43 protein-coding genes (1 of these 43 only partly in view) are annotated in these 56,339 nt (G+C 68.0%); 18 read left to right on the forward strand and 25 right to left on the reverse strand.

What is annotated here, in order from left to right:
• Positions 1 to 331, reverse strand: the 5' portion of a protein-coding gene (locus ABE422_RS09845; RefSeq protein ID WP_346482887.1) for a DJ-1/PfpI family protein. It extends 797 nt beyond the left edge of the window; only the first 331 of its 1,128 coding nucleotides appear in the window; it begins with the start codon at positions 329 to 331; its stop codon lies beyond the left edge, outside the window.
• 190 nt (positions 332 to 521) lie between these two features.
• Here ABE422_RS09845 and ABE422_RS09850 point away from each other — a divergent pair, with 190 nt between their 5' ends.
• Complete coding sequence (locus tag ABE422_RS09850) at positions 522 to 1,382, forward strand: PA4780 family RIO1-like protein kinase (protein ID WP_313210901.1); 861 nt, start codon at positions 522 to 524, stop codon at positions 1,380 to 1,382.
• A 93-nt stretch (positions 1,383 to 1,475) separates the two neighbouring features.
• On the opposite strand, the gene ABE422_RS09855 is transcribed toward ABE422_RS09850, so the two are convergent.
• A complete protein-coding gene (locus ABE422_RS09855) occupies positions 1,476 to 3,608 on the reverse strand; it encodes a methyl-accepting chemotaxis protein (protein ID WP_346482888.1) in 2,133 nt (710 codons plus the stop codon).
• A 203-nt stretch (positions 3,609 to 3,811) separates the two neighbouring features.
• On the opposite strand from ABE422_RS09855, the gene ABE422_RS09860 reads away from it, so the two are divergent.
• Both ABE422_RS09860 and ABE422_RS09865 read left to right on the forward strand, forming a co-directional pair.
• Positions 3,812 to 4,789 carry a L,D-transpeptidase gene (locus ABE422_RS09860; RefSeq protein WP_346481442.1) on the forward strand — a complete coding sequence of 326 codons (978 nt, stop codon included), beginning with the start codon at positions 3,812 to 3,814 and terminating at the stop codon, positions 4,787 to 4,789.
• 3 nt (positions 4,790 to 4,792) lie between these two features.
• Positions 4,793 to 5,482: a M23 family metallopeptidase gene (locus tag ABE422_RS09865; protein ID WP_346482889.1), complete on the forward strand. Its 690-nt coding sequence runs from the start codon at positions 4,793 to 4,795 to the stop codon at positions 5,480 to 5,482.
• Here the strand turns inward: ABE422_RS09865 and ABE422_RS09870 are convergent, their stop codons facing one another.
• Positions 5,483 to 5,836: a hypothetical protein gene (locus ABE422_RS09870; RefSeq protein WP_346482890.1), complete on the reverse strand. Its 354-nt coding sequence runs from the start codon at positions 5,834 to 5,836 to the stop codon at positions 5,483 to 5,485.
• A gap of 206 nt (positions 5,837 to 6,042) precedes the next feature.
• Between ABE422_RS09870 and ABE422_RS09875 the strand changes: the two genes are divergently transcribed.
• Complete coding sequence (locus ABE422_RS09875) at positions 6,043 to 6,456, forward strand: hypothetical protein (protein ID WP_346482891.1); 414 nt, start codon at positions 6,043 to 6,045, stop codon at positions 6,454 to 6,456.
• A 99-nt stretch (positions 6,457 to 6,555) separates the two neighbouring features.
• Here the strand turns inward: ABE422_RS09875 and ABE422_RS09880 are convergent, their stop codons facing one another.
• The 4 genes from ABE422_RS09880 to hflK form a co-directional block, all read right to left on the reverse strand.
• Positions 6,556 to 7,848 (reverse strand): adenylosuccinate synthase, encoded by a 1,293-nt coding sequence (locus ABE422_RS09880; protein WP_088432983.1) that lies wholly within the window; start codon positions 7,846 to 7,848, stop codon positions 6,556 to 6,558.
• 406 nt (positions 7,849 to 8,254) lie between these two features.
• Complete coding sequence (locus ABE422_RS09885; RefSeq protein ID WP_121038863.1) at positions 8,255 to 8,440, reverse strand: DUF2065 family protein; 186 nt, start codon at positions 8,438 to 8,440, stop codon at positions 8,255 to 8,257.
• Positions 8,441 to 8,509: 69 nt separating this feature from the next.
• A complete protein-coding gene (locus ABE422_RS09890) occupies positions 8,510 to 9,373 on the reverse strand; it encodes a protease modulator HflC (protein WP_019186091.1) in 864 nt (287 codons plus the stop codon).
• On the reverse strand, positions 9,370 to 10,491 hold the full coding sequence (hflK, locus tag ABE422_RS09895) for an FtsH protease activity modulator HflK (RefSeq protein ID WP_259259501.1): 1,122 nt from the start codon (positions 10,489 to 10,491) through the stop codon (positions 9,370 to 9,372). Before hflK ends, ABE422_RS09890 begins: the two co-directional genes overlap by 4 nt.
• Before the next feature lie 221 nt (positions 10,492 to 10,712).
• Between hflK and ABE422_RS09900 the strand changes: the two genes are divergently transcribed.
• Positions 10,713 to 11,708 (forward strand): YhdH/YhfP family quinone oxidoreductase, encoded by a 996-nt coding sequence (locus tag ABE422_RS09900; RefSeq protein ID WP_346463059.1) that lies wholly within the window; start codon positions 10,713 to 10,715, stop codon positions 11,706 to 11,708.
• 89 nt (positions 11,709 to 11,797) lie between these two features.
• Positions 11,798 to 12,181 (forward strand): twitching motility response regulator PilH, encoded by a 384-nt coding sequence (pilH, locus tag ABE422_RS09905; protein WP_313210920.1) that lies wholly within the window; start codon positions 11,798 to 11,800, stop codon positions 12,179 to 12,181.
• 82 nt (positions 12,182 to 12,263) lie between these two features.
• Here pilH and ABE422_RS09910 read toward each other — a convergent pair whose 3' ends face one another.
• The gene (locus ABE422_RS09910; RefSeq protein WP_121038875.1) at positions 12,264 to 13,160 is read right to left on the reverse strand and encodes a DnaJ C-terminal domain-containing protein; all 897 of its coding nucleotides are present in this window, start codon (positions 13,158 to 13,160) and stop codon (positions 12,264 to 12,266) included.
• Between the two features lie 250 nt (positions 13,161 to 13,410).
• Between ABE422_RS09910 and ABE422_RS09915 the strand changes: the two genes are divergently transcribed.
• Complete coding sequence (locus tag ABE422_RS09915) at positions 13,411 to 13,893, forward strand: peroxiredoxin (protein WP_102788119.1); 483 nt, start codon at positions 13,411 to 13,413, stop codon at positions 13,891 to 13,893.
• A gap of 29 nt (positions 13,894 to 13,922) precedes the next feature.
• Positions 13,923 to 14,495 carry a ferritin-like domain-containing protein gene (locus ABE422_RS09920; protein ID WP_102788120.1) on the forward strand — a complete coding sequence of 191 codons (573 nt, stop codon included), beginning with the start codon at positions 13,923 to 13,925 and terminating at the stop codon, positions 14,493 to 14,495.
• Between the two features lie 189 nt (positions 14,496 to 14,684).
• Here ABE422_RS09920 and pbpC read toward each other — a convergent pair whose 3' ends face one another.
• The 10 genes from pbpC to prpB form a co-directional block, all read right to left on the reverse strand.
• Positions 14,685 to 17,060, reverse strand: coding sequence for a penicillin-binding protein 1C (gene pbpC, locus ABE422_RS09925; RefSeq protein WP_313210926.1), 2,376 nt, complete (start codon positions 17,058 to 17,060; stop codon positions 14,685 to 14,687).
• Between the two features lie 45 nt (positions 17,061 to 17,105).
• Positions 17,106 to 22,025, reverse strand: a complete 4,920-nt coding sequence (locus ABE422_RS09930; RefSeq protein WP_346482892.1) for an alpha-2-macroglobulin — start codon at positions 22,023 to 22,025, stop codon at positions 17,106 to 17,108.
• Between the two features lie 156 nt (positions 22,026 to 22,181).
• Positions 22,182 to 23,639, reverse strand: coding sequence for a bifunctional 2-methylcitrate dehydratase/aconitate hydratase (locus ABE422_RS09935; RefSeq protein ID WP_070471381.1), 1,458 nt, complete (start codon positions 23,637 to 23,639; stop codon positions 22,182 to 22,184).
• A 20-nt stretch (positions 23,640 to 23,659) separates the two neighbouring features.
• A complete protein-coding gene (gene prpF / locus ABE422_RS09940; protein WP_313210931.1) occupies positions 23,660 to 24,844 on the reverse strand; it encodes a 2-methylaconitate cis-trans isomerase PrpF in 1,185 nt (394 codons plus the stop codon).
• 80 nt (positions 24,845 to 24,924) lie between these two features.
• Positions 24,925 to 25,212 carry a type II toxin-antitoxin system RelE/ParE family toxin gene (locus ABE422_RS09945; protein ID WP_346482893.1) on the reverse strand — a complete coding sequence of 96 codons (288 nt, stop codon included), beginning with the start codon at positions 25,210 to 25,212 and terminating at the stop codon, positions 24,925 to 24,927.
• 25 nt (positions 25,213 to 25,237) lie between these two features.
• Positions 25,238 to 25,495 (reverse strand): type II toxin-antitoxin system ParD family antitoxin, encoded by a 258-nt coding sequence (locus ABE422_RS09950; RefSeq protein WP_346482894.1) that lies wholly within the window; start codon positions 25,493 to 25,495, stop codon positions 25,238 to 25,240.
• An 88-nt stretch (positions 25,496 to 25,583) separates the two neighbouring features.
• Positions 25,584 to 25,757, reverse strand: coding sequence for a hypothetical protein (locus ABE422_RS09955; RefSeq protein ID WP_346482895.1), 174 nt, complete (start codon positions 25,755 to 25,757; stop codon positions 25,584 to 25,586).
• Positions 25,758 to 25,875: 118 nt separating this feature from the next.
• The gene (gene acnD, locus ABE422_RS09960) at positions 25,876 to 28,491 is read right to left on the reverse strand and encodes a Fe/S-dependent 2-methylisocitrate dehydratase AcnD (RefSeq protein WP_346481434.1); all 2,616 of its coding nucleotides are present in this window, start codon (positions 28,489 to 28,491) and stop codon (positions 25,876 to 25,878) included.
• 139 nt (positions 28,492 to 28,630) lie between these two features.
• Positions 28,631 to 29,788 (reverse strand): 2-methylcitrate synthase, encoded by a 1,158-nt coding sequence (gene prpC / locus ABE422_RS09965; RefSeq protein WP_088432970.1) that lies wholly within the window; start codon positions 29,786 to 29,788, stop codon positions 28,631 to 28,633.
• Between the two features lie 27 nt (positions 29,789 to 29,815).
• Complete coding sequence (gene prpB, locus ABE422_RS09970) at positions 29,816 to 30,706, reverse strand: methylisocitrate lyase (RefSeq protein WP_070425708.1); 891 nt, start codon at positions 30,704 to 30,706, stop codon at positions 29,816 to 29,818.
• A 157-nt stretch (positions 30,707 to 30,863) separates the two neighbouring features.
• Here prpB and prpR point away from each other — a divergent pair, with 157 nt between their 5' ends.
• Positions 30,864 to 32,486, forward strand: a complete 1,623-nt coding sequence (gene prpR / locus ABE422_RS09975) for a propionate catabolism operon regulatory protein PrpR (protein ID WP_346482896.1) — start codon at positions 30,864 to 30,866, stop codon at positions 32,484 to 32,486.
• Between the two features lie 12 nt (positions 32,487 to 32,498).
• On the opposite strand, the gene aac(6') is transcribed toward prpR, so the two are convergent.
• Complete coding sequence (gene aac(6'), locus ABE422_RS09980) at positions 32,499 to 32,954, reverse strand: aminoglycoside 6'-N-acetyltransferase (protein ID WP_313210945.1); 456 nt, start codon at positions 32,952 to 32,954, stop codon at positions 32,499 to 32,501.
• Entirely contained in the window at positions 32,951 to 33,550 is a 600-nt protein-coding gene (gene pdxH / locus ABE422_RS09985) for a pyridoxamine 5'-phosphate oxidase (protein WP_346482897.1), read from the reverse strand. Before pdxH ends, aac(6') begins: the two co-directional genes overlap by 4 nt.
• Before the next feature lie 41 nt (positions 33,551 to 33,591).
• On the opposite strand from pdxH, the gene ABE422_RS09990 reads away from it, so the two are divergent.
• Complete coding sequence (locus ABE422_RS09990; protein WP_313210949.1) at positions 33,592 to 34,419, forward strand: kinase; 828 nt, start codon at positions 33,592 to 33,594, stop codon at positions 34,417 to 34,419.
• 26 nt (positions 34,420 to 34,445) lie between these two features.
• On the opposite strand, the gene ABE422_RS09995 is transcribed toward ABE422_RS09990, so the two are convergent.
• Entirely contained in the window at positions 34,446 to 34,649 is a 204-nt protein-coding gene (locus ABE422_RS09995) for a dodecin family protein (RefSeq protein WP_123730473.1), read from the reverse strand.
• 95 nt (positions 34,650 to 34,744) lie between these two features.
• Between ABE422_RS09995 and ABE422_RS10000 the strand changes: the two genes are divergently transcribed.
• The 5 genes from ABE422_RS10000 to mdtD all read left to right on the forward strand — a co-directional run bounded on the left by ABE422_RS10000 (position 34,745) and on the right by mdtD (position 39,770).
• A complete protein-coding gene (locus tag ABE422_RS10000) occupies positions 34,745 to 35,287 on the forward strand; it encodes a shikimate kinase (RefSeq protein WP_313210952.1) in 543 nt (180 codons plus the stop codon).
• Complete coding sequence (gene aroB, locus ABE422_RS10005) at positions 35,284 to 36,393, forward strand: 3-dehydroquinate synthase (protein ID WP_313219137.1); 1,110 nt, start codon at positions 35,284 to 35,286, stop codon at positions 36,391 to 36,393. The genes ABE422_RS10000 and aroB overlap by 4 nt, the downstream gene beginning before the upstream one ends.
• A 71-nt stretch (positions 36,394 to 36,464) precedes the next feature.
• Positions 36,465 to 36,716, forward strand: a complete 252-nt coding sequence (locus ABE422_RS10010) for a WGR domain-containing protein (RefSeq protein ID WP_313210956.1) — start codon at positions 36,465 to 36,467, stop codon at positions 36,714 to 36,716.
• Between the two features lie 77 nt (positions 36,717 to 36,793).
• Entirely contained in the window at positions 36,794 to 37,867 is a 1,074-nt protein-coding gene (hemE, locus tag ABE422_RS10015; RefSeq protein ID WP_313210958.1) for a uroporphyrinogen decarboxylase, read from the forward strand.
• Between the two features lie 499 nt (positions 37,868 to 38,366).
• Positions 38,367 to 39,770, forward strand: coding sequence for a multidrug transporter subunit MdtD (gene mdtD, locus ABE422_RS10020; protein WP_346482898.1), 1,404 nt, complete (start codon positions 38,367 to 38,369; stop codon positions 39,768 to 39,770).
• 38 nt (positions 39,771 to 39,808) lie between these two features.
• Here mdtD and ABE422_RS10025 read toward each other — a convergent pair whose 3' ends face one another.
• The 4 genes from ABE422_RS10025 to ABE422_RS10040 all read right to left on the reverse strand — a co-directional run bounded on the left by ABE422_RS10025 (position 39,809) and on the right by ABE422_RS10040 (position 54,148).
• A complete protein-coding gene (locus ABE422_RS10025; RefSeq protein WP_346482899.1) occupies positions 39,809 to 43,339 on the reverse strand; it encodes an ATP-binding protein in 3,531 nt (1,176 codons plus the stop codon).
• A gap of 53 nt (positions 43,340 to 43,392) precedes the next feature.
• On the reverse strand, positions 43,393 to 46,902 hold the full coding sequence (locus ABE422_RS10030) for a response regulator (protein ID WP_346482900.1): 3,510 nt from the start codon (positions 46,900 to 46,902) through the stop codon (positions 43,393 to 43,395).
• Positions 46,899 to 50,405, reverse strand: coding sequence for an ATP-binding protein (locus ABE422_RS10035; protein WP_346482901.1), 3,507 nt, complete (start codon positions 50,403 to 50,405; stop codon positions 46,899 to 46,901). The genes ABE422_RS10030 and ABE422_RS10035 overlap by 4 nt, the downstream gene beginning before the upstream one ends.
• Before the next feature lie 194 nt (positions 50,406 to 50,599).
• Positions 50,600 to 54,148, reverse strand: coding sequence for an ATP-binding protein (locus tag ABE422_RS10040; RefSeq protein ID WP_346482902.1), 3,549 nt, complete (start codon positions 54,146 to 54,148; stop codon positions 50,600 to 50,602).
• A gap of 195 nt (positions 54,149 to 54,343) precedes the next feature.
• On the opposite strand from ABE422_RS10040, the gene ABE422_RS10045 reads away from it, so the two are divergent.
• The 3 genes from ABE422_RS10045 to ABE422_RS10055 are packed head-to-tail and all read left to right on the forward strand — an operon-like array spanning position 54,344 to position 56,195.
• Positions 54,344 to 55,057, forward strand: a complete 714-nt coding sequence (locus ABE422_RS10045) for a YceI family protein (RefSeq protein WP_313210970.1) — start codon at positions 54,344 to 54,346, stop codon at positions 55,055 to 55,057.
• Entirely contained in the window at positions 55,054 to 55,626 is a 573-nt protein-coding gene (locus ABE422_RS10050) for a cytochrome b (protein WP_313219756.1), read from the forward strand. Before ABE422_RS10045 ends, ABE422_RS10050 begins: the two co-directional genes overlap by 4 nt.
• A 2-nt stretch (positions 55,627 to 55,628) precedes the next feature.
• Positions 55,629 to 56,195, forward strand: a complete 567-nt coding sequence (locus ABE422_RS10055; RefSeq protein ID WP_019186059.1) for a YceI family protein — start codon at positions 55,629 to 55,631, stop codon at positions 56,193 to 56,195.
• Positions 56,196 to 56,339: the final 144 nt, after the last annotated feature.

The raw sequence follows: 56,339 nt of genomic DNA on the forward strand, positions 1-56,339 counted from the left end.
CGGTGGCGCGGGTGTCGGCCAGCAACGCGGCCGCAGCCGGATCAGCAAGGACCCGTGCATTGAAGGGCTCCTTGGCATCGAACTTGTCGGCCTCCACCGGCCCGCCGCGTGGGCTGGCCACCTGCACGGCCAGGCCGTTGTCGCGGAAGATCAGGTAGGCCTGGGCGAATTCGTCCATCTCGAACCCGGGGCGGGTCTTGCCCTGGTCGCGGCCCTCGCCGCTGACCACGATGAGCACCGTCTCGGCCGCTGCCGGGCCGGCGTGGAGCGAGGGAACGGCCAGCAACAAGGCCAGCACAGCACCGGTACGGCGCAACAGGGACAGCATCATGGGCGGCACTCCTTGGGAAAGTGATCCCAGCCTGCGCGCCGGATGTGAATCAGATTTCAAGCCGCCTGGGCGTGCACACAGCTGAACAACCCGGCGGCCGAGTGCCGTGTCGATGGCTCCATCGGCCCGAAGATGCGAAAATCCCTCCCCCTCCAGGGCAGGCCCCGCGCCAGCCGATTCCCGAGATACCGTGAAGACCCCCCAAGGCTTGCAGGCGCTGATCGACGACGGCGTGATCGATGAAGTGCTCCGCCCGCTCAAAAGCGGCAAGGAAGCAGCGGTATACGTGGTCCGCAGCGGCGACGATGTGCGCTGCGCGAAGGTCTACAAAGACATGGCGCAGCGCAGCTTCCAGCAGCGCGTGCAGTACCAGGAAGGCCGCAAGGTCCGTGGCAGCCGCGAAGCGCGCGCCGTGGGCAAGGCCAGCAACTACGGCCGCAAGCAGCAGGAAGCGGCCTGGAAGAACACCGAAGTCGATGCGCTGTACCAGCTGCGCGATGCCGGCGTGCGCGTACCCGAGCCGTATGGCTACTTCCACGGCGTGCTGGTGATGGAGCTGGTCACCGACGCCGAGGGTTATTCCGCCGCGCGCCTGGGTGAGGTTGAACTGAGCCCGGAGCAGGCACGCCAGTTCCACCAGATCCTGGTCCGCCAGGTGGTGCGCATGCTGTGCTGCGGCCTGATCCACGGCGATCTGTCGCCGTACAACGTGCTGGTTGGCCCGGAAGGCCCGGTGGTGATCGATTTCCCGCAGGTGGTCAGTGCGGCGGGCAACAATGCCGCACGCACGATGCTGCTGCGCGACGTCAACAACCTCACCGCGTACCTGGGCCGCTGGGCGCCGGAGCTGCTGGAGACCTGGTACGGCGAGGAGATGTGGGCGCTGTTCGAGGCTGGCGATCTGCTACCGGACAGCGTGCTGACCGGTGAATTCGAGCAGGATGAAAGCAGCATCGATCTGGATGGCGTACGCCATGCCATCAACGATGCGCGCGAAGAAGCGCTGATCCGCCAGCAGGGTCGCGAAGCCGCCGAAGAAAACGACGACTGAGCGGGGCGCGCCGCTGCGTCGGGCGGCCGGATCGGCATGAGAAAAGCCCCGCCGATGCGGGGCTTTTCTGTATTACTCAGCGCGCAGGGGCCGTCATGCTGCCTGCAGTGTCGCCGGGCGACGCAGGCTTGCCGCGCTGTTGTCCAGCTTGAACACCGCCACCGATTCGGTCAGTGCATACGCCTGTTCTTCCAGCGCGCGGCTGGCGGCGGTGGCTTCTTCCACCAGCGCAGCGTTCTGCTGGGTCACCTGGTCCATCTGCACGACCACCTGGTTGACCTGCTCGATGCCGGCGGCCTGTTCCTTGGTCGCGGCGGCAATGTCGCTCATCAGCTGATTGGTGCGCGAGCTGGCCTGGGTCAGGCGGGCGATCGCCGCTTCGGACTGCACGGTGACGCTCAGCCCGGTCTTGACCTTGCTGCTGGACTCATCGATCAGGTCTTTGATCTCCTTGGCCGCCGTGCCGGCGCGCTGCGCCAGCGTGCGTACCTCGGTCGCCACGACCGCGAAGCCGCGTCCGTTCTCACCGGCACGGGCCGCTTCAACGGCCGCGTTCAGGGCAAGGATGTTGGTCTGGAAGGCGATGCCGTCGATCACCGAGGAAATCTCGGCGATACGCGCCGAGGACTGGTCGATCTCGCTCATCACCGCGGCCATCTGCGCGATCGCCTGCTCGGTCGCCTTGACCGCCGCACCCGCCGCATGGGCTTCATGGTCGGCCTGGTTGGCCAGCTCGGCGTTCTGCCGGACCGTGGAGGTCAGCTCCTCCATCGAGGCCGCCGCTTCTTCCAGGTTGGCTGCCTGCTGCTCGGTCCGGCGCGACAGGTCATGGTGGCCGGCCGCCAGTTCCTGCGCGGCATCGTTGATGCTGCCGGCCGCGCCCTGGATCTGCTGCACGATACCGGTCAGCTGCACCGCGGTGACATTGGCATCGTCGCGCATCTGCGCGAACACACCTTCGTAGTGGCCATCCATCCGCGAGGTCAGATCGCCGGTGGAGATCGCGCGCAGCACCTGCGACAGGTCGGCGATGCTGGCCTGCGAGCTGGCCATCATCCCGTTGAGCTGGGCGACCATCGCGCGGAACTGGAACTGGAACGCCGGCGCATCGCCGCGCACGGAGAAGTCGCCGGCACGGGCAGCCGAGGCCAGTGTCTCGATCTGCTGGTTGATCGCCATCAGGCTGGCCTTGACGGTGGCCATGGTGGTGGTCAGCACGGCCTTCTCGCCCGGGTAGCTGTCCAGATCACGGCTCAGGTCGCCGATGGCGTAGCGCTGCATCACCTCGACCATGTGGAACTCGACGGCCACGTGCGAACCGACCAGCTCGTTGGTGGCGCGGATCATCCGACCGAAGTCGCCCGGGAAGGCCGTTTCGTCCATGCGATGGCTGATGGCACCGGCCTCATGCTGGCGGGCCATGTCCAGCTGCGCGGTGATCGCGCCCTGGACGCTCTGGCGAACGGTGGCCATTGCGTTGCCGAGCTGGGTGAGCTCATCGCGGCCGCCCAGATGGACGTCATGGGCCAGATCACCCTTGGCCATCCGGGTGGCCAGGCCGACGGCGCGCGCCAGCGGACCGGTCAGGCTGCGCCCGATCAGCACGGAGGCGGCGATGCCGACCACCAGCGCGATCGCGCCCAGCACCAGCAGCTGCAGCAGGGTCCGCTCGCCCAACCGGATCGCTTCGGCAGCGGCCTGGCGGCTTTCCTTTTCCTCATAGACCACGCCATCGCTGAGCGACTGGTTCCAGCCATTGGCAGCGGCCTGCACGGCGCCCAGGGTGAGGGCCGTGGCAGCGGCAACATCGCCCTGCTGCAGCTGTTCGCTCATCTGCTTGTTGAGCGGACGCGCCACCGCGCGGGCGGCCGCGATGGCGTCACCGACGGCCTTGTCTTCCGGCTGCGCGGGCAAGGCCTGGTAGGCGGCCCAGCTGGCTTCATAGCGCGCGACCAGCGCGGCGATGCGCGCCTCATCCTCGGCCAGACCGTCGCCCTGGCGGAGCAGCATCTCCCGGCGCACGACCATCATCTGGTTGTTGGCATCGAGCATGTCCGAGAGCAGCCGCACCTTGGCCACGTTGACTTCGACCACCTCCTGCATCGCGCGCTTCTGTACCGCGCTACCGGTGGCGCCGGTGGCGACGACGGCCGCGACCAGCAGCAACAACAGGCCAAAGCCCATACCTAGACGCCAGACAACGCTGACCTTCCGCAAAAATTCCATGAGACATCCGAAAAACGTGGGGGGGTGGGCTGGTATCGGCGTCAGACCCAGCGCCTTGACCGACGGCCGTGAGCCCGCTGTGAATGGATTCACATAACCTCGGCGTTGCTCCCGCGTCGCCGCTCAGCCCCCCGTCAGGGTTTTCACGGCAAGTGCGCACGCCCGGCAGGCATGGTGGAAACACGTTCCCGCTGGAGTTGCCGATGTCCCTTCGCCTGCACCGTATCGCCCGCCTCACCGCGCTCGCCCTCGCCCTGGGGGTCTGCTCCGGTTGGGCGGTCGCACAGACGGCACCCGCGCCCGCCGCGATCCCGGACGCCGACGCGACGCCGCTGGCGACCGGGCCACGCTCGGATCTGCATGCGCAGGTGCTGCTGGACCGCGCGCACTTCTCCCCCGGCCAGATCGATGGCGAGCGCGGCTCCAACCAGAAGCGCGCCGTGTCCGGCTTCCAGGCCGCCCGCGGGCTGAAGGTCAGTGGGGAGCTGGACGATGCCACCTGGCAGGCGCTGCAGCCCGATGCCGCCCCGCCGCTGGTGCGCTACACGCTCACCGCGGAAGACGTGGCCGGTCCGTTCCAGCCGGTGCCCAAGGGTCCGGCCGCGCAGGCCAAGCTGAAAACCCTGGGCTTCGGTTCGATCGAAGAAGCGCTGGGCGAACGCTTCCACGCCTCCCCCGAGCTGTTGAAGACGCTCAATCCCGGCGTCGACCTGGGCAAGGCCGGCAGCGTGATCCAGGTGCCCAACATCGCGGCCGCCCCGCTGCCGAAGGCCAGCAAGCTGGTGATCGACAAATCCGACTCCACGCTGCGGCTGTTCGATACGGACGGCAAGGTCTACGCGCAGTTCCCGGTGTCCTCGGGCAGCAAGCATGACCCGCTGCCGATCGGGAAATGGAAGATCCTCGGCATCTCCCGCGATCCCACCTTCCACTACAACCCCAAACTGTTCTGGGATGCCAAGGCGGGCGACAGCAAGGCGGTCCTGCCGCCGGGCCCGAACAATCCGGTCGGCGTGGTGTGGATCGACATCTCCAAGCCCCACTACGGCCTGCACGGCACGCCCGAACCCGGCCATGTCGGCAAGACCGAATCGCACGGCTGTGTGCGCATGACCAACTGGGATGCGCTGCAGGTCGCCGCCGCGGTCGATGCCTCGGTACCGGTCGTGATGCAGGAGTAAGCCATGAAGACCTTTCGACTGCTGGCCGTGGGACTGGTGATCGGCGTGGTCGGTTACTGGCTGCTGGGGCCGGGCCCCTCATCCCGGCTCGGCGCCGCCGAACCGGCCAAGGTGGGCTCGGCCACGAGTTCGGCCCGTGCTGCGCTTGATACCCCGCCGCCTACGCCGGCCACGACGCCGGTGCCCACCGGCACCTCAGCCACACCGCCCGCGCCGGACGCGGGAAGTGCCGCACCCGCACCGGCGAGCGCGGCCGGAGCGCTGCTGCTGCCCGTGGAGGGCATCGGTGCGGATCAGCTGCAGGACACCTTCACCGATGCGCGCAGCGAAGGCCGCGTGCATGATGCGATCGACATCCTGGCGCCAAACGGGACGCCGGTGCTCGCCGTCGCAGACGGGACGGTGGAGAAACTGTTCGACAGCGTGCGGGGCGGACTGACGGTGTACCAGTTCGAACCAAGCGGCCGTTACTGTTACTACTACGCGCATCTGGACCGCTATGCCGATGGGCTGGCCGAGAAGAAGACGATCAAGCGCGGTGAGGTGATCGGCTATGTCGGCAGCACCGGCAATGCGAGTCCCGAGGCGCCCCACCTGCATTTCGAAATCCATGTACTGGGTCCGGAAAAGCAGTGGTGGAAAGGTGAATCAATCAATCCGTATCCCGTGTTGAAGGGGCAGCAGGCCCTTTGATCAACGCGCACCGGGGGGAGCGTCCCGGATCGCCCGCGCCAGTTGCCAGGCGCGCCCGCGCAGTGCATCCAGGCGCTCATTGAGGTCCCCCGCGTCTGCGCGCCACTGGAAGTGGCCGTTGCTGTAATCCATGCCCAACGCAACATCATTGAACGACCCCATGCCGCCATAGGCGCGCAGCACGCTCTCCGGCGCGCCTGGATCGCCCTGCTCAAGCTGGGTGATGACCCGCTGCATCCAGTCGGCCCAGTGGGTTTCCCCGTCGCCGCGCAACAGCGCTTCAAGCTCGGACACCACCGCATGCAACGCGCGGTCCGCGCTGCTCATGCCGGTGGCCACGTGATCTTCAGACACCCTGTCGCCCCTGCTGATTGGTGAGGCTGCACAGCATGCCATGGCCCCGCGCTGGCGGACGTGGTCACGCCGGTCCGATGGGCGCGGGCAACCAGTAAAACTACTGGCGCGAATGCGGGAAATTGCCGTTGCCCCGGGCATCGACGCGGCGGACACTGCGTGCTGAAGGCATGCCCCCCTCCCCCTGCGGTCTGGAGACACCTGTGATGATGCTCGCGCACCGCGTTGCCCTGCTCCTTCTATGCGGCGCTGTCGCCGCAAGTGTTGCCGCGGCGCAGGATCTGCCCGCCACCGCGCCGGATCGTTTCGCGATGCTGGACCGCAATGGCGACGGCAAGGTCAGTCGCGATGAGTACGACGGAGATGCCTTCTTCCGCCTGGTCGATGCGGATCACAATTACCGGGTGAGCGTGGAGGAAGTGCAGGCGGTGCTCGGCCCGCAACGTGATGGCGAGTTCTCGGCCGCCGAATGGGTCCGCATCGCCGACCTCAACGGCGACGGCGAATTGAGTGCCGAAGAGATGCGTCGCTCATCGGAGATGCGCTTCCAGAACCTGGATGCCAACCACGATGAGAATCTGGAACTTTCGGAACTGCAGATGGGCATCGGCCGGCGCTGACCCGGGCTTGGCAACGAAAAAGCCCCGCTTGCGCGGGGCTTTTCTTTACGCCTTACACCGTTACGCCATACCGGGCATGGCCCGGCACTACGCGCCTGATCAGGCGAACGGATCCTGCAGGACCATGGTGTGGTCGCGGTCCGGGCCGGTGGAGACGATGCTGACCGGGCAACCGGCCAGCTCTTCCAGCGCGCGCAGGTAAGCGCGGGCGGCCGGCGGCAGGTCGTCCCAGTTGGTGATGCCGTGGGTGTTCTCGGTCCAGCCCGGGAACTCCAGGTACACCGGCGTGCATTCTTCCCAGCCCTGCGCGTCCAGCGGGGCGTATTCGGTACGCTTGCCGCGGTATTCGTAGGCGATGCAGACCTTCAGCTTTTCCATGCCGTCGAGCACGTCGAGCTTGGTGATGCACAGGCCGCTGATGCCGTTGATGGCGACGGCGCGCTTGAGCGCGACGATGTCCATCCAGCCGCAACGACGCGGGCGGCCGGTCGAGGCGCCGTACTCGGCACCGCGGTCGCGGATGCCCTGGCCGACTTCATCGTCCAGCTCGGTCGGGAACGGGCCACCGCCGACGCGGGTGGCGTAAGCCTTGGCGATACCCAGCACGTAGTCGATCGCGTCCGCACCCACGCCGGCACCGGCCAGCGCGCCGCCCACGGTGGTGTTGGAGCTGGTGACGTACGGGTAGGTGCCGTGGTCGATGTCCAGCAGTGCGCCCTGGGCGCCTTCGAACAGCACGCGCTTACCCTGCTTGCGCAGGTCGTGCAGGATGCCGGCGACGTCGGACTTCATCGGCTCGACGTATTCGCCGAAGGCCAGTGCTTCGTCGTAGGTCTTCTGGAAGTCGACCGCGTCGGTCTTGAGGTAATTGGTCAGCACGAAGTTGTGGTAATCCAGCGCGGTACGCAGGAGTTCTTCCAGCTGGGCCGGGTAATGCAGGTCGGCGATGCGGATGCCGCGACGCGCCACCTTGTCTTCATACGCCGGGCCGATGCCACGGCCGGTGGTGCCGATCGCCTTGCCGCCGGCAGCGCGTTCGCGCGCCTGGTCCAGGGCGATGTGGTACGGCATGATCAGCGGCGCGGCCGGAGAGATCTTCAGGCGCGAACGCACTTCCACGCCGGAGGTTTCCAGCTCGGCGATTTCCTTCTGCAGCGCAGCCGGGGAGATCACCACGCCGTTGCCGATCAGGCACAGCGCGTCTTCACGCAGGATGCCCGACGGAATCAGGTGCAGGACGGTCTTCTTGCCATTGATGACCAGCGTGTGGCCGGCATTGTGGCCGCCCTGGAAGCGCACGACAGCGCCGATTTCCTCGGTGAGCAGATCGACGATCTTGCCCTTGCCTTCATCGCCCCACTGGGCACCCAACACGACAACTGACTGACCCATGACGGGTAACTCCTGGTTTTTGTGCGGCCATCGGGGCCGCGGGTTTGGGACCATGCCGGGGTGGCCGATCAGCGCGGGGTGGCGGACTCCAGCGGGGAGCGCGCCGACGCTGGGGTACCCAGACACGGAAAAAGCCGGACGAGTGACTCTGAAACAGAGTGCCCGTCCGGCTTTTGTGCATTATCCGGGTTTCCGGTGGCTGCTGCCACCCCGGCGGCCGGTGGACTTCACCGGCCGGTCAGGACCGCCGCGGGATGGGGCCGGCCAACGGCCGGTTCCAAGGCGGTAGTGCCGGCCGCTGGCCGGCTCCAAGCCGTTCGGTAGTGCCGGCCGCTGGCCGGCTCGCGGGATGGCCTGGAGCCGGCCAGCGGCCGGCACTACCAACGAGCGCATGGCGGGAACCCGCTCAGTGCTTCAACCACCACAGGGTGGTCAGCCCGGCCAGCAGGATCACCCCGCCCCAGGTGCGCAGGGCACTGCTGCGCAGCATCAGCAGCTGCTCGGCCATGCGCTTCCAGGCCAACGGGGCGGCGAACAGGAACAGGCCTTCGAGCACGGCGACCAGGCACAGGGCCGAGAACAGATCTTTCATGACATCTCCACAAACAAAACGGGGACCCGGTCTGCACCGGGTCCCCGTGGATGACTACCGCCTGCGGCCTCAGCGATCGCTCTTGAGGTACTGCAGGAACGGGTCGTTCTTGTCGAGCACGATCACGCCGTTGCCGTCGGTCATGGAGCCACGGTAGGCCTCCAGGCTGCGGTAGAAGGCGTAGAACGACGGGTCGGCCGAGCCGGCCTTGCCGTAGATGCGGGCGGCATCGGCATCGCCGGCACCGCGCAGCTGCTGGGCGTCGCGCTCGGCTTCGGCCACGATCACGGTGCTCTCGCGGTCGGCCTGGGCACGGATGGTCAGCGACTGCTCTTCACCCTCGGCGCGCAGCTTGGCCGCTTCCTGCTTACGCTGGGCGCGCATGCGCTCGTACACATCGTTGATCACCTGGCTGTCGGTCGGCAAGTCGATCTGCTTGATGCGCAGGTCGATGATCTGCATGCCCAGCGCCTTGACCGACTCGTTGATGCCGGTCAGCTGGTTGGCGATCAGTTCGCTGCGATCCCCGGACACCAGCTGCTGCAACGAACGCGAGTTGATCTGGTTGCGCAGGGAGTCGGTGATGATCGGGGCCAGGCGGGCATTGGCCACGCGGGCATCGCCGCCGGTCGCACGGAAGTACGCGCGCACATCGGAGATGTAACCGATGGCGAAGAAGTCGACGCTGACGTCCTTCTGCTCGGCGGTGAAGTAACGGGCCGGGGCGGTGTCGAGCACCTGGAAACGGCGATCGAACACGCGCACCGTTTCCACCAGCGGCACCTTGAAGTGCAGGCCCGGCTTGATGTCCGCACGGACCACCTTGCCCAGGTTCAGCACCATCGCGGTCTGGTCCTCACGGACCACGTAGACCGAACCCAGCAGGCCGAGCAGGACCGCTACGGCCAGACCAATCCACAGTGAACTTCTCATCGGCTGCCCTCCTCACGACCGGTCGGGCGCGTCGTCGGACGCTCCGCATTGCGAACGCCATCCACGGCCGTGCTGGCAGGCAGCGACGGCAACATGACTTCCGGGGTCACCGCCGGAGCGGCATTGGTGCTGGTGCGGTTGTCGCCCGGCATCGGCACGTAGATCAGCTGGCGGCCATCGCCACCGATGATCTTGCGGTTCTCCGAGAGCACCTTCTGCACCGTTTCCAGCCACAGGCGCTTGCGCGTGACCTCCGGGGCGTCCTTGTACTGGACCTGCAGCAGGCTGAAGCGCTCGGCATCACCCTCCGCCTTGGCGACCACGGCCTGCTTGTAGCCTTCAGCGGTGGTCCGGGCCCGTGAGGCCTGGCCGCGCGCTTCCGGAACCACCTTGGCCGCGTAGGCCTGGGCTTCGTTGATCAGACGCTCCTTGACCTGCTGGGCACCGTTGACCTCATCGAAGGCCGGCTTGACCTCCTCGGGCGGGCGGGCATCGGGCAGGGTCAGGCCGGTCACGGACAGACCGGTGCGGTAGCTGCCGAGCGAGGCCTGCAGGCGCTCTTCGGCGGCCACGGCCAGCGGGCCACGGTTGTTGAGCACGTTGTTGAGGTCGGCACGACCGACCTGCTCACGCACCGCGCTCTGCGCGGTCTGTTCCAGCACCTGGTCGGCATCGACCGAGCCGAACAGGTACAGGCGCGGATCGTCGATGCGGTACTGGACGTTGAGCGAGACGTTGACGATGTTCTCGTCGCGGGTCAGGACCGGCACCTGGCTGCTGAACGTCTTGATCTCGGTGGCATTGACCTTGGTCACCGATTCCAGCGGCCACGGCAGCTTGAAGTTCGGGCCAGGCTGCAGGATGCGATGGAACTGACCGAAGCGCAGCACGACGCCGCGTTGCTGTTCGCCGATCAGCTGGAAGCTGGAGAACAGCAGCAGCAACACCGCAGCCACTGCGACCCACCGCAGGATGCCGCCATCGAACAGGTCTTTCAGCGGACCGGGCAAACCGCCCCAACCGCCGCCATTGCCGCCACCGCGAGGACCGAACGGCCCACGTCGATTCTCGTCGGGGCCTTGTCCGCCCTTGTTGCCGCCGGGTGTATTCCAGGCCATGCACGCTCCATCAAGGTAAGGTTGCCTGCGGGCCACTCCCGCACCGTCAACCGTTAAAACGTTAAATCGCTGTCGATTCTACTAGATGGGGCAGATCGACAGGATTGGAAGGGGGCACGCATCTCGGGGAACGATTCATAACCGCCTCCGCGACCGTCCGTGAGGGTCCCCGCGCGCCGGAGCAGCGGGTAAGGTGGTGTTTTCCCCCGTCAGGCATCTTCATGGCAATTCCCGACCGGTTCAACGCTTTCCGCATCCACCAGGACGATACCGGCTACCACGCCGGGCTGGAACCGATCGGCCTGGACCAGCTCAACCCCGGCGAGGTGGTCCTCCGCGCGCACTGGTCCTCGGTCAACTATAAAGATGCGTTGGCCGGCACCGGCAAGGGCAAGATCCTGCGACGCTTCCCGCTGGTCGGTGGTATCGACGTGGCCGGCACGGTGGTCGCTTCGACCGACCCGGCCTACCGCGAAGGCGATGCGGTACTGGCCACCGGCTGCGGGCTGAGCGAGACCCGCGATGGCGGCTACAGCCCGTATGTGCGCCTGGCCGCCAGTGCGGTGATCCCGCAGCCGACGGGACTCACCCCGCGTGAGGCGATGATTTTGGGCACGGCCGGCTTCACCGCTGCGCTGGCCCTGGTGCGGATGCTGGACAACCGGCAGACCCCCGCCCACGGACCGCTGGCCGTGACCGGGGCGACCGGCGGGGTCGGCTCGCTGGCGGTGGACATCTTCACCCGGGCGGGTTTCGAGGTGCACGCGATCAGCGGCAAGGCCGACCAGGCCGACTACCTGCGTGGACTGGGTGCCCGCGAGGTCCTGCCGCGGGATGTGCTGGCGACCGCCCGGCCGATGGAATCGGCGCGCTTCGGCGGCGGCCTGGACAACGCCGGCGGCGCGATGCTGACCAGCCTGCTGGCCCAGACCGTGCCCTACGGCTCGGTTGTCAGTGCCGGCCTGGCCGCGAGCCCGGCGCTGGACATGACGGTCATGCCCTTCATCATCCGCGGCGTGTCGCTGATCGGTGTGTCGTCCTCCAGCGCACCGCGTGATCTGCGCGAAGCGGTCTGGGCGAAGCTTGGCGGCGCCTGGAAACCGGCGCATCTGGAGACGATCTGCACGGGCGAAGTCGGGCTGGATGGCCTGCCGGCGGCGTTCGATACCCTGCTCGCGGGCGACCACCACGGCCGCACGGTGGTACGAATCGACTGAGCGTGGCAGCCGGGCGACGGACGGCACGTCCGGCGCTTCACGACGGTGCGAGGCCCGCACTACACTGCGGGCATCACACGGGGAACACCATGGCACGCATTCTGATCGTCGACGATTCACCGTCGCAGCTGTTGGGGATACAGCGGATCGTCGAAAAACTCGGTCACCAGATCCTGACCGCCACCGATGGCGCCGCCGGGGTCGAAACGGCCAAGGCCGAACTGCCCGATCTGGTGCTGATGGACGTGGTGATGCCCAACCTCAATGGTTTCCAGGCGACCCGCACGCTGGCGCGCGACGCCTCGACCAAGCACATTCCGGTGATCCTGGTGACCACCAAGGACCAGGACACCGATCGCATGTGGGGCATGCGTCAGGGCGCCAAGGCCTATATCACCAAGCCGTTTTCGGAAGACGAACTATCCGAGGTGCTGGAGCGCGTTTTCAGCCACCAGGAACCGCCGACGGCGTGATGCCGATGGCGGCGGTTGGTACCGACTGTTGGTCGGTACGCACCAACGGTCGGTACGCCGCTGCATCGGCGCACCGCCTGCCTCACACCTTCTCGCCGAACGCCTTGGCCAGCGCCTTGTAGGCCTTCTTCTGCGCTTCGTCGGTCGGCGCCGGCGCAATGATCTCCAGCTCCACGATCTGATCGCCATCCGGGTTGCCCGGCAGGCCGCGGCCACGCAGGCGCAGCTTGCGGCCGGCATCGGACTCGGCCGGCACCTTCAGCTCCACCGCACCGCCCAGGGTCGGCACGCTGATGCTGGTCCCCAGCGCAGCCTGCCACGGGGTTACCTGCAGGGTGTACAGAATGTTGCGGCCATCCACCTCGAACTGCGGGTGCTCGGCGTATTCCACTTCCAGCAGCAAGTTGCCGCCACCGGTGCCCTGCCCGGTCAGGCGGATCACCTGGCCCGGGCGGATGCCCTTGGGCACGCGCACATCCAGCTGCTTGCCGCCCACGTTGATGCGCAGGCTGTCGCCCTGATAGGCCGCTTCCAACGGCACCGACAGCTTGGCGCGGGTATCGCGGGTCGGCTGCGGCCCCTGGCTGGCGCCGCCGAAGCCACTGGCGCGACCACCGCCACCGCCGCGCTGGCGCGCGAACAGGCTCTCGAAGAAATCGCTGAAGCCGCCGCCACCGGCGCCGCCCCCGAACACCTCTTCGAAGTCATAGCCCTGGCCACCGCCATAGTTCGGCGGGGTATGGAACTCCTCGCCGGGCCGGTAGCCCTGCGCCTTGAGCTGGTCATAGGCCGCGCGCTTCTGCGGATCGCGCAGCGCCTCGTAAGCCTCGTTGACTGCCTTGAATTTGTCCTCGGCCCCGGCTTCCTTGCTCACATCCGGGTGGTACTTGCGCGCCAGCCGGCGGTAAGCGGTCTTGATCTCAGCATCGCCCGCGGTGGGTTCCACCCCGAGCGTGGCGTAGTAATCCTTGAATTCCATCCAAACACCTCGACTAAGTTCGGCCACCCGCGTGGGCGGGCGCCGTCCGCGCAATTCTAGCCGCTGCGGACCGGCCCACCGTGACGCCGGGCGCGAATGATCCTGCGCAATGCGGCGGACATCCCAGCCGGCTACGCTGCCCCGGTAGCCCGCCTCTCCCGCTCCAGATGGGTCTGCACGTCCGGTTTTCAACGTGTTGACATGGCCATCCCATGCCCCTCACTACCCTGCCTGTGTCCAAGGAGTCCGTATGACCATCCACGTTGGCGACCGCATTCCCGAAGTCACCCTCAAGCGCATCCGCGAGGGCATGGAGACCATCGACACCCATGCCCTGTTCGATTCGCGCAAGGCGGTGCTGTTCGGCGTGCCCGGCGCATTCACCCCGACCTGTTCGGCCCGGCACCTGCCCGGCTTCATCGAGCAGTTCCCCGAGTTCCGCCACCGCGGGATCGAAGTGTTCTGCATGGCGGTCAACGATCCGTTCGTGATGAAGGCCTGGGGCGAGAGCCAGCAGGTGCCCGACGGCCTGCAGCTGTTGTCCGACGGCAATGGCGAGTTCACCCGGGCCCTCGGCCTCGAGATGGATGCCAGCAGCTCCGGGATGGGCATCCGCTCGCGCCGCTTCGCGCTGTACGTCGAAGACGGTGTCGTGCGCGAAACCTTCATCGAGGAACCCGGAAAATTCGAGGTGTCTTCGGCCCAGTACGTGCTGGAGCATCTCCCCCGCTAGACCCACGCAACAGAGGAACCCGGCCAGCCATGTCAACGCCAGCCAAGAACACCCCCAACAACGCCCGCCCGCCGGGCATCAGCGACACCGCCACCCTGCGTGCCAAGGCCCGCAAGGACATCGAGGATGGCGCGATCACCGACAGCTACAGCGCCGACCGCAAGGCGGTGATCAAGCTGCTCAACGATGCGCTCGCCACCGAGTACGTCTGCGTGCTGCGCTACTACCGCCATTACTTCATGGCCAAGGGCATGCTCGCCGATTCGATCAAGGCCGAGTTCCTGGAGCACGCACAGCAGGAACAGGCGCACGCCGGCAAGCTGGCCGAACGCATCGTGCAGCTGGGCGGCGAGCCGGATCTGAACCCGGATACGCTCACCGCGCGCTCGCATGCCGAGTACAAGGAAGGCAGCGACCTGCGCGACATGGTCCGCGAGAACCTGATTGCCGAGCGCATCGCGATCGACAGCTACCGCGAGATGATCAACTTCGTCGGCGACAAGGACACCACGACCAAGCGCATCCTCGAAGAGATCCTCGCGCAGGAAGAAGAGCACGCCGACGAATTCGCCGATCTGCTGGACGGCTGGATCGGCGAGTAACGCCAGCCGCATGCCGACTCTTGGCCCTGTAGTGTCGGCCGCTGGCCGGCTCCTGACGCTGTAGTGCCGGCCGCTGGCCGGCTCCTGCAGCATCCGAACGGCGTGCAGTGCCGGCCAGCGGCCGGCACTACCGTTCATGGTGTGATGCCGGCCAGCGGCCGGCACTACCCGATCGCGGGCAGCAACCCGTCAGCGCAGGATCCGGAACCGCACCTGCGTCCACGCACCATCGGCGGCCAGCGCGGTCAGCGTGTGCTCACCCACCTCGTCGAAATCGCGCTGGAACAGCCGCGCGCCTTCAGTGCGGGCGATCCAGCGGTCATCCAGCAGCCAATCCACGGTCGTTTCATTGCCCAGTGCACGCAGTTGCAGGCGAACGCCGCGCTCGGCATTCGGCGCGCGTGCGAGGGTGGCGCGGTCGTTGAGCCCCTCGATATGCAGCGTCCCACCACTCTCTCGACCATCGTCGCTGCAGTCCGGGGACAACGCAGGCAACTGCGAGGCCTGACGCTGCGCCTGCGGCAACCACGGCGACAACAGCGCCGGCCAGCGCGCGATCTCACGCGACTCCGCCGCATGCGGTCGGCTGCACTCCGGCGACAGCCGCAGCCCCGTGCGCGCATCCACCTGGAACCGCTGCAGACCCGGCTGCCACAGCCGCGCCTCGCGCTCGGCGAAGGTCGGCGGCACCGCCCCATCGAGCACGAACGCCGGCATCCGCCGCTGGCACAGCGCGGGCGCCATCTGCTCGGCCAGACCACCGGTCGGCCAGCAGATATCGGCCTGCGCCACGCTCGCCGGCATCGGCGCCGCACGGGCATCGCCGGCCTGGCGCGGCAGACTGTCGACCACCTCGAACATCAGCGGCAACGCGGTCACCGCGCCGTACTGCCCGGGTAGCGGCGTGCCATCCGGGCGCCCCACCCACACACCTACCGTGTAATGGCGCGTCGTGCCGATCGCCCATGCATCGCGGTAGCCGTAGCTGGTGCCGGTCTTCCAGGCCACACGCGGGCGCCCGGTGACATCGAAGGTGCCGGTGCCGTAGCCCGGGCGGGGATTGGACTCGAGCACCTCGCGGGTGATCCACGCCGCGCCGGGGGACATCAGGCGGCGCTCGATCACCGCATCCCCGGCGGTATAACGCACCCGCCCGGCGATACCGTTGCGGTTGAACGCGGCGAAGGTGCCGACCAGATCCTCCAGCCGCGCGCCGGTGCCGCCGAGAATCAGCGAGAGATTGGGCGCACTGCCGTGCGGAAAGCGCAGATTGATGCCCGCATGCGACAGGCGTGCCGCGAAGCGCGCCGAGCCGACGCGATCCAGCAGGTCCACCGCCGGCACATTGAGTGACAACCGCAGCGCCGTGGCGGCACTGACCGGCCCGTTGAAGGCCGCATCGAAGTTGCCCGGCCGATACCCGCCGAAGCTCTGCGGCGCATCCACCATCAGGCTTTCCGAATGGATCAGGCCATCATCCAGCGCCATGCCGTACAGGAACGGTTTCAGCGTTGAGCCCGGTGAGCGCCACGCCTGCACCATGTCCACATGGCCGAGCCGCTGTTTGTCGCCGAACGCCACCGAACCGACGTAGGCACGTGCCTCCAGTGTGCGGTTGTCCACCACCAGCAACGCCGCCGAGGTGCGCTCGGGCAGCTGTGAAAAGTAGGACGACACACGCTCTTCCAGCGTGCGCTGCAGGCCGATATCCAGCGTGCTCTCGATCCGCGCCGCCCGCGGCTGCGCCGAGCGCAGGCGCTGCGCCAACAACGCCGCATGCAGCGGGGGCTGCAGGGCGCGGGTGACCACCGGCTCGATGCGCGCATCGTCGACCTCCTCGCGTGACCACACACCGAGTGACACCATGCGTTCGAGCACCTTGTCACGCGCCCGCTGTGCCGCCTCCGGATGGCGGTCCGGACGCAACCGGCTGGGCGACTGCGGCAGCACCGCCAGCAACGCCGCCTCGGCATGCGACAACTGCGAGGCCGGCTTGCCCAGATAGGCCCAGCTCGCCGCCTCCACGCCTTCGATGGTGCCCCCATAGGGTGCACGTTCCAGATACAGCGCCAGGATCTGCGCCTTGCTCAGGTGCAGTTCCAGCTGCACCGCGCGCAGCAGCTGCTTGGCTTTGCCCCACGGCGTGCGCGTATGCGGATCGAGGATTCGCGCAACCTGCATGGTCAGCGTTGAACCACCGGAGACGATCCGCTGCTCGAACAGCCATTGCTTGCCCGCGCGCAGCAGGCCCCACGGGTTGATGCCGGGATGCCGCCAGAACCAGCGATCTTCGTAGTTCAGCAGCGCCTGCAGATACAGCGGCGAGACGCTGTCGGCGGAGGCCGGGTAGCGCCACACCCCGTCCGCATCGGCGAACGCACGCAGCGGCGTGCCATCGCGCGCAACGACCAGGGTACTGGTGTCGCGTTGCCTGGGCAGCGGCGGCGGGAACGCGAGGTCCAGCACCAGCAGCAGTGTGAGCAGCGCCGCCGTTCCCCAGCGCAGGCAGGGCAGCACGTTGCGTCGCACGGATGCCCACGACCGTTTGGAAAAAAGAGACATCATGTCCATTCAGCAGGCGGGCCGTCATCGCGACGGCCCGCCCTGCGATCAGGGCTGCACCACGGTCAGCGAGGCCGGGAGGCTGCGCCCCACCCCGCGCAGGTCGGGACGGTACATGTCCTCCACCAGCGGCGGCGGCACGCGGTAGGTGCCCGGCGTGACCGCACGCACCAGATAGAACACCTTGGCAGTGCTGCCCCGCGAGAGTTTCAGCGCGGCCACATAGCGGTCATCGCGGAACTCCTCGTGCTTGATGTTGGCCGCATCGCCGCGGTCGTTGACGCTCAACCCGTCGACCACCACATCGGCCCACTGCTTGGCATCGCCCAGGTTGAAGTTCTCGATCTCCAGCCCGGCCGGGAGCAGATCGGTCAGCAGCGCATCGGGCATGTCCACGTTCGGGGTGACGCTGACCCGCACGATCAGGGCCTCGCCTTCCTTCAGCGGACGCGGCGTCCACGGCTTGCCATCAGTGGTGTACCAGCTGCGCTCCACGCCGAGCGTGCGGCTGTCCGGCTCCGGCGGGTTGCGCGGAATGCCGGCCACTTCCAGGCTGGCGAACATCGGCGGCTCCCCCTGCGGGGTGAAGCGCACGCCCTTGGCCAGCGCGGCGTAGTCGACGCTGCGGCCGAACATGCGGCGTGCCGAGATGCTCTCGCTCTCGCCCCCCACCACCAGTTCGCCCGAGACCAGCTTGGTCTGGTTGGCCGACAGCGCCTTGCCCATGCGCGCCAGCGCCACCTGCTCCTGGGTGCTCAGCCACATCCAGCCACTGTTGCGGCGGGCGTCCAGCGCGCGACCGAGATCGACCGCGCGTGCATCGTAGGCCGGCTTGGACAGCTTGCGTTCGTGCAGCAGCGCGATCATCAATGCGTCATCGCGCACCGCGCTGCCGTAATCGCCGAAGTAGGCCGGACGGTCGTCCGCGCTCTTGGCGAAGCCGGCGGCAATGGCCGCATCGCCGCGCTTGTGATCGCCCTGCAGGGACAGCGCGATGCCCAGGTGCACCAGCGACAGGCCGGTCAGCGACTTGCTGCGTTCGTTGTCGTACAGCGCGCGCAGGGTACCCAGCGGCGCGCGGTTGACCCGGGCCAGCACGTAGCCCGAATACGCCTGGTTGGCGAACTTCAGGTTCTCGCGGCGGTCCTCGCCGTAGAACTGGTTGCCACCGGACAGCAGGTCTTCACTCAGGCGGTTCAGCGCTTTCTGCAGCACGTTGTCCGGTACGGCGAAGCCGGCGTCCTTGGCGTCGAGCAGGAACTCGGCGATATACGGCGTCAGCCACGGATTGATGTAGCCGTCGTCGCCCCACATCGAGAAGTTGCCGTTGGCGACCTGCATCGAGGCCAGGCGGCCGAAGGCACCTTCCATGCGCTCGCGGCGGGTCTTGGCATCCAGCCCGTCCGCACCCAGCATGGCCGAGGTCGCTTCATCCAGCATCAGCGCGGCATAGCCCTTGCTGGTGGTCTGCTCGGCGCAGCCATACGGATAGTTGAGCGCGCCATTCAAGGCACTGGCGAACGGAATCGGCGGCAGCGCGCTGACCAGCATGCGTGCGGTCACCGAGTCGTTCATCAGGCCATCGGCCAGGCCGGCGTCCATCGTGACGGCGGCCAGCGGATCCAGCGTGCGGGTCTGTGCGCGCAGCACCTGCGGCCATGCGGCACGCACCGGCAGGTCATAGCGGCGATCGACCTTGAAGCCGTTGCCATCCACGCGCACGCGGACCTTGGCTACCGTGTAGCCCTCGCGCGCGGTCAGCGGGAAGCTCAGCGTGCTCTTGGCGTCGGCGTTGAGCTTGAGCGTGCGGCTGGCGTCGCCCAGGGTCAGCGGCCCGATGCCATCGACCTGCACTCTGAACTCGCCCGGCGTGCCGGTGAAGTTCTGCACATCCAGGGTGACCGTGCTGGTATCCCCGGGCGCCATCACGCGCGGCATGCTGGCTTCGGCCAGGATCGGCGCGCGCACCACGGTCTCCACATCGCGCTTGCCGTACTGGTCATCGGCGTACACCAGCGCCGAGACGCGCAGGGTGCCGTTGAAATCCGGCACCTTCAGCGCGATCCGCGCGATGCCCTTGGCATCGAGTTTCACCGGGCCGGAGAACAGGTCCACCGTCTGCACCCGCGCGGTCGGGCGCTTGGCCTGCGGCATCGCGGCCAGCGCCATGTCGCCACCGAACTTCAGCTTGCCGCTGCTGCCGTCGAAGCTTTCGATCACGCGGCTGTAGATGTCATACGCATCCACGCCCAGACGACGCTGCGCGAAGAAGTGCGCAGCGGCATCGGGCACCGGGAAGCGGGTGATGTTGAGGATGCCCACATCCACCGCCGAGACCGTCACATGCGCGACCTTGCCGGCCAGCTGTGGGGCACTGACGGTGACCGGCAGCGTCTGCTCCGGGCGCATCTGCTTCGGTGCCACCAGGCCGACCGCGATCTGCCGCGCCTTGCGGTCCATCGGCACATGCACCACGCCGACCGCACGGGCCGGGGTGATCTTGCTCGGGGCACTGCCGCCACGGAACACCAGCGCGGTGATGTAGACGTCGTGGCGTTCCCATTCGGCGGTGACCGGAATGTCGTAGGTGCTGCCCGGCTTGGCGTCGATATCCTGGACGTAGAGCATCTTGTCGCTCTCGACCATCAGCACGCCCTTGCCGGCATGCGGCGGGGTCACGGTGACGCGCACGGTATCGCCGGCCTTGTAGCCGGTCTTGTCCAGCGCCAGCTTGACCTTGTCCGGGCGTGCATCCAGGCCGCGGTTGTCGTCGTTCCAGCTCCAGCCGGCGTTGAAGGGATAGCGGCTGGTCAGCCCGGTGGCCGGATCGAACACGTCCAGTCGGTACTCGCCCCACTCCACCGGGAAGTCAACGCCGACCGCCGCACTGCCCGCATCGACGGTGCGGGTGTCCTTGTTCTCGAAGCGGCGGGTGAAGTCGTAATCCCAGCGGTTGTCGTTGAAGGTCCAGTGGTAATCGCGCAGCTCGCGCACCAGCGTGACCTTCAGGCCCTTGGCCGGCTGCGGCTTGCCCGCCGCGTCCACGCGCATCAGTTCGAAGCGCGCGTTGCTGTTGGCATCCGCGCCATCCTTGGGATCAAACAACGGGCGCACACCGACCAGCGCGGCGGCCGGCCACATCACCCGCTTCAGGGTGCGGGTCACGGTGCGGCCACCGGTTTCATACACGCTCCCGGAGAGCACCACGGCGATCGGTGCGGTCGGCTTGACCTCCGCCGGCAGCTCCACGTCCTGGCGCAGTTTGCCGTCGGCCGGGAATTCGGTATCGATGACGTCACGCGCCTCGCGCGGCAGCGCGGTGGTCGGGTCGCCGAAGAAGTAGCCCGGCAGCGACTCGACCGGCGACTGCTCGGCCGCCACGGCCAACCGTGCGGTGAAGCGGTTGCCGTCGGCCGGCGCGCCGTACAGATACGCGGCATCGGCCTGCAGCTTGAGCGGCTCGCCCGGCTTGAGCGTCTTCTGCACGCTGTCCAGGTCCAGCTTCATGCGCTCGGGCAGGAACTCCTCGATCCGCAGGGTCATACCCTGGATCGCTTCCTTGCTGGCCGGGTTGGTGCGGAACTCCACCTGCCAGCGCCCGGTCGGGGCCTCGGCGGGGATCAGCTGCTCGAAGCTGAAGTAACCCTGCTCGCCCGGGGTCAGGCGGGTCTCGCGGAAGGTCTTGCCGTCCGGCTGCTTCAGGCGCAGGAAGACGGGCTGCGGCTTCACCGGCTTGCCGTCGTTGTCGCGCAGCAGTGCGGAAATGCGCACGGTCTCGCCGGGACGGTACAGGTCGCGGCCCGACCAGGTGAACACGTCGAACCAGGCGTTGTCGCGCCCGGCCACGGCGAACTCGCTCAGGTCCAGCGCGGGCTGGTTGAACGGCAGCATCGAGGTATCGCCGCCACTGCTGGCGATCAGCACATGGCTGGCATCCAACGTGTAATTGAGCAGCGCATTGCCGTTGCCGTCGGTTGCGCCCTTGAGCACCACCTCACCCTTGCCATCGAGGATGCGCAGCTCGATCTTCTTCAGCGACGCCCCGCTCTGCAGCGAGGCGGTGTGCACGAACAGCTTGTCCTTGTAGGCACGCGTATGCAGGCCGATGTCGCTGACGGTGAAGAAGGCGGTGTCGTACTCGCCTTCGAACGAACCGCTGCGCTTCATCACCGCGAAATACAGGCCGGGCTGCTGCAGCTCCTTGATGTCCTGGGTCGGCAGGTAGGTGAGCACGCGCTCGTTCTGCTTGCCGCCGATCACGAAGCGGTTGACGTACACCGGCTCGGCCAACTGCGACATCGGCGTCTTGTCGCCGTAGTCGCTGTCCAGCTCCCAGCTGCCGCGGCGGCCGCCGCGCTGGTACTGGCTGAAGAAGTTCGGCAGTTCCTTCTCGCGCACGCGCAGGAACTCCACGTCCACTTCCGGCACGTTGACCGAGACCACCGGCAGGCCGCGGCTGTCCTTGGCGGGCAGCACGCTGCCCTGCGAGGCGAACCCGGCCACCGGCTTGAGCTCGCCGGTGAAGACCTTCTGGCGCAGCTCCTTGCCGATCCGGCTGCCATCGGCGGCGAGCAGATCGGGCGAAACGATCAGCGAATATTCCTTGGCCGCCTCCACGAACGGATAGCGCAGGGTCTTGCCGTCATCGGACAGCGACCAGCTGCTGTCCTCGGTGCCGACCTTCTCGGCGAAGCGGACCAGTGCATCAAAATCCTGGGTGCCGACCAGCGGGCGCGAGAACTCCAGCGCCAGCGACAGGCCGTCGCTCTTCTGATCGGGGTAGGCCCGGACCAGGGTGAACTCGGTGACCGCCTCGGCCTTGGCCGTGATCGGCGCGCCGGACGGGGCTGGTAGCTGGCCGCTGTCGTTGCGCTTGCAACCCCCGACGCCGATGGCCAGGCCGGCGACCAGCGCCAGGCCCGCGATTCCCTTCCAGCTCCACTGCCCGAACCGACTGCGGCTAGCCATGACGTCACTCCTTGAACAAGGCGGCCAGTATACGGGCCGTCCCCGTCCGTTCGCGGGCGACCCCGGGCGATCCGGGCGTCATGGGTGACCGGCAGGGCCACCGCCAAGGGCAGCCGCCAAGAGCCATCGCTAAGGGCAGCCGACCAACGGTCGGCTCTACCCGGCGACGTAGAGGTCGACGTACTCGTGCACCGGCATCGCTTCCAGCGCGACCGGGTCCAGCGACGCCTCGATGATCCGGCGCTGCTGCACGGTCGGGAACACCCCGGCCAGGTGCCGGCGGAACTTGTCCTCCAGCAGCGGGATGCCCTCGGCCCGGCGCCGGGCGTGGCCCAGCGGGTACTCGACCACGGCCTCCATCGTGCTGCCATCGGCGAAGGTCACGTGCAGCGCGTTGGCGATGCTGCGCTTGTCCGGGTCCAGGTAGTCGGCCGTGAACTGCGGCTCTTCCACGCAGGTGATCGTCGCCCGCAGCGGATCGATGCGCGGATCGGCCGCCACGTCGTCCTCGTAGTCCTCGGCAACCAGCCGGCCGAAGATCAGGCCGATCGCCACCATGTACTGCACGCAGTGATCGCGGTCGGCCGGGTTATGCAGCGGGCCGGGTTTGTCGATGATGCGCAGGCAGGCCTGCTGGGTGCGCAGGGTGATCTGCGCGATGTCTTCGCTGCGTTTGCCGCTGGCGCGCATCTGCGCATGCACCTGCATCGCCGCTTCGACCGCCGTCTGGCCATGGAACTCGGCCGGATAGCTGATCTTGAACAGCACGTTCTCCATCACGTAGCTGCCGTACGGCCGCTGGAAGCGGAACGGCTGCCCGCCGAAGGAGACATCGTAGAAGCCCCAGGTCGGCGCGGTCAGCGCGCTGGGATAGCCCATCTCACCGGCCGCGGCCATCAGCGACAGGCGCACCGCACGGCTGGTGGCATCACCGGCCGCCCAGCTCTTGCGCGAGCCGGTGTTGGGCGCGTGCCGGTAGGTGCGCAGCGACTGCCCATCCACCCAGGCCAGCGACAGCGCATTGAGCATGCGCTCACGATCCAGACCAAGCAGGTGTGACACCACCGCGGTGGAGGCGACCTTGACCAGCACCACATGATCCAGCCCGACCCGGTTGAACGCATTCTCCAACGCCAGGCAACCCTGGATTTCATGCGCCTTGATCATCGCCTCCAGCACATCGCGCATGGTCAGTGGCGCCCGGCGCAGCGCCTCGGCATTGCGGCTGAGCCAGTCGGCGGTAGCCAGGATGCCGCCGAGGTTGTCGGAGGGATGCCCCCACTCCGCGGCCAGCCAGGTGTCGTTGAAATCCAGCCAGCGGATCATCGCGCCGATGTTGAAGGCGCCCTGCACCGGATCCAGCTCGAAGCGCGTCCCTGGCACCCGGGCGCCGTTGATCACCTGCATGCCGGGCACCAGCGGCCCGAGCAGCTTGCTGCAGGCCGGGAACGATAGCGCCGCCAACCCGCAGCCCAGCGTATCGATCAGGCAGTGCCGCGCGGTGGTGTACGCCAGCGGCGAGCTGACCGGGTAGTCGCGGACGTAATCGACGATGTCGGTCAGGACCGTGTCCCATGGCGGGCGCTGGTTGCTGTGGCTGTCATGACCGGACATCGCGATTCTCCTGTTGGGACTTACAAGGTGGTGGCAGGCACCCTTACCGCACCGTCCATCAAGACGCGGGCACTGCGGCTCATGATGGCCTTGGTGACCGTCCACTGACCGTCAACGAGCGCCGCCTGCGCGCCCACGCGCAACGTGCCGGAGGGATGACCGAAGCTCACCGATTCACGCTCACCGCCACCGGCGGCCAGGTTCACCAGCGTGCCCGGGATCGCGGCGGCAGTGCCGATGGCGACTGCGGCGGTGCCCATCATCGCGTGGTGCAGCTTGCCCATGGACAGCGCGCGCGCGTGCAGGTCGATCTCGCCCGCGGCGATCTGCTTGCCACTGGAGGACACGTAGTCCTGCGCCGGGGCGACGAAGGCGACCTTCGGTGTGTGCTGACGGGTCGCGGCCTGCTCGATGGTCTCGATCAGCCCCATGCGCACCGCGCCGTGCGCGCGGATCGCTTCGAAACGCGCCAGGGCGGCCTTGTCCTCGTTGATCGCCGGCTGCAGTTCGGTGCCGGTGTAGCCCAGATCAGCCGCGTTGAGGAAGATGGTGGGAATGCCGGCGGTGATCATCGTGGCCTGGAAGCTGCCCACGCCGGGCACGTCGAGCGTGTCGACCAGATTACCGGTCGGGAACATCGTCCCGCCCTCGCCATCATCGGAGGGATCCAGGAACTCCAGCTGGATCTCCGCGGCCGGGAAGGTCACGCCATCAAGGTCGAAATCGCCGTCCTCCTGCACCTGGCCCTCCACGATCGGCACGTGCGCCAGGATGGTCTTGCCGATGTTGGCCTGCCAGATCCGCACGGTGCACAGGCCGTTGTGCGGAATCCGCGCCGGATCGATCATTCCGTTGCTGATCGCGAACGGGCCCACCGCCGTGCTGAGGTTGCCGCAGTTGCCACTCCAGTCGACAAATGCCGTCTCGATCGCCACCTGGCCGTACAGATAATCCACGTCGTGCTCCGGCACCGACGGCGCGGAGATGATCACGCACTTGCTGGTGCTGGAGGTCGCGCCGCCCATGCCATCGGTGTGCTTGGCATACGGGTCGGGCGAGCCGATCACGCGCATCAGCAGCGCATCGCGGGCCGGGCCCGGCACCTGCGCGGCGGCAGGCAGGTCGCTCAGCTTGAAGAACACACCCTTGCTGGTGCCACCGCGCAGGTAGGTGGCGGGAATGCGGAGCTGGGGGAGATGGGTCATGAAATCATGTCCGTGCAGGATGGATGGGGACGAGCGGATGCGTCATCCGCTTGAATGGCGCTGCGTGCACCGGAGGACGGTCAGGGCGTCTGATCCATCAATGCATCGAGCCCGCGCGAGGTATCCCAGACGCGAAGGATGTCAACGCGGTCCGGAAGGTCAAGGTAATAGACCAGATAGCGATCAAAGACGGGCAAGATCACGAATCGCAGTGGGACCGGCAGGTCATCGCTGACCCAAGCGTGCCGAGCGGACCCTGCCCCAGGACATGCCGCGATCCGCAGCAGTGTGGCATCCACCGTCGCGATGAACCGTTCGCCCAGCACCAACCCTCCCTGACGCGCGAACCAGAGCGCAGCGTCGGCCACGTCCTGTTCCGCGCGTGGTCGCCACTCAATCCGCTTCACGATCCAACCGCTCTGCCAGGTCACCGCGCATCCGCTCGAAAGTTGCCGAGGTGACCGGGGCACTTGGGCCAGACGCCAAGCCCTCCGCAATCAACCGGCGCAGCAGCTCTTCGGCCTTTTGCCGCTGGCGCTGGCGGATCAGGTCGCGCACGTAGTCGGACGTACTGGAGTACCCCCCCTGGCTTACTTCCTCATCGACAAACTGTTTGAGCGGATCGGTGAGCGAGATGTTCATCGTGGCCATGATCAGACCTCTTTGGCAATTTTTGCCATAAAAGTGTGCACCTACATCCCATTGATCGCAACTCCGCCTCGTTCATCCCGCCGCTCCACTATTTGGCCGCCGCACTACGACGTTCCCAGCGGAACAGCCACAGGATGATCAGCTTGGTGCTTCCGCTGACCACGGCCAGCAGCAGCAACGGCCAGCCCAGACGCAGGCGCATGGCGAAGGCGAAGGCGAACACGATGGTGGAGATGTCCATCAGCAGGATCAGCTGGCTCATCCGCAGCGACACCGCGCCCGTGCGGCCGCCTGTCCCGGGTATTGTGGAACCTACGCGCCGATGGCCCCATGCCAGCGACGCGCCAGGCCCGCACCTCGCGGGCGGGCCTGGCATACCGTCACATCGCCTGCGCCGATTCCAGGAAGTCCTGGGCGAACCGCTGCAGCACGCCGCCGGCCTCGTAGATCGAGACTTCTTCAGCGGTATCCAGCCGGCAGGTGACCGGCACCCGCAGCTGCTCACCGTTGCGACGATGGATGACCAGGGTGAGTTCGGCACGCGGCACGCGATCGCCGAGCACGTCGAAGGTTTCAGTGCCATCGATGCCCAGGGTCTTGCGGTTGACGCCTTCCTTGAACTCCAGCGGCAGCACGCCCATGCCGATCAGGTTGGTGCGGTGGATGCGCTCGAAGCCTTCGGCGGCGATCGCTTCCACACCGGCCAGACGCACGCCCTTGGCGGCCCAGTCACGCGAGCTGCCCTGGCCGTAATCGGCACCGGCGATGATGATCAGCGGCTGCTTGCGGCCCATGTAGGTTTCGATCGCTTCCCACATGCGGGTGACCTGGCCTTCCGGCTCCACGCGCGCCAGCGAGCCCTGCGTGACCTGGCCATCGATCACGGCCATTTCATTGATCAGCTTCGGGTTGGCGAACGTCGCGCGCTGCGCGGTGAGGTGGTCACCGCGGTGGGTCGCGTAGGAATTGAAGTCTTCCTCGGGCAGGCCCATCTTCGCCAGGTACTCGCCGGCCGCGCTGCTGGCCATGATCGCGTTGGACGGCGAAAGGTGGTCGGTGGTGATGTTGTCGCCGAGCACGGCCAGCGGTCGCATGCCGGTCAGGCTGCGGGCACCGGCAAGCGCGCCTTCCCAGTAAGGCGGGCGGCGGATGTAGGTGCTCTGCGGGCGCCAGTCGTACAGCGGGCTGATCGGGGCGCCGTGCTCCACCTTGAAGGTGAACATCGGGTCGTAGACCTTGCGGAACTGTTCCGGCTTGACGCAGGCCTTGACCACCGCGTCGATCTCGGCATCGCTCGGCCACAGATCCTTCAGCGTGATCGCGTTGCCGTCGGCATCATGGCCGAGCGCATCCTTTTCAATATCGAAGCGCACCGTGCCAGCGATCGCATAGGCCACCACCAGCGGCGGCGAGGCCAGGAAGGCCTGCTTGGCGTACGGGTGGATGCGGCCGTCGAAGTTGCGGTTGCCCGAGAGCACGGCGGTGGCATACAGGTCGCGATCGATCACTTCCTGCTGGATCTTCGGGTCCAGCGCGCCGCTCATGCCGTTGCAGGTGGTGCAGGCAAAGGCCACGATGCCAAAGCCCATCTGCTCCAGTTCGGTCAGCAGGCCGGCTTCTTCCAGATACAGCTGCACGGCCTTGGAACCGGGCGCCAGCGAGCTCTTCACCCACGGCTTGCGGGTCAGGCCGGCGCGGTTGGCGTTGCGCGCCAGCAATGCCGCGGAGATCACATTGCGCGGGTTGCTGGTGTTGGTGCAGCTGGTGATCGCGGCGATGATCACCGCGCCATCGGGCATCAGGCCATCGGCCTGTTCCTGCCTGCCCGAGGCCAGCTTGCCTTCATCGGCGATGCCGCGCGCAGCCAGGTCGGTCGTCGCCACACGCTTGTGCGGGTTGGACGGGCCGGCCATGTTGCGCACCACGGTGGAGAGGTCGAACTGCAGCACGCGCTCGTACTGCGCGGTGACCAGGTCGTCGGCCCACAGGCCGGTGGCCTTGGCGTAGGTTTCCACCAGCGCGACCTGGGCATCTTCGCGGCCGGTCAGGCGCAGGTAGTCCAGGGTCTGCTGGTCGATGTAGAACATCGCCGCGGTGGCGCCGAACTCCGGCGTCATGTTGGAGATGGTGGCGCGGTCACCGATGGTCAGCGCGTTGGCGCCCTCCCCGTAGAACTCGATCCACGCCCCCACCACGCGCTCCTTGCGCAGGAACTCGGTCAGCGCCAGCACCACGTCGGTGCAGGTGATGCCCGGCTGCGGTCGGCCGGTCAGCTCCACGCCGATGATGTCGGGCAGGCGCATCCAGGACGCACGGCCGAGCATGACGCTCTCCGCTTCCAGGCCGCCCACGCCGATCGCGATAACCCCCAGCGCGTCCACATGCGGGGTATGGCTGTCGGTGCCGACGCAGGTATCCGGGAAGGCCACACCCTCGCGCACCTGCACGACCGGCGACATCTTCTCCAGATTGATCTGGTGCATGATCCCGTTGCCCGGCGGAATCACGTCGACGTTCTTGAACGCCTTCTTGGTCCAGTTGATGAAGTGGAACCGGTCTTCATTGCGGCGGTCCTCGACGGCGCGGTTCTTCTCGAACGCGGCCTTGTCGAAGCCGGGGAATTCCACCGCCAGCGAGTGATCCACGATCAGCTGGGTCGGCACTACCGGATTGATCTGCGCCGGGTCACCGCCGGCATCGGCGATGGCATCGCGCAGGCCGGCCAGATCGACCAGGGCGGTCTGGCCGAGAATGTCATGGCACACCACGCGGGCCGGGAACCACGGGAAATCCAGGTCCTGGCGGCGCTCGATCAGCTGCCGCAGTGACGCATCCAGGGTGGCCGGGTCGCAGCGGCGCACCAGGTTTTCGGCCAGCACGCGCGAGGTATACGGCAGCGTGGCATAGGCGCCGGGCTGGAGCGCGTCGACCGCGGCCCGGGTATCGAAATAGTCCAGCGCGGTGCCGGGGAGGTTCTTGCGGTACTGAGTATTCATGGCTGGCGATAGCTGCTTGTTGGCGGGCCGGGGCGTCGTGACACCGGCGAAGAAGGAGTAGCGACGCCGCAACGGAGCAGACCGGCATCGCGCCGGCCTGGTCCGCAAGGCACCCGCGAACGGGTGCGGTACGTCTGTCTTACTTGCGCTGGTCGATCGGCACGAAGGCCTGGTCTTCCGGGCCGGTGTAGTTCGCACTCGGGCGGATGATCTTGCCGTCGATGCGCTGCTCGATGATGTGCGCGCTCCAACCGGAGGTGCGTGCGATCACGAACAACGGAGTGAACATCGCCGTCGGCACGCCCATCATGTGGTAGCTGACCGCGCTGAACCAGTCCAGGTTCGGGAACATCTTCTTGATGTCCCACATCACCGATTCCAGGCGCTCGGCGATGTCGTACATCTTGACGTTCTGCTGCTCGGCGGACAGATCGCGCGCGACGTCCTTGATGATGCTGTTGCGCGGATCGCTGACGGTGTAGACCGGGTGGCCGAAACCGATCACGACTTCCTTGCGCTCCACGCGGGCCTTGATGTCGGCCTCGGCATCGTCGGGGCTGTCGTAGCGCTTCTGCACTTCGAAGGCCACTTCATTGGCGCCACCGTGCTTGGGACCGCGCAGCGCACCGATGCCGCCGGTGATCGCGCTGTACATGTCGCTGCCGGTGCCGGCGATGACGCGGCAGGCGAAGGTCGAGGCGTTGAACTCGTGCTCGGCGTACAGGATCAGCGAGGTATGCATCGCCTTGACCCACGAATCCTGCGGCTTCTCGCCGTGCAGCAGGTGCAGGAAGTGGCCACCGATGGAGTCATCATCGGTTTCCACATCGATCGCACGACCGTTGTGGCTCCAGTGGTACCAGTACAGCAGCATCGAACCCAGGCAGGCCATCAGCTTGTCGGCGATATCGCGCGCGCCGGGATGGTTGTGGTCGTCCTTCTCCGGCGACACGCAGCCGAGCACGGAGACGCCGGTACGCATCACGTCCATCGGGTGCGCCGACGGCGGCAGTTCTTCCAGCGCGGCCTTGACCGCGGCCGGGATGCCACGCAGCGACTTCAGCTTGGTCTTGTAGGCGACCAGCTCGGCGCGGGTCGGCAGCTTGCCATGGACCAGCAGATGCGCGATTTCCTCGAACTCGCTGGTGTTGGCCAGATCGGCGATGTCATACCCGCGGTAATGCAGGTCGTTGCCGCTGCGGCCGACGGTGCACAGCGCGGTGTTGCCGGCGGCGGTGCCCGACAGGGCGACGGATTTCTTCGGCTTGAAGCCGGGGGCGGTAGTGGTGTCGCTCATGATCCCTCCAGAAAACAGTGTGCGGTCTTACTTCTTGGCGGCGAACAACGCATCGAGCTGCTGCTCGAAGGCGTGGTAACCGATACGGTCGTAGAGTTCCTCGCGGGTCTGCATCGCCTCCACCACATTACGCTGGTGGCCCTCGCGGCGGATGGTCTCATACACGTTCTCTGCCGCCTTGTTGGCAGCGCGGAACGCGGATAGCGGGAACAGCTGGATGGCGACGCCGGCCGAGGCCAGCTCGTCGCGGCTGAACAGCGGCGTGGCGCCGAACTCGGTGATGTTGGCCAGCACCGGCACCTTCACCGCATCGACGAAGCGGCGGTAGGTATCCAGATCGTAGGCGGCCTCGGCGAAGATGCCATCGGCACCGGCCTCGACGCAGGCGATGGCGCGTTCGATCGCGGCATCCACGCCATCGACCTGGATGGCATCGGTGCGTGCGATCAGGAAGAAGTCCGGATCGGTCTTGGCATCGGCGGCGGCCTTGACCCGGTCCACCATCTCGCCCTGCGACACGATCTCCTTGCCCGGGCGGTGACCGCAGCGCTTGGCGCCGACCTGGTCTTCGATATGGCAGGCGGCCGCGCCGGCCTTGATCAGCGACTTGACCGTACGCGCGATGTTGAACGCGCTCGGACCGAAACCGGTGTCGATATCCACCATCAGCGGCAGGTCGCACACATCGGTGATACGTCGCACGTCGATCAGCACGTCTTCCAGGGTGTTGATGCCCAGGTCCGGCAGGCCCAGCGAGCCGGCCGCGACGCCGCCGCCGGAGAGGTAGATCGCCCGGTAGCCGGCGCGCTTGGCCAGCAGCGCGTGGTTGGCGTTGATCGCGCCGATCACCTGCAACGGCGATTCGGCGGCCAGTGCGGCGCGGAAACGGGCGCCAGCGGAAGAAACGGGGGTGCTCATGCGACATTCCATCGTGATTGACCCGTTGATAGGCGCAAAGGCCGTGCCAGGTGACAAGTGTTTGATTTCATTGAGGCAGCGAGGTGACTGCGACGTTTCACCTTGAAACATTGAAACATCTGTAACATGGCTGAAACTGAACCATTGAAACAGCCTCATGTCGATCAGCCTGCCCCGCCACCGCGCCCGCCTGTCCGATCCCGATGCCGGCCAACTGCCGGTGATCTGGACCGTCAGCGTGTCGCGCCTGACCGGACTGCTGGGGGATGTGATTCCCGAGTTCGACCGCCGCGCCCGCATCGTGCCGATCAACCTTGGTTTCGAGGAGGCAGTGGATGTCATCGGCCAGCGCCTGCGCCGCGAACACTGCGATGTGGTGATCGCCGGTGGTTCGAACGCGGCCTACCTGCGCAGCCGGCTGGAGGTGCCGCTGGTCCCGATCCAGGCCAATGGCTTCGATCTGATGGAAGCGCTGGCGCGCGCGCGCCGGATCGCCCCGCGGATCGGTCTGGTCACGCATGCCACCGACGTGCCGACGTTCGGCAGCTTCCAGCACAGCTTCGGGCTGGACATCGAGCACCGCCGCTTCGTCACCCGTGAGGATGCGCGCGACTGCATCGCCGATCTGCGTGCCAACGGCATCGAGGTGATCGTCGGCACCGGCATGGCGATCGACCATGCCGAGCAGGTCGGCCTGCCCGGGGTGCTGCTGTACTCGGCCGATTCGGTGCGGCAAGCCTTCGAACATGCCTTGGAGCTGACCCAGACCCTGGCCCGTTCCGGGGCATCGTCACTGCGGCGGCGGGCACCGGCCAAGCGCCGGGATGACGACCACGCCCTGCTCGGTGACAGCGCGCCGATGCAGCAGGTGCGCGAGCACATCGCGCTGTACGCCCCGTACGACAGCACCGTGCTGGTGACCGGCGCGACCGGCACCGGCAAGGAGCTGGTGGCGCGGCAACTGCATACCGCCAGCGGCCGCCGGGGCCGTTTCGTCGCGCTGAACTGCGGGGCGATCAGCGAGTCACTGCTGGAGGCCGAACTGTTCGGTTACAACGAAGGCGCCTTCACCGGCGCACGTCGTGGCGGTCGTGTCGGTCTGGTCGAAGCCGCCGAGGGCGGCACCTTGTTCCTCGATGAAATCGGCGAACTTCCGCTGCCGTTGCAGACCCGGCTGCTGCGGGTACTGGAAGAGCGCGAAGTGCTGCGCGTGGGCGCTACCGAGCCGACGCCGGTGGACGTGCGCGTGGTCGCGGCCACGCTGCAGACGCTGGAATCGCTGGTGGACACACAACGCTTCCGCCGCGATCTGTACTACCGCCTGGCCGCGCTGCGCATCGCGCTGCCGACGCTGCGCGACCGGCGCGCGGATGTGCCCTTGCTGGTGAGCCACTTCTTCCGGCAGCTCGCGGATACGGATTCGCCGCTCTCGCCGGAGGCGCTCGCGCGGCTGCGCGACTACGCCTGGCCGGGCAACGTGCGTGAGCTGCGCAACATGGTCGATCGCCTGCGCATCCACTGGCAGCAACAGCCGGGCGCGCTGACGTTGCCGCAGATGCTGCAGTGGTTGCCGGAACTGCACGCGGCGCAGCGGCCACTGGCGGTTCCAGGCGGCGGCACCCCGGCAGCCCTCACTGCTGCGTCAACGGCGCGACCGGATGCGGCCGCGCTGCGGCGGTTGCTGGCCGACTGCGGCGGCAACCGCGAGCAGGCGTGCGCGCTGCTGGGCGTATCGCGGACAACGCTGTGGCGGTGGCTGCGCGAGGGGTCGGTGGGTTGAACAGACCGCGCGTCAGCCAGCCGGATCCAGCGGCAGCCGGAAATACACCACGCGCTCGGTTTCCTCGAATCCACAGGCCCGGTGCGCCGCCTGGGCAGTCACGTCTTCAAGCCGGCTGTCGGAGGCCAGCTCACTGCAGCCCTTTGCGCGCGTCCACGCCTTGGCCGCCGCCAGCAGCGCGCGGCCCAGGCCACGTCCCTGCCAGTCCGGCTGCACGTACCAGCCTTCCAGGAAGCCGACCGGCGTGGTCTCGGTTCCGTTGACGTAGTCGTGCCGGAGCCGCACCTCGGCAAATCCGACCGCTGCATCGGCGCAGGCCAGGAAGACGGCAGCGTCGGCGTCAGCCAGGGCGTCCTGGAGCTCCCCCAGCGTCTCATCGGCATCAGGCCACAGACCCCGCCGCAGGCTTGCCCACGCCGTGGCGTCCACACGCGTCGCGTGCCGGATGACCGGCGCGGCGGCGTTCACGGGAACAACATCCGCTTGCTCCACTGCCCGTCCACACCGGTCTCATAGCACCAGCGCTCGTGCAGACGGAACTGCGCGCCGTACCAGAACTCGATCCGCTGCGGCACCACGCGCAGGCCGCTCCAGCCGTCCGGACGCGGCACGTCGCGGCCCTCGAAGCTGGCCTCGGTGGCCGCCACGCGTGCGTCGAATGCTTCGCGCGAGGCCAGCGTCTTCGATTGCAGTGACGCCCAGGCGCCGATCTGGCTCATGCGCGGGCGCGAAGCGAAGTACGCATCGGCCTCGGCGTCGCTGACCTTCTCCACCAAGCCTTCGATCCGCACCTGGATGCCGGCTTCGCGCAGGCTGCGCCACAGGAACAGCAGCGCGGCGCGTGGATTGGCCTGCAGTTCACGCCCCTTGTGGCTGTCCAGATGGGTATAGAACACGAAGCCGCGCTCGTCGAACGCCTTCAGCAACACGGTCCGCGCGGAGGGCTGGCCGTTCGGGTCGGCCGTGGCCACCGTCATCGCATTCGGTTCGACTTCGCGGCTTGCCTTGGCTTCTTCGAACAGCCCGGCAAAGGTGGACAACGCTTCGGCATACAGATCGGTCATGGCGGTTTTCTTGTCACGCGGTTTGGGTTTATTGTCGCTGCATGCCTGCACCTGCGTACATGCCCCCGACGAAAGGTTTTCCGGATGCACTGGTCGCGCAGGCGCTTGACGACGCGCTGAACTGCGGCGCGGCCGTTCCAGTATTGGCGATCAGCGGCCTGCAGGGGAGCGGCAAATCGACGCTGGCGGCCCAGGTGGTCGCATTGGCGGCATCGCGCGGCCTGCGCGCGGCCATGCTCTCCATCGACGATGTGTACCTCACCCGTGCCCAGCGCCAACGTCTGGCGCGGCAGGTGCACCCGCTGCTGCTGACCCGCGGCCCGCCGGGCACCCACGATCTGGCCCTGGCCCATGCCACCTTGGACGCGGTCGCGGCCGGCGGCCCGGTCGCCCTGCCCCGTTTCGACAAACTGGCCGACGAGCGCCTGCCCGAAAAGGACTGGCCGCGCCTCGACGGCCCGCTCGACCTGCTGGTGTTCGAAGGCTGGTTCCTGGGCACGCCGGCACAGGACGAGGCCGACCTGGATCCACCGCTCAACGCACTCGAGCGCGACGCCGATGCCGACGGCCGCTGGCGCCGCTGGTGCAATCACGCGCTCGCGCAGGACTACCCCGCGCTGTGGCAGCGTTGCGACCGGCTGTGGTTCCTCCAGCCGCCGGACTTCTCGGTGATCCCGCGCTGGCGCTGGCAGCAGGAGCAGAACCTGCAGGCCGCCCAACCCGACCGCAGCAGCATGAGCCGCGCCCAGCTGGAGCGCTTCGTGCAGTACTACGAACGGGTCAGCCGGCAGGCGCTGCGTACGTTGCCGGCGCTGGCCGATACGGTGATCGCACTGGACGAACAGCGCCGGATCGTCGCGCCGCGCTGACCGCGGCATCGACGGAAACGCAGCACTCAGCCGACCAGGAAGGTCACCCGCAGATTCACCCGCCATTCGGTGATGTTGCCCTCGCCATCGGTGACGACCTTGGTTTCATTGATCCAGGCGCCCTGGATGCCCTTGACCGTCTCGGCCACCTTCTTCAGGCCGCTGCGTACCGCGTCCTCGACGCTGGTCTTGGAGGACGCGTTGATCTCGATGATTTTGGCGACGGACATGGGGCACTCCGGTGGCGCGCGGGAGAGTCCGCGCCGGCCCACCATGGGGGCCGGCACGTAAAGGCGATGGCACGGAGATGTTAGGATCGAGGGTAATGAATCCCGCGCCGAACCTCATCCTGATTGGCCCGATGGGCGCCGGCAAAACCTGCATCGGGCGCCGGCTGGCCGAGCGCTTCACGCTGGACTTCGTGGACGCCGACCAGGCCATCGTGGACAGCACCGGCGCCAGCATTCCGGCGATCTTCGAACACTCCGGGGAGGCCGGCTTCCGCCAGCACGAGCGCCAGGTCCTGCACGCCCTGCTGGACGGCCACGGCCAACTGGTCTCCACCGGCGGTGGCGCGGTGCTGGATCCGGACAACCGCGCCGCGATCGCACGCCGGGGTTTCGTGGTCTACCTGCGGGTCAGCGTGCCAGCCCAGCTGGAGCGGCTGGCCCGTGACCGCGGCCGCCCGCTGCTGCAGCGGCCGGACCGCGAACAGGTCCTGCACGACATGGCCGCTGCCCGCGACCCGCTCTACCAGGGTCTGGCCGATCTCACCCTGGATACCGATCTCTACACGCCCGCCGAGGCCACCGCGCAGCTGGTGCTGCGCCTGGCCGCGCAGTGGCAGCGACAGGAAACACCCGAATGACCCCCTCCCCGCGTACCGTTGCCGTCAGCGGCGACACCCCCTACACCATCCACATCGGCCCGGGCCTGCTCGGCCACGGGGAGCTGCTGGCCCGCCACGTGCGCGGCCGCCATGTGCTGCTGCTCAGCGATTCCTCGGTCGCCCCACTGTATCTGGCCGGAGTGAAGTCGGCGCTGCTGGCCGCGCGCCCGGATCTGCTGATCGGTGCGCTGGTGCTGCCGGCCGGCGAAGCCTCCAAGACCTTGGCCCACTTCGGCGATGCGATCACCGCACTGGCCGCCCTCGGCGCCACCCGAGATGCCTGCGTGATGGCCCTCGGTGGCGGCGTCGCTGGCGACCTGGCCGGCTTCGCAGCCGCCTGCTGGATGCGCGGCGTGGACTGCGTGCAGTTGCCGACGTCACTGCTGGCGATGGTCGACTCCTCGGTCGGGGGCAAGACCGCAGTGGACATTCCCGAAGGCAAGAACCTGGTCGGTGCCTTCCACCCGCCGCGCGCCGTGATCGCCGATACCGCCGCCCTGCGTACCCTGCCGCCGCGTGAGCTGCGTGCCGGCCTGGCCGAGGTGATCAAATACGGTGCGATCCGCGACCCGTTGTTTTTCCAGTGGCTGCAGGCCGAACACGCCGCGCTGCTGGCCGGCGACGACACCGCGCTGGCCCAGGCCATCGCGCGCAGCTGCGAGCACAAGGCCGAGATCGTGGCGCGCGATCCGCTGGAAAAAGGCGAGCGTGCCCTGCTCAACCTGGGCCACACCTTCGGCCACGCGATCGAAACCGAACAGGGCTACGGCGCACCAGGCAACGACAACCTCAACCACGGCGAAGCCGTCGCGGTCGGCATGGTCCTGGCCGCACGCCTGTCGGCCCGGCTGGGCATGAGCGAGGACGCCGACACCGACCAGCTGCGCGAGCTGCTGCTGCGCTACGAACTGCCGGTGGCCATTCCTGCCGGCCTGCAGCCTGAGGCGCTGCTGGCCCGGATGCGGCTGGACAAGAAGAACGTCGCCGGCCGCCTGCGCCTGGTGCTGTGGCGTGGGATCGGCCGGGCCGAAGTGGTCGCCGATGTCGACGAGGCCGACGTGCTGCGCGTGCTCGCCGCCGGCTGAGCCTGCGACCTTCCGCCGCACCTGCCCCAACGCTGACGGCCACCTCCGGCGTTCACGGCTACAATCGGGGCATGCGCGTCTTCCTGCACCAACACGCCCGCGGTGCCGATCCGGCCCGCTATCTCCAGCTCACCCTGCAACCGGACCTGTTCGGCGGCTGGGAGCTGCTGCTCGAATCTGGCCCGATCGGCGGGCGCGGGCAACTGCGGCGCGAGCTGCATCTGCAGCAAGACCTGGCGCTGGCCGCGTTCGAGAAGGCGCGCGACGCGCACCTGCATCGCGGCTACGAAGTGACCTACACCAGCGGTGATCCGCCGCCCTGAGCGGCCATCGCACCGCCATCGCCCTACCGCCATACCCCCCTTCGGCCCCGCGCCACCAGATCCCAAGGAAGCGTTCCGTGACCAGCCCCTCCCGCCATGATCGCCTGCTGCGCGCCCTGCGCCGCGAACCGGTGGACTGCACCCCCGTCTGGCTGATGCGCCAGGCCGGCCGTTACCTGCCCGAGTACCGCGCCACCCGCGCCAAGGCCGGCAGCTTCCTGGCGATGGCCAAGAACCCGGACATCGCCTGCGAAGTCACCCTGCAGCCGCTGCGCCGCTTCGACCTCGATGCCGCCATCCTGTTCTCGGACATCCTCACCATCCCCGACGCGATGGGCCTGGAGCTGTACTTCGTCGAAGGCGAAGGCCCGAAGTTCCGCCACCCCGTCCGCGATGCGGCCGCCATCGCCAAGCTGGCCGTGCCGGACATGGAAACCGAACTGCGCTACGTGATGGACGCCGTCCGCGTGATCCGCCGCGAACTCGATGGCAGTGTGCCCTTGATCGGCTTCTCCGGCAGCCCGTGGACGCTGGCCTGCTACATGGTCGAAGGCGGCGGCAGCAAGGACTTCGCCCGCATCAAGGCGATGGCCCTGAACGAACCGGCCGCCCTGCACCAGCTGCTCTCGGTCGTCACCGACGCGGTGATCGCCTACCTTGCCGCCCAGCGCGCGGCCGGCGCGCAGGTCCTGCAGGTGTTCGACACCTGGGGCGGCGTACTCAGCCCCACCATGTACCGCGAATTTTCCCTGCGCTACCTGACCCGCATCGCCCAGGAACTCGAACGCGGTGAGGGTGCCGAACGCACCCCGCTGATCCTGTTCGGCAAAGGCACCGGCCTGCATCTCGGCGCCCTCGCCGACACCGGCGCGGACGCCCTCGGTGTCGACTGGACGCTGGACCTCGCCGACGCCGTCGCCCGCACAGGCGGCCGCGTCGCCCTGCAGGGCAACCTCGACCCCACCACCCTGTACGGCAATCCCGCCGCCATCGAACGCGCCGCCGGCCAGGTGCTCGACAGCTACGCCCAAGGCAACGGCGGCTCGCGCGAAGGCCACGTCTTCAACCTTGGCCACGGCATGTCGCCCGACATGAATCCCGACCATGTCCAGGTGCTGGTGGAAGCTGTACACCGCTTGAGCCGACGCTGATCGCCATCGGCAGGTAGCCGGCCAGCGGCCGGCACTACCCGGGCATGGTTGACGACGCGCGCGTTCTGCATCCAGGACGCGTGCGCTCGTTTCCACCCTCGAGACGCACCACACGTGCCGTCCGCAGGCGATGGGTGCCGATCATTGCCGCGCTGCGCGCGGCCATCCACGCATGGCGTGGATCTACCCATGTCAGTCCCGGCATTACATCCATTCCAGACGAGCGACTGGTTTCCTGCATGTCCGCTCTTCCCCTGACAGCCAGACAACGGTCATGGGTGTGGCACGGGTGGGTTGGCGGGACCATGAGCGCCTTGGATGGCGCGACATGAGCCTCCTTGGTCGTATTTCCGGCGTGACCCGCAAACCCACCCGTGCCGCACCCTCTCCGCGACACCGACCGAGCCGATGCTTCGGCTTCGGCTTCGGCTTCGGCTCTTGACCACACCCTGATCCCACATCGGCGATCATATCGCCCTCGTTGACGAAGGCCCGCACCATGACGACCAGCAGCTACGCCTCGATCCGGCCCCTGTTGTGGCTCGTATCGCTGGCCATCTTCATGCAGATGCTGGACTCCACCATCGTCAACACCGCATTGCCTGTCATGGCCCGCAGCCTCGGCGAAAGCCCGCTGCAGATGCAGTCGGTCGTCTTCAGCTACGCCCTGGCCGTCGCCACCTTCATCCCTGCCTCCGGCTGGATCGCCGACCGCTTCGGCACACGACGCACCTTCCTTGTCGCGATCATCCTGTTCACCCTCGGCTCGCTCGCCTGCGCGCTCGCCCAGACCCTGCACCAGCTCGTCGGTGCCCGCGTCCTGCAGGGCATCGGTGGTGCCATGCTGTTGCCGGTCGGCCGCCTGGCCGTCATGCGCTCGGTGTCCCGCGAAGAATTCCTTCGCGCCATGAGTTTCATCGCCATCCCCGCCCTGATCGGCCCGCTGATCGGCCCCACCCTGGGTGGCTGGCTCGTCGAAGTCGCCTCCTGGCACTGGGTGTTCCTGATCAACCTGCCGATCGGCATCATCGGCTACGTCGCGGCGATGAAGATCATGCCGGACCACTACGCCGAACACCGCACACGCTTCGACATCGCCGGCTACCTCATGCTGGCCTTCGGCATGGTCGTACTGTCCCTCGCGCTGGACGGCATCTCCGGCATGGCCACCCCGCATGCACTGGTCATGCTCATGACCGTCGCCGGCCTGGCCGCCCTCGTCGGTTACTGGCTGCACGCCGCCAACTCCACGGCGCCGCTGTTCTCGCTCGCGCTGTTCCACGTGCCCAGCTACCGCATCGGCATCCTCGGCAACCTGTTCTCACGTATCGGCAGCAGCGCCATGCCGCTGCTGATTCCACTGCTGCTGCAGGTCGGCATGGGCATGAGCCCGATGAATGCCGGCCTGTTGATGATCCCGGTCGCCGCGGCGGGCATGGTCTCCAAGCGGTACGCGGTCAAGCTCGTCGAGCGCTTCGGCTATCGCCGCGTGCTCATGGTCAATACCGTGCTGGTCGGCCTGGCGATGGCCAGTTTCATCTTCATGACGCCCGGCCAGCCGCTGTGGATCCGCATCATCCAGCTGGCCCTGTTCGGTGCCGTCAATTCACTGCAGTTCACCGTGATGAACACCGTGACCCTGCGCGATCTGGACCGCGACTTCGCCAGTGCCGGCAACAGTCTTCTTTCGATGGTGATGATGCTCGCAACCGGCTTTGGTGCGGCTGCTGCCGGCAGCCTGCTCGCCGCGTTCAATCATCTCGATGCTTCGCATGGCGCGACGGCTGCGCTGCACGCCACCTTCGTCTGCGTCGGCGCCATCACCCTGACCTCCACGCTGATCTTCTGGCAACTGCCGGACACGCGGCCCTCGCCACGCGACGTTGAGGAAGTCGCCGAGTAACGGCGGGCACGCACCGTCAGCGGACCAACGGTCCGCTGCTACCGGGTGGCGTGCAATACGCGCGCGATCGCCTCCACCAGCAGATCGCCGGTGACCGGCTTGCGCAGGAAGGCATCGAAGCCTGCGTCGCGGGCCTGCTGCTCGATCGATGGATCGGTGCGCGCCGTGACCGCAATCAGCGGCATCTCGAACCCTTGGCCGCGCAGGTGCTCAGCCAAGGCGATGCCGCCCAGTCCTGGAAGATCCAGATCCATCAACACCACCTCGAACGGTGCCTCGCTGACCTCGCGCAGCGCCGCCAATGCGTGCTCGGCATGGACCACCTGGTGGCCACGCGCCGATAGCAGGCCACTGACCACCTCGGCCACGGTCAGATCGTCCTCCACCAGCAGGATGCGCAGCGGCGGCAATACCCACTGCTCGCCCTCGGCCGCGCCCGGCGCGCCGGTCGTTCCCTGCTCCAGGGGCAACGGCAGGGTCACCGTGAAACGCGTTCCCACGCCGAGCTGGCTCTGCACGCCGATCTGCCCCTGCATCGCCAGTGCCAGCTCGCGGCAGATCGCCAGACCCAGCCCGCTGCCCCCGTACTGCGCGGCGGTGCGGGCGCCATCGGCCTGCTCGAAGCGGCGGAACAGTCGCTCCTGTTGATCGGTGCTGATGCCCGGTCCGGTATCGGATACCTCGATGTGCAACCCGCGGCCGGCCGTGATCGCGCGCAACGTCAACCGTACTTCGCCGTGGCTGGTGAACTTGACCGCGTTGCCCAGCAGGTTCAGCAGGATCTGGCGCACGCGCAGCTCGTCACCGACCGTGCGGGTGCCGGCCGGCAAGGTGTTGTCGACCACGAACCGCAGCCCCTTCTGCCCGGCCAGCGCGGCCATCAACGCGCAGACGTCGTCGATCGGTCGCTGCAGCTGGAACGGCTGCGCCTGCAGTTCCAGGCGCCCCGACTCGATCCGGGCCAGGTCCAGCGCGTCGTTGACCAGATGCAGCAGGTGCTCGCCTGCGTGGCGGATCGACTCGGTGTAGCCGCGCTGCTGGGGGTTCAATGGCGAGGACAAGAGCAGCTCGCTCATGCCCAGCACCCCGGTCATCGGCGTGCGCACCTCATGGCCCAGGTTCGCCAGGAAACGGGTCTTGGCCATCGAAGCCTGCTCGGCCAGCTCCTGCTTCTGCAGTGCCAACTGGTACGCATGCCGGCGCTGCAGCCGGCGCCGGTACAACCAGGCGAACAGACTGAGCAGCAGCAACACGGCCGAGGTCAGCAGCAACAGGCCCGACAGGCTGCGCCACCACGGCGGTAACACCCGGAACTCCAGCACCTGCACCCGCGACCAGATGTGGTCGGCCGAACGGGCCTGGATTTCCAGCCGGTAGCGGCCCGGCGGCAGGCGCGAGAACAGGCGTTCGCCGCCGGGCCCCACTTCCACCCAATCCGGGTCGTAGCCGGCCAGCCGGTAACGGTAGTTGTTCGAGGTGGAATCGGCGAAGGACAGCAGCCGCGCGACGATCCGCAGATCGCGGTCGCCGTCGGCGATGTCCAGCGGAACCGCATGGGTCAGGTCCAGGACACGCTCGCCACGGCGCACCTCGACCCGCTCGATCACCAGGGGCGCGCGTCGCGTCGCCGGCTTGACCTGTGCCGGATCGAATACCACCACCCCGGCAGGCGTGCCACCCACGATCCGACCACTCGGGGTCAGCGTCAGCGTGCGGCGGCGAAATTCCTGGCTGGGCAGGCCATCATGTACGCCGTATTGGCGCACGCTGCCCGCCTCCGGATCGACACGCACCAGGCCCCGAGCATTTGCTGCCCAGACCACGCCCTGGCGGTCCACCACCAGGCCGGTGGCGGTGATCGCGGGGTAGCCGGCACTGCTGCCGATCACTTCCTGCAGGGTCAACCGATCGCCCTGCCAGCCGTAGTGCGAGAGCTTGCCTTCCTCGGAAAGCCAGACACTGTCATCGCCGGCCAGCGCCATCGCATGCACGCTCGCCGCGGGGCCACCCGGCAGCGGCTCGAAACGCGAGCGCGCCGCGACCCACTGCAGCAGCCCCCGCCCGGTGGCCACCCACAGGCGGTCCTGGGGACCGCACCGGATATCGAGCGCGTTCTGGCCAGCGCTCAATCCGGCGTGGCCGAGCGCGACGCGATGCAGGACCCGTCCATCGAGATCGCGCTGCTGCAGCCCGTTGGCCGAGGCCGTCCACAGGCGCTGCCCGTCGCACAACGCCAATGATTCGATCGCGCCCTCCATCGTGGCGTCCACCGCCGCGTCGCGCCCCCAGCGCCGCATCCGCTTCTGCCGGGGGTCATAGCGCAGCAGCGCGTCCCAGGATCCGATCCAGACCTGGCCGCGCGGATCCTCCAGCACCGACTGCAGCCATTGCGTGCCGTCCACCCAGGTCCGGTGCTGTTCGATCTTCCCGCTGACCGGGTCGAACTTGTCCAGGGCACCATGCGTACCCACCGTCCACACGCCGCCGTCGGCGGCTGCGCCCATGCCCAGCACATACGCATTGCGCAGCGAGGCCGGGTCATCTTCCAGGCGCGACAGCACCGAGAACTGCCACCATCGCGGCAGCAGATGCCACAGGCCGCCGTTGGTGCTGGCCAGCCAGATGCCGCCCTCGCGATCTTCGTAAGCGCCGGTCCAGTTCGGCCGCACCTGCCCGCGCGCGATCGCGCTGTACAGTGGCACCTGCTGGAACTGACCGTCCATCGCACGGCCCAGGCCCGAGCGGGTGTCCAGCCAATACCCGCCCTGCTCGTCGCGCAACATCATGCCCAGGATCTGATCGCCATCGGCAACGGCCCAGGGAGCCGGTTCGAAGCGGCCATCCGGGCGGCGCACCGCCACCCCGACATTGCTGCTGATCCACAGGCTGCCATCGGGCTCGGCGGTGAGTCCATTGATGACGCGCGCCGACAACTGGGCACTGGGCACCGGTTCGAAATCGTGTCCGGTCCAGCGCGCCAGGCCGGCTTTGGATCCGATCCACAAGGTGCCATCCAGGGTGGTGGCCAGATTGCCGACCGATGCCGCCGGCAGGCTGCGTGGATTGCCCGGCTCGGGCATGAAGCGGGTCAGCGTGCCATCACGCTCCAGCCGGTGCAGGCCGCCCTGGTAAGTGCCGAACCAGATCGCACCGTCCGGGGTGGACGCCACGCTCCAGATCGTGTTGCTACCGATTTCCGGATGGCTGTCGCGATCGTAGAAGCGGATCTCGCGGCGATCGGCCGACATCATCGCCAGGCCGGCGTTCTCCGTGCCGATCCACAGCTGATTTCGCGCATCCACGTGCACGCTCCAGACGTGGTTGTCGCGCAGGCCGTCCTCGGCACGCCAGATGCGGTAATTGCGGCCGTCGTAACGGGCCAGGCCATCATTGGTGGCAATCCACAGATAGCCGTAGCGATCCTCGGCCATGCGATTGACGGTGTTGGATGGCAGGCCATCGAACACGGTGAGCTGCCGCGGCGTCGGCGGTACCGGCTGGGCCGACGCAAGCGCCGGCCAGAGCACACACAGGCCGATCAGCAACGGCCACAGCACACGCAACACCAATGGCTCTCCCGGGTCTGTCCCTCGATTCACTGCCGTCGCCCGGAACGGGCCTGTCACCCCCGACCACCCCGGTCGTCGGGCAACGCCCCGCATAGTAAACCGTTCCCTGCGCCGGCACGATCCACGCGCGGCAAGGCGAGCCGTTGTATCGCCGCGTGCAGCACATCGCCCTGCAGCGGCTTGTGCACCACACCGTCCGCCCCTGCGGCGATGACCTGCATCTCCAGGTCCGGCTCCCGTCTCGCCGTGAGCACCAGTACCGGCAGGCGTTGGCCCTGCTGACGCAGCAGGCGCAGCAATGACAGCCCGTCCATGCCCGGCAGGTCCAGATCCAACAGCATCAGCTGTGTGCCGGGGCGGGCCAGCGCGGTCAGTGCCGCCAGCGCGTGCGCGGCATGGACGACGGTGTGACCGCGCAGCCGCAGCAGTGCGCCGACCACCTCGGCCACCAGGGGATCATCTTCCACCAGCATGACCTGCAGGGCATCGAGCGCGTCGCCCTGCGGTGCCGCCGCGTGGGGCTCGATCGGCTGGCAGCCTTCCAGCGGGACACTCAGCGTGGCCTGCCAGCGGTGATCAGGCAGCCGCACCACGCTCACGTGCCCGTGCATCGCGCCGATCAGTACATCGACATCGGCCAGCGCCTCGCGCACCTGCAACGTCGCTGGAGACGGACAGGCCCCCGGTTCGGCGAGCACATCCATCAGCAGGCCACTGCGGCCTGGCCGCCAGCCGATGCGCAGGGTCAACCGCACTGCCCCGATCTGCTCTGCCAACCCGCACGCGAGCAGTGCCACGGCTTGCCGCAACCGGTCCGGGTCGCCCACGACGCTGGCGCCGGGCTGCACTGGCGGGGCCAACGCGAGGCGGCAGCCCCCCGCCTCCAGACCACCGGCCACGGCGGCGTGTACCTCGTCCCACCACGGCCCGATGGCAAAGCCCCGCGGATGCAGCGTCACCTTGCCGGCCTGCAGCCTGGCCATCTCCAACGCCTCGTCCACCACCTGCAGCAATGCACGCCCGCCCTGCTGGATATGCAGCACTTGTTCGTGCGCGCCGGCTGGTAGCGGCGTGGTCAACAGCAGTTCGCTCATGCCAAGCACACCGGTGAGTGGTGTCCGGACTTCATGCCCAAGCGTGGCCATGTAGCGCGCCTTGGCCTGCGCGGCCTGCTCGGCCCGTGCCTGGCGACGCGTGGCGGCCCGCCAGGCGAGCGCTCGCTGCCGCCGCTGCCTCAGCGCCCACACCAGCAACGTGCCCGCACTGGCGGCGAGCAGCCACAGCAACACCCACGCCCCGGGATGCGCCCACCCGTTGTAGGCCACATGCAGGTGCACCTGCTGCAGGGCCGACCATTGCCCATCCACGTCACGTGCCTGGAATTCCAGTACATGCTCACCGGCCGGCAGACGGGGGAAGCCGCGCGTGCCGCGTCGCCCGGCGCGGACCCATTCGGGGTCTTCGCCCCGCAGCCGGAATCGATACCCCGTCACCCCATCGGGTCGGCCGCTCAGCAGGCGCGCCGACAACTGGATGTCGCGATCATCGGCGTTGAGCTGCAGCGGATCGGTGGAAGGCAGCTCGACCCAGCGCCGCTGTCGGCGCACCTTCACCTGGTCGATCACCAGCGAGGCCGGTGTCGTGGCGTCGACCATGCCCGCCGGATGCAATACGAGCACGTCGCCTTTGGCCTCCATGGCGAGCAGATGCGCTCCGGCAGCAACCAGTCCGTTATCGAACACGATCATCGGCAGGCCATCATCGGCGGTGTACAGCCGCGCACTGCCGCGATCCGGGGCCAGACGCACCACCCCGCGCGCCGTAGTGGCCCATAGCGCACCATCCTGGGCGCCGGTCAATCCGCGTGGCAATGCGGCTGGTATTCCCTGCCCCGCGTCAACCCGCCGGCTGTGAGGCGGGCGGCCAGGCACATGCTGGTAGGCCGACCATCCTTCCGCATCGGCCGCCCAGAGCCACCCATCGGTGCCCAGATGCAGCGCGCCGATCTCCCGCCGCCCGCTGCCCGGCACCGGGAGAAAGCGGCTGGCCGCCACGTGCCACTGTTTAAGACCCTCGCCATCCCCCAGCCATACCTCTCCGCCGGGGCTGCACTGAAGCGCGAACCCCGCTACGCCCGGACGCAGGCCCGCCGCCTCGTAGGCAGCACTGGCCAGGACCCTGCCATCGCCCGAACGCTGCTCCACGCGGCCATTGCCGGCGAGCCACACCCGATCGCCACAGGCCAGCAATGCGGCCTGCGTCGACGTCCCCGACGACACACCGGCCGACCCCACCTGCCAGCGCTGCCGACGCCGGCGCGACGGATCGAACCGGGTCAGCCACGGCGCCGCGAAGACCCACACCACGCCCTGCGGATCTTCAACCACCACGTGGCGATCGGCACGGGCTGGATCCTTTGCATAGGACCACCGCGTGTGGGAGAAGCCCTGCTCCGGCGAGAGACGGGCGAGTGTGCCGCCGCGTGCCCACCATGCGTGGCCATCTGCCGTCGGGGCCAGGCTGCCTGCCGCAGCGGAGATGGGTCCCGCCGGTGCGGCAAAACGCTCCAGGTGCCGCCACTGGGCGCCGAGTCGCCACACGCCCTGGCGACTTCCCGACAACCAGACCCGCCCCTGCCGGTCCTCGAACACCCGCCCGATGCGCGACACATCGCGCCCGTGCGGCCGGGGCAGTTGGAGTGCGTGGTGGTTCCGGCCGTGCTGATCCTGCCACCACACCTGGTCGCCATCGCCGAACCAGTCCCCGCCGCGCCACGCCGCCCCGAGCCAACGGGCTGGTGTGCGGTGCCCGGCAACGGGTTGCAAGGACGGCAGCTGCCGCACCCGCGACCCCTCGGCCGTGCTGGAATGCAACCGCCCCTGCGAATCCAGGCCGAGCGCGGTCACCGGCCGCGTGGAAGCCCCCAGCATCGCAGGCGTCTGGAACCGATCGTGCTGCCATCTCGCCAGCCCGGCGGCACTGCCGATCCACAGGCCGCCGTGCGGATCGGACACGAGCCGCTCCACCCGTGCCGACGGCAAACCACCACCGCCAGCGGCCGGCAGGTGCTGACGCAGGAGGTGATCGCGGTCGAGCCGGAACAGACCGGCATCGCGGGTACCAAACCAGACGCTGCCATCGTCCATGGGCTGGATCGCCAGAATCGGGCTGGCCGCCACGGTGGGTGCCGGCGGCCCCGCCCACCGGGCGAACTGTTGGCGGTCCGACGAAAGACGCTGCAGATAACCGTTGCCGGTGCCGATCCATAGCTGGTCACGGCCATCGAGGGCCAGGCTGCGCACCACGTTGTCGGCCAGACCGTGTTCCATCCGCCAGATCCGGAACCCGCTGCCGTCATAGCGCGCCAGGCCGTCGCCGGTCGCGAACCAGAGATAGCCCTTGCGGTCCTCCACGATCTGATGCACCACGTTGGACGGCAATCCGTCGACTGTCGTCATCCGTATGCCATGGCTGGACAGCGCCAGCACCGGAAACGCCTGCAGCAGCCAGAACAGCAGCCCCCACCGTCCGCACCGGCGCCATGGGTGCGGCAGGCCGCTCATGCGCTGCGCCGGCATCTGGCCAGCCCATCGCCCAACGCCGCCCGGCTCACCGGCAGGCGCAGGAACAGCTCGAAGCCGGCCGCGATCGCCTCGCGCTGCGCAACGGCATCCGCGCGCGCAGACAGCGCAACCCGTGGCACCCCCGGCCACCTCCGCGACAGGCGTGCCCCCACGCGTTCGCCATCGATCCAAAGGGCTGGATCGACCACGATGACGTCCCAACCCGCGCCGTCCGCGGCGGTGGGCGGCAATGCATCCGCGCCAGAAAAGTGCACGGGCAGATGGCCCAGAGAGGCCAGCATGGCCAGCAGCACTTCGGCAACGACCGCTGACGGACAGACCACCAGCACCCGCAGTGCGCCGGCCGCAGCCGGTCCCGGCGGCGCACACGATGCCACGATGGCGGTGGGGAGCTCACCGCGCGGCAATGGCAGCGCCACCTGGAAACAGGTGCCCTGGCCGGGAACGCTGGTCACGGTGATATCGCCGCCCATGGCCACCGCCAGATCGCGTGAGATCGACAATCCCAGCCCACTGCCGCCGTAACGGGCCGCGGTCCGCGCGCCATCGGCCTGTTCGAAACGCTGGAACAGGCGCTGGCACTGCGCCGGCGTCATGCCCGGCCCGGTATCGCACACCCGCAGCACGACCCCTTGGCCATCGCTTACGCCGTGCGCCTCCAGCCGTACCGTTCCCCGTGCGGTGAACTTCAGCGCGTTGCCGAGCAGGTTGAGCAGGATCTGGCGCAGGCGACGCGCATCGCCGATGACACACGCCGAGGCCGGCAGCGTGCTGTGCCACTCCAGCGCAAGCGCCTTGCCCTGCGCCACCGGCAGCAGCAGCGCGTGCAGCGCTTCGATCATCTGCTGCAGCACGAACGGTGCAGGCTGCAACTGCAGTTCCCCCGATTCGATGCTTGCCATGTCCAGCGCGTCATCCATCAGCCGCAGCAGGTGTTCGCCGGCGTAGTGCAGGCTGCTGACCCGGCTGCGCTGGGGTGGCGGAAGCGGTAAGCGCAGCAGCAGTTCGCTCCATCCCAGCACCGCGGTCATCGGCACCCGGATGCGGGTCCCCAGCGTGGTCAGGAAGCGGGTGCGCTGCACGGATGCGCGCTCGGCATGCCCCTGCCGGGCACGCAGCCAGCGCCAGCGCCGCTGTCGACCGCGGCGTACGTGCAAGCGCCATCCCCAGAGCCACACCGCGCCCAGCTCGGCGGCCGTGGCTGCCCACCGGGCCGGCGGCGCCTGCCACCATGCCGGGGCCACCTGCAATGTCACCCGGCGCACCGGCGACCACCGGCCGTTTGCCTGCCGGGCCTGCACCTCCAGCGTCTGCAGCCCCACCGGCAGACGCTCGAACACGCGCAGGCCGGTGGCATCACTTTCCTGCCACTGGGCCTCGTGATCCTGCAGCCGGAACCGATACTGCATGTGCGACGGCGCACCGCCACTGAGCAGCCGCGCGGCAACGCGCACGTGCCGATCAGCGCCGGTGAGCGGCACCGGGCCGGCGCCGACCGGCAGCGTGATCTGCGCCTTGCCACGGCGAGCGGTGATCGCATGGATGACCAGGCCCGGCGCGCGTTCAGGGCCCGCGACACCGGCCGGATCGATCAGCAACAGCCCGCCTTCGCTGACCGCTGCGGCGAGCCGACCCTCGGCGGCGCGCACCAGACCGTGCGGCAGCACGCCCTGGGCCGGCAGCCCCTCATCGCCGCCGAACTGACGTACGCCGCCGCCATGCGGGTCAACCCGGATCAGGCCACGTGCATCGCCTGCCCATGCAATGCCCGCTGCGTCGACCACCAGTGCGCGTGCCAGCAGACGCGGGTACCCGTGCGTGGGGCCGAAGCTGTGGGTCTTGCGCAGCTGCTGGCCATCCCAGCGGTAGCGGCGCAGTACCCCGAGGCTGCTGATCCAGTAGTGGCCATCCTCGCCGCGGGCGATCGCCCCGGCTTCACCGCGCGGCGCTCCCTCGACGGCGGCGAAACGTCCCTGTGCCGGCAGCCAGCGTTTGATGCCGCTGCGGTCGGTTGCCCACAACAGGCCATTGTCATCGCACAGCAACTGGGGGCCGTGGCTCGGTGGCACCAACCCGAGGGTGTGCGGCGCGGCGGACAACTGCAGCACACCGTCGGCATCGCGTCGCTGGATACGGTCGGCACGGCCGAGCCACAACGATCCGTCGCCGCAGGCCTGCAGATCGACCCTCCCCGCATCGCCGTCCACGCCCAACAACCAGTGACGGCGCCCACCGCTGCCCGGCAGGTAGCGCGACAACGTGTTGCCACTGGCCACCCATACCTGACCGCGACGGTCTTCGGCGATCGCCACGGTGCCCGCACGCAGGTGATCGGGGCGGTAGTCGAGACCCAGGTCACTACGCCCGCTCACCGTGTCCACGCGCTGCAGGCGCCCGTGGTCGCTGGCGATCCACACCCGCCTGCCATCGGCGGGCGCCAGGGCCAGCACGTGGTCGCCATCGAGTCCGGGCCAACCGTCACGGGCGGCCGCCAGCAGTGTGAACTGGCGCCACCGCGCCGGCAGGTGCCACAGGCCCTCGCCGCGGCCGAGCCACCACAGACCGCCGACCCGGTCCTCCATCGCCTGGCTGACCACGGCAGTGCTCATCACGGCCCCGGAGTATCCACGCAGCGGCACCGGCTGCGACGTCTGCCCGCGCGCGTGAAGTCGCAGTCCGCTTGCGCCGGCGCTCCAGAGGTCGCCCGCGGTACTGCGCAGCACCGGCATCTCCGTGTCCTCCGGCATCCGATGCACCGCGCCGTCGCGCCACCGGTGGACGCCCCGCGATGTGCGCACCCACACCCCGCCGTCCGGATCGGGCCAGAGCACGTGCACGTCAACGTGCTGGTCATCGTGCAGCGGTACCTGGATGAAACGATGTTCCTCACGCCGCAGTGCCCCCGCCGGCGTCCCGATCCAGAGCCGTCCCTGGTGGTCGCTGATCAGGGCAGTCACCCGGCGCACGGGGCTACCGTGCAGCTGCAACGGCACGCGTTGCCAGCGGCCGTCGGGATGCCGTGCGAACAGGCCATCGTCGAGGGTACCCACCCACACCACACCGTCGGGGGTGCTGGTGATCTGCTCGACGCCGATGCGGGGCAGGACCACCGCGCCATTGCCCGGCATGCTCTGGATCACGCGGCGATCAGCAGACAGCGTCAGCAGGCCCTGCGAGGCGGTCGCCAGCCAGAGCTGGTTCTGCGCATCGAGATGCAGCGCGCGCACGTCCACATCCGGCAGCCCCTGCTCCCTTCGCCACGCGCTGAAACGATGACCATCAAAGCGCAGCAGTCCATCGTCGCTGGCGAACCACAGATAGCCATCGCGGTCTTCCACGACCGCACGCAGCGCCGCAGTCGGCAGCGCGTCTGCAGGGCCCAGCGGCCGGGGCCAGGGCGCCGTGACGGGATCGCCGGCCAGAACAGGGACCGGCAGCCAGAGCACGAGAGCCAGCATCACCGCAGCCCAGCGATTGCCCATCGGTGCGGATCGGCCTCCCCCCACGCGTACCCCGACCTTGCTCTCCGGCATGAACAGCACGGTATGTCGAAGCCACGCGAAGAGGGCTGGCAGGATCTGGACCCGGTCACAGTCCGATCAATGAAATTTCAGATCAAAAAAGAAACTTCGAGGAATGGCATTGATCGCACCGATGCGCACAGGGCCTCGGCTGATCAGTGTCGCGGCGACTTCCCGGCGCGGGCCTGCACGATCGCATCGATCAGCATGTCACCGGTCACCGGCTTGCGCAGGAAACCGTTGAATCCGGCCGCCCGCACCTGCTGCTCGGCGTAGGCATCCGAGCGTGCGGTCACCGCGATCAAAGGAAGCTCATAGCCCATTGCGCGCAGCTGTCCGGCAATGGCAATACCATCCAGCGCCGGCAGATCCAGATCGAGCAACCCGACATCGAAGCTCCCCGCAGCGACTTCGGACAATGCCGCCAAGCCGTGCAGCACATGCACCACGTCATGCCCACGGGTGCGCAGCAGCCCGGCGATCACATCGGCCACGGTGGCATCGTCCTCCACCAGCAGGATGCGCAGGGGCGGCAGCTGCGTGCGCGTCTCCAGGCCGGTTTCACCCGACGCCGCAGCCGACTGCACGGTCCACGGCAGCGGCAGTTCAACGGAGAAGCGGGCGCCATCGCCCAGCCGGCTGTCGATCCGGATGTGGCCGCCCATCGCCACCGCCAGTTCCTGGCAGATCGCCAGGCCCAGGCCGCTGCCGCCATAACGCGATGCGGTGCGAGGGCCATCGGCCTGTTCGAAGCGGTGGAACAACCGCTCCTGCTGGTCCTGGTTGATGCCCGGCCCCGTATCGGAGACCTCGAAGATGATCGCGCGCCCGCCGTCGAGCAGCTCGACGCCAAGGCCCACATGGCCATGCTCGGTGAACTTGATCGCGTTGCCGAGCAGGTTCATCAGGATCTGGCGCACGCGCATCTCGTCGCCACTGACCTGCACCGGACCGGGCAGGTTGAAGCTGCGCTCGAAGGCCAGGCCACGGTGATGGGCCATCGGTTCCATCAAGGCCTCGACCTGGTCCAGCAACGACATCAGATCGAACGGCCGCAGATCCAGTTCCAGTCGCCCAGCCTCGATGCGGGCCAGATCCAGCGCGTCGTTGACCAGCCGCAGCAGGTGTTTGCCGGCATGCTGGATCGAGCCGGCGTAGCCGCGCTGCACGTCATCCAGCGAGGTGGACAGCAGCAGTTCGCTCATGCCCAGCACACCGGTCATCGGCGTGCGCACTTCATGCCCCAGCGTGGCCAGGAACCGGCTCTTGGCCTGTGACGCCTGCTCGGCCAACTGTTGTTTGTGCACCGTCAGCTGCCATTGCTGGCGACGGCGCATGCGCGCACGTGCCACGTACGCCAGCGCGGCGATCCCGATCAGGCCCAGCAGCGCATAGCCCACGATCGCCCAGCCACTGCGCCACCATGGCGGACGCACCTCCAGATCCAGCGTGCTGGGCGGCGTCCACGCGCCCTGCGAAGTCGCGGCCTGCACCTCGATGCGATAGTGCCCGGCGGGCAGGCGCGAGAGCAGGCGTTCGCCGTCGGCCGCCTGCATCACCCAGTTCTGGTCATAGCCGGACACCCGGTAGCGATAGCGGTTGCCGTGCGGGTTGGCGAATGAAAGCAGACGCGCGGACACGATCAGATCGCGGTCCTGCGGCCCCAGCACGATCGGTGCCTGCGTCGGCAGCATCTGCTGCCCTTCGGCATCGTCGCGGCGGACCTGCACGCTGTCGATCACCAGCTGCGATGGCGGCAACAGCATGTCCGCCGCATCCGGATCGAAGCCGACCAACCCGGTCGCGGTCACTGCCAGGACACGACCGTCGCGTGCCTGCACCGGCGGGCGGTTGCTGAACTCCACATCCGGCAGCCCATCGCGTTCGCCATACAAGCGCAGCCGACGCTCGGCGCCCTGCCAGCAGATCAACCCACGCGGGGTGGTTGCCCAGACCTGCCCGTGCCTGCCCAGCGCCAGCCCGCCCATCGACACAGCAGGCAGGCCCTGGGCAGCGCCGACACGTTCGCGCAGGCTCATGCTCAGGCCATCCCAGCGATAGCGCTCCAGCGCGCCCTGGCGTGCCAGCCACAGTTCATCCGGGCCGGTCCAGGCCGCATCGTAGATGCTGCCGCGGGAAACGCCCGGTACCTGCTCGAAGCGGCCATTGCGCCACCGCATCAAGCCCATGCTGTCGCCCATCACCCACAGCTGCCCACGCGGATCGAACACCATCTGTTCAACCGGGTTCTCGGTCAGCCCACGGTGCTGGTCATTGCGGATGGTGTCCAGCACGTTGCCCTGGGCATCCCGACGCTGGATGCCGAAGTTCATGATCGACAGCCACAGGTCGCCATTCGGCGCCTGACGGATCAGATCGATGCGTTGGCGCACGTCCGCGCCGCCACCGATCTTCCACTCGCGCAGCGTGCGCGTGGCGGGTTGATAGAGGCTCAATCGACCGGCGCGTCCGATCCACACCGCACCATCTTCGCGCGGCAGCAGCGACCACGCCGCGCCCACGCCGATCTGTTTGTCGTCGGCGATCTGGCGCAGCTGGCCCTGCGCATCCAGCGTATAGAGACCGTGCGCACCGGAGATGTAATACGTATCGCCCAGCGCTGCCGCGCCGAGCAGATAGGCGCTGTCCAATGGCTTGCCGTCGAGCTGGTACCAGCTGGAGAAGCGCTTCCAGTCTGGCGGCAGATACGCCAGCCCCTGGGTCAGCATCGCCACCCACAGTCCACCTTCGTGGTCCTGCAGCATGTCCAGCACGCCGCTGCGCGCGGTCAGGAAGCCACTGCCGGCGTCGCCGGCGAGCAGCCGCACCGCACTCGCATCGCCGCGGTACAGGCCATCAGCCGTGCCCAGCCAATAGCCGCCATTGCGGTCATGGATGACCGTGGCCGCACGCACATCGGCACTGAGCGTCCAGGGTGCGGGCCGGACCTGATCATCGGCACCGATCTGGAACAGCCCACCTTCGGTGCCCGCCCAGACCGTGCCATCAGGCTCACGGGTGAGGCGGAACACGCTTTTTCCACCGAGCAGGGCCGGCGCGATCCGGGTGAAGCGATCGCCATCCCAACGGGCAACGCCATTGGAAGTGCCTACCCAGACACGCCCTTGCGGATCGGCCAACAGACTGTAGATGGTGTTGTCGGGCAGGCTGCGCGGATCGTCCGGCGCGGCCTGGTACCTGACCAGCGTGCCGTCCTCGCTGCGGCGGCAGATGCCGTGCTGGTTGGTGCCGATCCACAGCGATTGGGCGGCATAGGCCAGCGACCAGAACTGGCCCTCGCACGCGGCGTTGAGCTCGGGGAACCGCGCGAACGCGCTGCGGTCGGGGCCGAGCATGCTCAGGCCAACCCCATTGCTGCCCACCCAGACCCGGTCCTGTGGATCGATGAGCAGGGTTTCCACTTCGTTGCCGGGCAGCGAGCCGGGCGCGTCCGGATCATGCCGCCACACCCGCAGGCCAACGCCGTCCACGCGGGCCAGGCCATCATCGGTACCGGCCCAGATATAGCCCTGGCGATCCTGGGCCAGCGCCAGCACCATGCGCGACGGCATGCCCTCGGCCGCGCCCAGACGGCGCAAGCGTGGCGTTTCTGCCGATGTCCCTGCGGCTTCCAACACTGGCGGCACTGCGCACAACCACAGCCCCAACAGCACGATGCCTGCACCCCAGCGGCGCGTGCTCATCGATCCGGTCTCCCTGTTGGTGCGGATTGTCACACAGCGATCAGCACGGTGTCCGCATTCTGAGTCGGCTGCCGTGGATGGAACGGGCTGTTTCCGCCCTGGGCGAGCCAGACAGCACAGGCGGGCGGCGCTGTTGTCCGCCGCACCACGATCTGTTGCAGCCATGACGCTGCATCCGATGACGTGGCTGTGCGTATGATCGCCCCAGACCCTGATGGAGGCTGCGCCGTGCTCAAGCGCCTGACACTTTCCCTGCTGCTGGCCGCCACCCCGCTGCTCGCCACTGCCGCCCCCGACAGCTACCGCATCGATCCGGTGCATACCCGCGTGCTGTTCGCGGTGGAGCATGCCGGCTTCTCCCATGCGCTGGGCACCGTGTCCGGCAGCGAAGGCGTGCTGGTATTCGACCCGGACGACTGGCGCACGGCACGCCTGGAGGTCAGCGTACCGATCCAGCGGCTGGACCTGGGCGATGACAAATGGAACACCGCCACGCTGGCGCGCAACCTGCTCGACGGTGAGCGCTTCCCCCAGGCGCGGTTCGTCTCCACGCATGTCGAGCCCATCGATCCGACCCACGCCAACGTTACCGGCCAGCTCACCGTACGGGGGGTGACCCGCGAGGTCACGCTGGCCGTCACCCTCAATGCGCTCAAGCGCCATCCACTGCCGCCGTTCCGCCGTACCGCCGGCTTCTCGGCCACCGCCACGCTCAGCCGCAGTGCCTTCGGCGTGGATGGCTGGGCCTCGATGATCGGCGATGAGGTGCAGCTGCGGATCGAGGCCGAAGCCGTGCGTGATCGCAACGCCGGCGATCCTGCCGATGCCGCGCCCACCGATGCGCCGGGAACTCCGGCCGCGCCAATCGACTCAGATACCCCACAGCCGGTCCAGGAGACCACGCCATGACCGCCAAGAACACGCCGACCCGCTGGGGCGGTGTCAGCCAGACCCTGCACTGGCTGATCGCCGTGCTGATCCTCGCCCTCGGCATCGTCGGGCTGACCATGGGCGAACTGCCCAAGACCCCGAAGTACTTCTGGGTCTACACCATGCACAAATCGATCGGCATCACCGTGCTGGCGCTGGTCGTGACCCGCCTGCTGTGGCGCCTGTACGCCGGCGCACCCCATCCGGTCCCAGGCACGCCGACCTGGCAGGAGCGCATCGCCTCGGCCACGCATTGGCTGCTGTACGTGCTGATGTTCGGCATTCCGCTGTCGGGCTGGCTGTACGACTCGGCCAGCGGCCTGCGCCCGTTCCGCTGGTTCGGCCTGGTCGACGTGCCGAAGCTGAGCCCACCGGACGAACGCGTCACCCAGATCTCGCACGCCATCCATGAGTGGGGCTTCTGGCTGCTGATCGCCGTGGTCCTGGCCCATGCCGGTGCCGCGCTTTATCACCATTTTTACCAACGCGATGCCACGCTTGCGCGCATGCTCCCGCAGCGCTGGCTTGCCTCCCCCCAGAAGGATTGACCATGAACATCAAGCTCACCTCCCCCGCCGCGGTCGCCGCCGCCCTGGCCGGCCTGCTGGCCACCGCCCCGGTCCTGGCCGCCGATTACGTGCAGGCGCCTGGCTCGGTACTGGCCTTCGCCACCAAGTACGACGGCGAAGTGTTCACCGGCACCTTCCCGGGCTTCGATACGCGGATCAGCTTCGATCCGGCCAAGCTGGACGATGCCAAGCTGGAAGTGACCATTCCGCTGGCCAGCGCCAAGAGCGGCAACAGCGACCGCGATTCGACCCTGCAGGGCGCGGACTTCTTCAACGTGGGCAAGTTCGCCCAGGCCAAGTACAGCGCCACCAAGTTCCGCTCGCTGGGCAACAACCAGTACGCCGCCGACGGCACGCTGGAACTGCGCGGCGTGAGCAAGCCGGTCACCCTGACCTTCACCTGGACCCCGGGCGCGCAGCCCGTGCTGGCCGGCAAGGCCACGGTCAAGCGCCTGGACTTCGGCGTGGGCGGCGGCGACTGGGCCGATACCAAGACCATTCCGAACGAGACCGCGATCAGCACGAAGGTCGTGCTCAAAGCAAAGTAACCCGACCGGACGGGCCGGCCGGCTCGCCCAAACCGGGTAGAGCCGACCGTTGGTCGGCCTCCAGAGCAACGACGCCCGCGGTAGAGGCCACCCCGGGGGGGGGGGGGGGGCCGGGACTTAGAGCGCGGACGCCACCCCCCCTCG

The sequence above is a fragment of the Stenotrophomonas sp. TWI1151 genome (genome assembly GCF_039673135.1).
Lineage (GTDB): Bacteria > Pseudomonadota > Gammaproteobacteria > Xanthomonadales > Xanthomonadaceae > Stenotrophomonas.

What these genes read in the sequence shown, in the direction of transcription:
- ABE422_RS09855 (WP_346482888.1), bottom strand. Translation starts at nt 3,608, where the DNA reads ATGGAATTTTTGCGGAAGGTCAGCGTTGTCTGGCGTCTAGGTATGGGC.
- prpC (WP_088432970.1), bottom strand. Translation starts at nt 29,788, where the DNA reads ATGAGCGACACCACTACCGCCCCCGGCTTCAAGCCGAAGAAATCCGTC.
- ABE422_RS09890 (WP_019186091.1), bottom strand. Translation starts at nt 9,373, where the DNA reads ATGAGAAGTTCACTGTGGATTGGTCTGGCCGTAGCGGTCCTGCTCGGC.
- ABE422_RS09875 (WP_346482891.1), top strand. Translation starts at nt 6,043, where the DNA reads ATGATGCTCGCGCACCGCGTTGCCCTGCTCCTTCTATGCGGCGCTGTC.
- ABE422_RS09915 (WP_102788119.1), top strand. Translation starts at nt 13,411, where the DNA reads ATGACCATCCACGTTGGCGACCGCATTCCCGAAGTCACCCTCAAGCGC.
- pbpC (WP_313210926.1), bottom strand. Translation starts at nt 17,060, where the DNA reads ATGATGTCTCTTTTTTCCAAACGGTCGTGGGCATCCGTGCGACGCAAC.
- ABE422_RS09880 (WP_088432983.1), bottom strand. Translation starts at nt 7,848, where the DNA reads ATGGGTCAGTCAGTTGTCGTGTTGGGTGCCCAGTGGGGCGATGAAGGC.
- acnD (WP_346481434.1), bottom strand. Translation starts at nt 28,491, where the DNA reads ATGAATACTCAGTACCGCAAGAACCTCCCCGGCACCGCGCTGGACTAT.
- ABE422_RS09935 (WP_070471381.1), bottom strand. Translation starts at nt 23,639, where the DNA reads ATGTCCGGTCATGACAGCCACAGCAACCAGCGCCCGCCATGGGACACG.
- ABE422_RS09950 (WP_346482894.1), bottom strand. Translation starts at nt 25,495, where the DNA reads ATGGCCACGATGAACATCTCGCTCACCGATCCGCTCAAACAGTTTGTC.
- prpB (WP_070425708.1), bottom strand. Translation starts at nt 30,706, where the DNA reads ATGAGCACCCCCGTTTCTTCCGCTGGCGCCCGTTTCCGCGCCGCACTG.
- prpR (WP_346482896.1), top strand. Translation starts at nt 30,864, where the DNA reads ATGTCGATCAGCCTGCCCCGCCACCGCGCCCGCCTGTCCGATCCCGAT.
- prpF (WP_313210931.1), bottom strand. Translation starts at nt 24,844, where the DNA reads ATGACCCATCTCCCCCAGCTCCGCATTCCCGCCACCTACCTGCGCGGT.
- ABE422_RS10055 (WP_019186059.1), top strand. Translation starts at nt 55,629, where the DNA reads ATGAACATCAAGCTCACCTCCCCCGCCGCGGTCGCCGCCGCCCTGGCC.
- ABE422_RS09865 (WP_346482889.1), top strand. Translation starts at nt 4,793, where the DNA reads ATGAAGACCTTTCGACTGCTGGCCGTGGGACTGGTGATCGGCGTGGTC.
- ABE422_RS09995 (WP_123730473.1), bottom strand. Translation starts at nt 34,649, where the DNA reads ATGTCCGTCGCCAAAATCATCGAGATCAACGCGTCCTCCAAGACCAGC.
- ABE422_RS09955 (WP_346482895.1), bottom strand. Translation starts at nt 25,757, where the DNA reads ATGAGCCAGCTGATCCTGCTGATGGACATCTCCACCATCGTGTTCGCC.
- ABE422_RS09990 (WP_313210949.1), top strand. Translation starts at nt 33,592, where the DNA reads ATGCCTGCACCTGCGTACATGCCCCCGACGAAAGGTTTTCCGGATGCA.
- mdtD (WP_346482898.1), top strand. Translation starts at nt 38,367, where the DNA reads ATGACGACCAGCAGCTACGCCTCGATCCGGCCCCTGTTGTGGCTCGTA.
- ABE422_RS09900 (WP_346463059.1), top strand. Translation starts at nt 10,713, where the DNA reads ATGGCAATTCCCGACCGGTTCAACGCTTTCCGCATCCACCAGGACGAT.
- ABE422_RS10040 (WP_346482902.1), bottom strand. Translation starts at nt 54,148, where the DNA reads ATGAGCACGCGCCGCTGGGGTGCAGGCATCGTGCTGTTGGGGCTGTGG.
- pdxH (WP_346482897.1), bottom strand. Translation starts at nt 33,550, where the DNA reads ATGACCGATCTGTATGCCGAAGCGTTGTCCACCTTTGCCGGGCTGTTC.
- pilH (WP_313210920.1), top strand. Translation starts at nt 11,798, where the DNA reads ATGGCACGCATTCTGATCGTCGACGATTCACCGTCGCAGCTGTTGGGG.
- ABE422_RS10010 (WP_313210956.1), top strand. Translation starts at nt 36,465, where the DNA reads ATGCGCGTCTTCCTGCACCAACACGCCCGCGGTGCCGATCCGGCCCGC.
- ABE422_RS10050 (WP_313219756.1), top strand. Translation starts at nt 55,054, where the DNA reads ATGACCGCCAAGAACACGCCGACCCGCTGGGGCGGTGTCAGCCAGACC.
- ABE422_RS09910 (WP_121038875.1), bottom strand. Translation starts at nt 13,160, where the DNA reads ATGGAATTCAAGGATTACTACGCCACGCTCGGGGTGGAACCCACCGCG.
- ABE422_RS10035 (WP_346482901.1), bottom strand. Translation starts at nt 50,405, where the DNA reads ATGGGCAATCGCTGGGCTGCGGTGATGCTGGCTCTCGTGCTCTGGCTG.
- ABE422_RS09920 (WP_102788120.1), top strand. Translation starts at nt 13,923, where the DNA reads ATGTCAACGCCAGCCAAGAACACCCCCAACAACGCCCGCCCGCCGGGC.
- aroB (WP_313219137.1), top strand. Translation starts at nt 35,284, where the DNA reads ATGACCCCCTCCCCGCGTACCGTTGCCGTCAGCGGCGACACCCCCTAC.
- ABE422_RS10045 (WP_313210970.1), top strand. Translation starts at nt 54,344, where the DNA reads ATGATCGCCCCAGACCCTGATGGAGGCTGCGCCGTGCTCAAGCGCCTG.
- ABE422_RS10030 (WP_346482900.1), bottom strand. Translation starts at nt 46,902, where the DNA reads ATGAGCGGCCTGCCGCACCCATGGCGCCGGTGCGGACGGTGGGGGCTG.
- ABE422_RS09885 (WP_121038863.1), bottom strand. Translation starts at nt 8,440, where the DNA reads ATGAAAGATCTGTTCTCGGCCCTGTGCCTGGTCGCCGTGCTCGAAGGC.
- ABE422_RS10000 (WP_313210952.1), top strand. Translation starts at nt 34,745, where the DNA reads ATGAATCCCGCGCCGAACCTCATCCTGATTGGCCCGATGGGCGCCGGC.
- ABE422_RS09930 (WP_346482892.1), bottom strand. Translation starts at nt 22,025, where the DNA reads ATGGCTAGCCGCAGTCGGTTCGGGCAGTGGAGCTGGAAGGGAATCGCG.
- ABE422_RS09860 (WP_346481442.1), top strand. Translation starts at nt 3,812, where the DNA reads ATGTCCCTTCGCCTGCACCGTATCGCCCGCCTCACCGCGCTCGCCCTC.
- hflK (WP_259259501.1), bottom strand. Translation starts at nt 10,491, where the DNA reads ATGGCCTGGAATACACCCGGCGGCAACAAGGGCGGACAAGGCCCCGAC.